Genomic DNA, 56,024 nt, shown 5'->3' with positions numbered 1-56,024 from the left:
GTCGTGACCTGCGAGCGTCCGGCCCTGAAGAACCTGGAGCTTTCGATCAACCGCGCCCATCTCTCCGTCGAGGGCATGGTCGCGACGCCCTATGCCAGCGGCCTTGCCGCGCTGGTGGACGACGAGGTTGAACTTGGCTGCGCCGCCATCGACATGGGCGGCGGCACGACCACCATTTCGGTCTTCGCGGAAGGCAAGCTGGTTCATACCGACGCCATCGGCATCGGCGGGCATCACGTCACGATGGATCTGGCGCGCGGCCTGTCGACCCGAATCGAGGATGCGGAACGCATCAAGGTCGTTCATGGCTCGTCGCTTGCGACCGGCGCGGACGAGCGCGAGACTGTCTCCGTTCCGCCGATCGGCGAGGACGACCGCGACCAGCCGGTGCAGGTATCCCGGTCGCTGGTGACGCGCATCGTGCGCGCCCGCATCGAGGAGACGCTGGAGCTGATTCGCGACCGTATCCAGAAATCGGGCTTCAGCCCCATCGTCGGAAAACGCGTCGTCCTGACCGGCGGCGCAAGCCAGCTGACAGGTTTGCCTGATACCGCACGCCGGATTCTGGCGCGCAACGTGCGCATCGGCCGTCCGATGGGCGTGTCCGGCCTGCCGGCGGCGGCCAAGGGACCGGCCTTTTCGACCGCGGTCGGCCTGATGATCTATCCGCAGGTGGCGGATATGGAAAGCCAGACCCAGGCGGGTTCCGCGCTGCTGCTCGGCGGCGGGCGGATCGCCCGGGTGGGGCGCTGGATCAAGGAAAGTTTCTGAGCCGCGCGCGCATGACGGTGCGGGGCTCACGTGAAGAGTTGCAATGAATTTGGCCGGCGTGGCGATGCGGCCAAGAGGGAAAGGAACCGGAGAATGACCATCAAGCTGCAAAAGCCAGACATCACCGAGCTCAAGCCGCGCATCACCGTGTTCGGTGTCGGCGGCGGCGGCGGCAACGCCGTCAACAACATGATCACCGCGGGCCTGGAAGGCGTCGATTTCGTCGTCGCCAACACGGATGCCCAGGCGCTGACCATGACCAAGGCCGACCGCATCATCCAGCTCGGCGCCAATGTCACCCAGGGTCTCGGCGCCGGTTCCCAGCCTGAAGTCGGCCGCGCCGCCGCCGAAGAGTGCATCGACGAGATCATCGAGCATCTGGCCGGCACGCACATGTGCTTCGTCACCGCCGGCATGGGCGGCGGCACCGGCACGGGTGCTGCCCCGGTCGTGGCCCAGGCGGCCCGCAACAAGGGCATCCTGACGGTCGGCGTTGTCACCAAGCCGTTCCACTTCGAAGGCCAGCGCCGCATGCGCCTTGCCGAATCCGGCATCAAGGAACTGCAAAAGTCGGTCGATACGCTGATCGTCATTCCGAACCAGAACCTCTTCCGCATCGCCAACGACAAGACCACCTTCGCCGATGCCTTCGCAATGGCCGACCAGGTGCTCTATTCCGGCGTTGCCTGCATCACCGACCTGATGGTCAAGGAAGGCCTCATAAACCTCGACTTCGCGGACGTCCGCTCCGTGATGCGCGAGATGGGCCGCGCGATGATGGGCACGGGCGAGGCATCCGGTCCGGGCCGCGCCATGCAGGCCGCCGAGGCGGCGATCGCTAACCCGCTGCTCGACGACGCTTCGATGAAGGGTGCGCAGGGGCTGCTGATCTCGATCACCGGCGGTCGCGACATGACCCTGTTCGAAGTCGACGAGGCCGCGACGCGCATCCGCGAGGAGGTCGATCCGGACGCCAACATCATCCTCGGTGCGACCTTCGACGAGGCTCTGGAAGGCCTCATCCGCGTTTCGGTCGTCGCCACCGGCATCGACCGCGGCACCCAGGCCCAGCCGCAGGACGTCCGCACCGCCGACATCCGTCCGGCCGCCCTGTCCAAGCCGCTGGTGCGTTCGGCCGCCGCCGTTCCGCACGCCCCGGCTGCCGCCGCTCCCGCACAGCAGGCTCCGGCCGCTGCGCCGAAGCCGGCCTTCGATCCGGTTGCCGATACGATTCGCGGCGCCGAAGCTGAAATGGAACGCGAACTGGCTGCCGCCGTCTCGCACCAGCCCGCCTTCACCCCGGCTCACGCTCCGCAGCCGGCCGCACAGCAGCCGGCCCATGACGAGTTCCGTCCGCAGAGCCGCCTGTTCGCATCCGCTCCGGCGGCGGCTCCGGCTCAGCAGCCCGCGCCGCTCCAGACGCAGATGCACGCTCCGGCGGCTCCGCGCATCCAGCAGCCCGCTGCTCCGCAGGTCGCTGCCCAGCAGCCGGCCCTGCACGCCGAACCGGTCGTCCGCCACGAGCCGGTCCGCATGCCGAAGGTCGAGGACTTCCCGCCGGTCGTGAAGGCCGAGATGGAGCATCGTTCGCATGCTGCGCCGGCCCAGGCCGAAGAGCGCGGCCCGATGGGGCTTCTGAAGCGGATCACGAATTCGCTCGGCCGCCGCGACGAGGACGATCATGCGGCTGCCGCCCCGTCGGCATCGGCGGCTCCGGCTGCCCAGCAGCGCCGTCCGCTGTCGCCTGAGGCGAGCCTCTACGCCCCGCGCCGCGGCCAGCTCGACGACCACGGCCGCAGCGCTCCGCAGGCTTCGATGGGTGACGACGAGCAGCTCGAAATCCCGGCCTTCCTGCGCCGCCAGTCGAACTGAACAGCGCGCATTGCGGTGTTTTTCAGCAAGCCCGGCCGGTAACGGCCGGGCTTTTTGCTGTGGTCCGGGCAAGGTTGAAAACCCGTTGATTTTCAACCCGGTAGATTCGTTACAGAGCGAAAAAAACAGTGATTTGGTTTGTGGCGCGGTGAGACGTATGTAGACGCTACCAGATGCGCCCCGGACGATTCCGGTGCCGCGTCGTTCGCCGCAAGGCGGCATCAGTCGAAATGGAAGTTGCGCCCCGCAGGCGCGGGCTTCGAGCAAGCAAGGTGAAGTACATGTCTCTGGGATTGCTGGGTTTTCAAACGACGATTGCCACGCCCGTCACGCTTTCGGGCATCGGCGTGCATTCCGGCGCTCCCGTCACGCTGACCTTCCATCCGGCGGAAGCCGGCGCCGGCATCGTCTTTCATCGCGCTCATCCCGACGGCTCCATAACGGAGCTGAAGGCCGTTTCCTCGCAGGTCGGCGCCACCGACCTTTCCACCGTTCTCGGCTTTTCGCCGGCCTATTCGGTCGCGACGATCGAGCATGTGATGGCCGTGCTTTACGCGCTCGGCATCGACAACATCGTGGTGGAGGTCGATTCGGCCGAAATGCCGATCATGGACGGCTCCTCGCGCATGTTCATCGACGCCATCGAGCAGGTCGGCATCAAGTCGCTCGGCGTCAAGCGCCGCTATATCCGCGTCATCAAGCCGGTTCGCATCGAGCAGGGCGCAAGCTGGGCCGAGTTCCGTCCTTATGACGGCACGCGATTCGAGGTCGAGATCGATTTCGACAGCCCGGCCATCGGCCGCCAGAAGTGGGAAGGCGACCTGACCGCGTCCACGTTCCGCGAAGAACTGTCGCGTGCGCGCACCTTCGGTTTCATGCGCGACGTCGAGCGCCTGTGGGCCGCCGGTTACGCGCTCGGTTCCTCGCTGGAGAACTCTGTCGTCATCTCCGACGACAATACGGTCGTGAACATGGAAGGCCTGCGCTACAAGGACGAATTCGTCCGCCACAAGACGCTGGATGCCGTGGGCGATCTGGCGCTTGCCGGTGCGCAGTTCATCGGCTGCTACCGTTCCTATCGCGGCGGCCACAAGGTCAACGCGATTGCCCTCAAGGCGCTGCTCTCGGATGTCTCGGCCTATCAGGTGGTGGAGGCTCCGGCCCGCAGCCAGCGGGTTCGCGCCGGCGAGTTCATCGCCGTCAACGCACCGGGCTTCGCGCCCTGGTCGGCCTGAACAGGTCATCCGCACCGGATTGGCAAGAACCCCGCAAGGCCCTTCGGCCGTGCGGGGTTTTTCATGGCGGGACGGCGCATCCTGTACTAAGAGGGGCCGTGCAGTATTTTCCGGCCTTGCCACAAAAATGCGTAATTGCAGCATCATTGCGTTGCTCTCTGTGTGCATTTATGGCTAGAAACGCCAGTTGTTACGTAGCGCTCGCGTATAGGGCGGCAAACGGGATCTCTTCTATGAGCAATGCAATTTCCGGCATGACCAAGACGACGCTTCGGGCGGTGATGCTCACTTTCGCGCTCAGCGGCACAGGTCTTGTTCTGGCCGGTTGCCAGTCGGACAAGGATATCGACATCACCAAGCTGGTGCCGGAGACCGACCCGCCGGACGTTCTCTACAATCAGGGCCTTGCCAACATCAAGGCGGGCAAGATGCCCGAAGCCGGGCGCAAGTTCGACGCGATCGACCGGCAGTATCCGTTCACGGACTGGTCGCGCAAGGCTCTGGTGATGGGCACGTTCGTGAAATATCGCATGGGACGGGCCGAGGACGCGATCGCCAGCGGCAACCGCTACCTGGCGCAATATCCGCGCTCGGAAGACAGCGCCTATGTCCAGTATCTGATCGGTCTTTCCTATTCGCGGCAGATCACCGCCGTCACGCAGGACCAGACCCCGGCGCGCCGGACGATCGAGGCGATGGAGAAGGTCGTCACGAACTTTCCCGATTCCGAATATGTCGACGACGCGCAGACGAAGATCCGATTCGCGCGCGACCAGCTCGCCGGCAAGGAAATGCAGGTCGGCCGCTACTATCTGGAGCGCAAGGAATATCTTGCCGCCATTTCCCGCTTCCGCACGGTCGTGGAACAGTACAACAATACCAATCAGGTGGAGGAAGCGCTCGCGCGCCTGACCGAAGCCTATTTCGCGATGGGCCTGACCGAGGAGGCGCAGACCGCCGCCGCCGTTCTCGGCCGCAACTATCCGGACAGCCAGTGGTACGCCGATTCCTACAAGCTGCTCAGAAGCGGCGGTCACGAACCGCGTGAAAACCCCGGCTCCTGGATCGCGCGTGCGGGCAAGCGACTCGTTGGCGCTTGATATCGGATAAGCCATGCTGATCCAGCTTTCGATCCGTGACATTGTTCTGATCGATCGGCTGGATCTTGCCTTCGAGCAAGGGCTTTCGGTGCTGACCGGCGAGACCGGGGCTGGCAAATCCATTCTTCTCGACAGTCTTTCGCTCGCCCTTGGCGGGCGCGGCGACGGCGATCTCGTCCGGCACGGCGAGGACAGGGGGCAGATCACGGCCGTCTTCGACGTGCCGATGAACCATCCGGCCCGCCTGATCCTGCGCGAGAACGGCGTCGACGACGACGGGGATCTGATTTTCCGGCGCATCCAGTCCGCCGACGGGCGCACCAAGGCCTTCGTCAACGACCAGCCTGTCAGCGTGCAACTCATGCGCCAGGCCGGGCAGGCCCTCGTCGAAATCCACGGCCAGCACGCCGACCGGGCCTTGACCGATACGGCGGCCCATCGCGCCCTGCTCGACGCCTTCGCCGGGCTTTCCGAGGAGGCGGCTGCCCTGGCAGGTCTCTATCGCTCATGGCGCGAGGCCGAGCGGGCTTTGAAGAAGCATCGCGAGAAGGTGGAGGCCGCCGCCCGCGAGGCCGATTACCTGCGTTCGTCCGTGGACGAACTGGAAGCACTCTCCCCCGTCGACGGGGAGGAAGACGAACTGGCGGAAGTCCGCGCCCGGATGATGAAGATCGAGCGGGTGGCGTCCGACATCACCGAGGCGAGCGATTTCCTGAACGGAAATGCCTCGCCGGTGCCGGAAATCGCCTCGCTGATGCGCCGGCTGGAGCGCAAGAGCCATGAGGCGCCGGGGCTTCTCGAAGAGACCGTTTCCCTGCTCGACCAGGCGCTCGATATCCTGTCCAATGCGCAGATGGAGGTCGAGGCGGCGCTGCGGCGCACCGAGTTCGACCCGAGGGAACTGGAGCGCGTCGAGGAGCGGCTGTTTGCGCTGCGTGCCGCGGCGCGCAAATATTCCGTGCCGGTGACGGCGCTTCCGGCGCTGGCCGAGAAGATGGTGGTCGATCTCGCCGAGCTCGATGCAGGTGAGGAAAGGCTGAAGGCGCTGGAGAAGGAAGTGGAGGCCGAGGCCGCCGCCTATCATGCCGCCGCCTCCTCGCTGTCCGCAAAGCGCCATCGCGCCGCCGAATCGCTGTCAGCCGCCGTCATGGCCGAGCTTCCGGCCCTGAAGCTGGAGCGGGCGCGCTTCATGGTCGATGTTGCAAGCGATGCCGGCAATGCCGGCGCGGAGGGCATCGATACGGTCGAGTTCCACGTGCAGACCAACCCCGGCACACGCCCCGGGCCGATCATGAAGGTCGCCTCGGGCGGCGAGCTTTCGCGCTTCCTGCTGGCGCTCAAGGTGGCGCTGGCCGACCGAGGCTCGGCGCCGACGCTGGTTTTCGACGAGATCGACACGGGTGTTGGCGGGGCGGTAGCGGATGCCATCGGCCAGCGTCTGAGGCGGCTTTCAAAAACCGTGCAGGTTCTTTCGGTCACGCACGCGCCGCAGGTGGCCGCACGGGCGGCGACGCATCTTCTGATCGCCAAGGGGCCGGTGGACGGCGACGTCTCGCGCATCGCCACCCGTGTCACGGCCATGCAGCCCGAGCATCGCCGCGAGGAAATCGCCCGCATGCTGGCCGGCGCCGAAATAACCGACGAGGCGCGCGCCGCCGCCGCCAAGCTTCTCGCCGCGACCGACTGATCACAGCCCGGGCGTTTCCTCCGTCTGCGATGCAACGTGTCTTTCCGGCTTTTCTTTCCCATCAATTGCACTAAAACACGCTGCGAACGGAGCGGATGAGGCGCGGCATGTCGAGTGAAAAACTTCCCGTCGAGCAATTGGGCGAACTGGAGGCGGCGGCGGAGCTTGCCGCGCTGGCTGCGGAGATCGCCCGCCACGACGAGCTTTACCACGGCAAGGACGCGCCGGAGATTTCCGATGCCGACTATGACGCGCTGAAGCAGCGTAACGATGCCATCGAGGCGCGGTTTCCGCATCTCGTTCGCGCCGACAGCCCGTCGAAGCGGGTGGGGGCGGAGCCGCTTCCCACTTTCGCGCCTGTCGTTCATGCGCGGGCGATGCTGTCGCTCGACAACGTGTTTTCCGACGAGGAGGTGCGGGACTTCGTCGGCTCGGTCTATCGCTTCCTCGGCATCCTGCCGGACAATTCCATCGCCTTTACCGCCGAACCGAAGATCGACGGGCTTTCCATGTCGATCCGCTACGAGAACCGCCGGATGGTGACGGCCGCGACGCGCGGCGACGGCACGACCGGCGAGAACGTGACGGCGAACATCAGGACCATTTCCGCCATTCCGCAGGTGTTGCCGGCCGATGCGCCGGATGTGGTGGAGGTGCGCGGCGAGGTCTACATGGCCAGGAGCGACTTTTTCGAACTCAATGCCCGCATGGAGGCCGAGGGCAGGCAGACCTACGTCAATCCGCGCAACACGGCGTCGGGATCGCTGCGCCAGCTCGACCCGAAGGTGACGGCGTTGCGGCGACTGAAATTCTTCGCCTATGCGCTGGGCGACGTCTCCGGGCCGATCGCCGACACGCAGCTGGGGATCGTCGAGCGGTTCCGCGACTGGGGCTTTCCGGTCAATCCGCTGATGAAGCGCGTGAACTCGGTCGCCGAACTCCTGGCCCAGTATCAGGCGATCGGCGAGGCCCGGGCCGATCTCGACTACGACATCGACGGCGTCGTCTACAAGGTCGACAGGCTGGACCTTCAGGAGCGTCTCGGTTTCCGCTCGCGCAGTCCGCGCTGGGCGACGGCGCACAAGTTTCCGGCGGAGCGGGCCTTCACCCGGCTTCTCGGGATCGACATCCAGGTCGGGCGGACGGGCGCCCTGACGCCGGTGGCGCGGCTGGAGCCGATCACGGTCGGCGGCGTGGTCGTCACCAATGCGACGCTGCATAACGAGGACTACATCAAGGGCATCGGCAATTCCGGTGAGCCGATCCGCGAGGGTCGCGACATCCGCATCGGCGACACGGTGATCGTGCAGCGGGCCGGCGACGTCATTCCCCAGATCGTCGACGTGGTCATGGAGAAGCGCCCCGAAACGGCGGTGCCCTATGCTTTCCCGACCGCGTGCCCGGTCTGCGGCAGCCATGCGGTGCGCGAAATCAAGGAGAAGACCGGCAAGGTCGATTCCGTGCGCCGCTGCACCGGCGGCTTCGTCTGCTCGGCGCAGGCGGTGGAGCACCTGAAGCATTTCGTCTCGCGCAACGCCTTCGATATCGAGGGGCTCGGCACCAGGCAGATCGACTTCTTCTTCGCCTGCGAGGATCCGCTGATGTGGATCAAGACCGCGCCGGACATCTTCACGCTCAGGGACCGGCAGGAACAGGCGCAACTGACGAAGCTGGAAAATGTCGACGGTTTCGGCAAGGTGAGCGTGAAGAAGCTCTTCGACGCTATCGAGGCGCGGCGCGAAATCGCGCTGCACCGCTTCATCTTCGCGCTCGGCATCCGCCATGTGGGCGAGACGACGGCAAAGCTTCTGGCGCGGTCCTACGGCACCTATGCCGCCTTCGAAGCGGCGATGAAGGAGGCCGCGCCGGGCAGCGACGCCTGGGCGGAGCTGAATGCCATCGACGGTATCGGCGAGGTCGTCGCCCGTTCTGTCGTCGAATTCTACAAGGAGCCGCGCAACCTTGAAGTCCTGTCGCGGCTTCTCGAGAAGGTGGTGCCGCTGGAAGCGGAAAAACCGGCGGCTGAAGGCAGTCCCGTGGCCGGCAAGACCGTGGTCTTCACCGGCTCGCTGGAGAAGATGACGCGCGACGAGGCCAAGGCCCGCGCCGAGGCGCTGGGCGCCAAGGTGGCCGGTTCCGTCTCGAAGAAGACGGATATCGTCGTTGCCGGGCCGGGGGCCGGCTCGAAGCTTGAAAAGGCCCGCGAACTCGGCATTGCGACGATGGATGAGGACGAGTGGCTGGCACTGATCGCCGGCTGACCCGCATCATCATGTCGCCGGGGCTGTCATGGGGCGGCGGGAGGCCTGCGTCCTGCCGTCGTACCCCCAGCTTTCCGAAGGAAGCTCGCGGACGACCACATAGGTCGCCAGCGGAAGCGGCGTGCCGCAGACGGATTTCAGCAGGGCGGTCGCCTTGTCGATGAAGCGGGCTTTCTCCTCCCGCGTGCTGGTGCCGGCGGTGATCGTCGCTTCCAGATGGGCGGCTGCGGGAACGGCTTGGCCGCCCACCGCCCATCCGCCGGCGGGCAGTTGCTCGACCAGCACAGCGGTCAGTTCCCGCTTCTTGGCGAGGACGCTTTCCATCAGGCGGGTCGTTTCATCCTGCAACAGGTTCAGGTTGCTTTCGGGCAGGCGTTTGCCGGCAATGCGGATGTGGACGAAGGGCATGGCTTTCTCCATCGGTGTGCGGTTGACGCGGCGATGGTCGTTGATCATTATCGTTTTGAAAATCGAGTAATATTTCATTTTCAGTTTTGGAAATCTCAACGATGGGTCGCGTCGCCAATTTCGACATGGATGTGCTGCGCACCTTCGTCACCGGCGTTTCGCTCGGCAGTTTCGCCCGGGCGGCGGATCGGCTCGGGCGCTCGCCCTCGGCGATCAGCCTGCAATTGCGCAAGCTGGAGGAGCAGGCGGGAAAGCCACTTCTCGTGAAGCGGGGCCGGGGGCTGGCGCTGACCGAGGCGGGCGAGCTGATGTTTTCCTATGCGCGGCGCATCCTCGATCTCAACGACGAGGCAGCGCTGGCGCTGGCCGGCGAGGGCGGCATCGCCGGCTGGCTGAGGGTCGGCATGCCGGAGGATTTCGCCGAGCACCTCCTGCCGGCGCTGCTCGGGCGTTTTGCCCGGGCCCATCCGAAAGTGAAACTCGAAGCGCGGGCCGACCGGGGCGTGCAGCTCGTGCAGGCGGTGGAGCGCGGCGGGCTCGACCTGGCGCTGGCCTGGGGCGAGCTGGACAGCGCCCATTGCCGGCCGGTGGCGGAGCGTTCGCTGGTGTGGGTGGGTACCCCCGGATTTTCCCGGCGAGAGGGCGACCCCGTGCGGCTCGTGGCCTTCGACGCGCCGTGTGCCTTTCGATCCGCGGCGATCGCGGCGCTGGACGGCGCCGGCATTTCCTGGCGGCATGTCTTCGCCAGCCCCAGCCTTGCCGGGCTCTGGGCGGCGGTGACGGCGGGGCTCGGCGTGACGGTGCGCGTGGCCGATGGCGTGCCCGCGCATCTCGCGCGGCTCGACCCGGACCGTTGCGGCCTGCCGCCGTTACCGCCGCTCGGGCTTCGCCTTCACCTCAACGAAGCCCGTCCGCCGCCCGCCGTCGCCCTGTTCCGCGACCTGCTGCTGGATGCCATCGAGACGGAAAACGCAGGGGAATCCGGCCGGTAAAGGGCGTGGGCGATCTGTTTAATTCGTTCCGGCCGTCCTATATTCGCCCTCATGGAGCTTCTGTCGCACTACTGGCCGCATATTCTTGCCGTTTTTTCCTTCACGGTGGGGGCGGCGGCGGCCATTCATGTTGCGATGACCAAGGAGGAGGTTCGTTCGGCCATCGGCTGGGTGGGCGTCATCATGCTGTCTCCGGTCGTCGGCGCGGTGCTCTATATGATCGCCGGCGTCAACCGCATCCGCCGCTCCAATGTCGGCCAGCAATGGATGCGCGTTCTCGTCGGGCCGCCCGAGCATATCGCCCGTTACGACGTTACCGAGGAGCAGATCACCGCCTGTTACGGGCGGCGGTTCACCTCGCTGATGGTGCTCGGCAACAACATCACGCCCCATCAGTTGACGACGGGCAACGATGTCCGGATGCTCGAAAGGGGCGACGAGGCCTATGAAGCGATGTGCGCCGCCATCGAGGCGGCGGAGCGCAGCATCATTCTGGAAAGCTATATCTTCGACCGCGACAGGGTGGGGCAGCATCTGGCGGATTGCCTGATCGCCGCCCACGCGCGCGGGGTGGAAGTGCGCGTGCTGGTCGATGCGGTCGGCGCGCGCTATTCCTTTCCCTCGATCCTCAGCCGGTTCCGGAAGGCGGGCGTGCCGGTCGATGTGTTCAACGGCAACGTGATCGTCGGTCTCAGGCTACCTTACGCCAACCTGCGGACGCACCGCAAGATCCTGGTGGTGGACGGGACGGTCGCCTTCACCGGTGGCATGAACATACGCGAGGGCTTTTCCCACGCGCTGCTCGGCGACAAAGCCGCGCTCGACACGCATTTCCAGGTGCGGGGTCGGGTGGTGGCCGATCTCTTCTTCATCGCCGCCGCCGACTGGCGTTTCGCGAGCGGCGAGACGCTGGACGGGGAGGCGTGGCGCATCGCCGATCCGGATACGCCGCCCGGCGGTCCGGTCATCATCCGCGCGGTGCCTTCCGGGCCGGATCGAAGCGTGGAAACCAACGCCAAGCTGCTGATGGGGGCGTTTTCCGTGGCGCGAAGCTCGATCCGCATCATGTCGCCCTATTTTCTTCCCGACCGGGAACTGATCAGCGCGCTGGCGACGGCGGCGCGACGCGGCGTCCAGGTTGATATCGTCGTGCCGGGGGTGAACAATCTCACGCTGGTCGACAAGGCCATGACCGCCCAGTTCGACCAGTTCCTGAAGAACTATTGCCGCATCTGGCGCTCTTCCGGCCCGTTCAACCATTCGAAGCTGCTGACGATCGACGGGCGCTGGTCCTATACGGGATCGTCCAATCTCGACGGGCGTTCCCTGCGGCTGAACTTCGAGATCGATCTGGAAGTCTACGATTCCGCCTTCGCGGCGCAGGTGGAACGGCGCATCGACGCGGCGATTGCCGAGGCACGGCCCGTGACGCTGGAGGCGCTCAGGAACCGGCCGTTCCCGGTCCGGCTCATGGAGCGCATCCTGTGGCTCGGTTCGCCTTATTTGTAACGTGAAGGAGTGGCTTTGTCCGATCAGGAAAAACGGCGGGACGGAAAAGGCATGATAGAAGAGAAGCTTCAGGCGGAGGGTCTTTCCGAGAGCCTGCCCAAGCGCATTCTGGCAAGCCTGCGCCAAAGCAGGCAGCGCCGCATCATCTCGCCTGCGGCCGTGGCGGGGCCGGTCTGCGACCTGACCGTAGCCTCCTACAACGTCCACAAATGCGTGGGACGCGACCGGCGTTTCGATCCGGGGCGGACCGCGGAGGTGATCCGCGAGATCGATGCGGACGTGATCGCGCTTCAGGAGGCCGATACGCGTTTCGGCGAACGGACGGGGCTGCTCGATCTCGGCTGGCTGGAGCGGGAGACGGGGCTGACGCGGGTTCCGCTATCGGTGTCGGAGCGGGCGCACGGCTTCCACGGAAATACGCTGCTGTTCCGCGAGGGGCTGGTGCGCGACCTGAATACGGTGAGGCTTCCCGGGCTGGAGCCGCGCGGCGCGCTGGTGGCCGAGCTGGAACTCAAGGATTCGCGCGAACTGCGCATCATCGCCGCCCATTTCGGCTTGCTGCGTCATTCCCGCCGGCAGCAGGCGAACCATATTCTCGATATCGTCAGAAACGGCGGGGAATATCCGACGCTGCTGGTGGGCGACCTGAACGAATGGCGGCTCGGCAAGGGCTCGGCCCTGCGGGCGCTCGCCCCCGTTTTCGACGCTTCCGTGGCGGTGCCGAGCTTTCCGGCGGGGCTTCCCGTGCTCGCGCTCGACCGCATCCTCTCCAACCGGCCGGACCTGATCCGCAGCGTCGAGGTTCACGACAGCCCGCTGGCGCGCGTCGCCTCCGATCATCTGCCGATCAAGGCGTTCCTCCATTTTTCGTGACGCCTGCCCGGCGGCATTTCTTGCAAAGCGGGGGCGTGATCATATCTTTGTGACGGGCGGCTCGCACGAATGCCGCGTCCTCACAAGGAGACTGCCGCATGACCTGTTTTTTCCGGGCGCTTTTGTCCGCCGGGCTCATCCTTGCCGCCGGCCTTCCGGCGCGCGCCGAAGTGGTGGGCGAGGTGGGCGTCGACTGGATCGGCAACGATATCATCGTCGAGGCCTTCGCCGATCCGAAGATCGAAGGCGTGACCTGCCATGTCAGCTATTTCGAGCGCGGCCTGATCGACCGCCTGAAGAACGGCAACTGGTTCGAGGACCCCTCGAACAATTCCATCGCTTGCCGCCAGACCGGCGTACTGACGATCGGCGATATCGATCTGTCGAAGGATGGGGAGGAAGTGTTCCGCGAGGGCATGTCCCTGATCTGGAAGACGCTGGTGATCAACCGCATCTATGACCGCAAGAACGACACGCTGATCTATCTCGTCCACACGCGGGAACTGAGTGACGGTTCGGCCAAGATGGCCATTTCCACCGTGCCGCTCTTCGGCCAGACGGTGAACTGGCAGAAGGGCAAGCCCGAATAGAAGATGAACAAAAGGCCCCGGCGTGCGCCGGGGCCTTACTGTATCGACTAACCCGTTTTTCGTCGTTCGGGGCCTGACCCGAGGGTCATGCAAAGGGGCGGTGGATGCTCGGGCGTGAGCCTCCGGCGACGAAAGAGGATAGCCGTTCGGCCGTTCGTCAGGCCGCTTTAGCGGACGTAGACGATCTTGCCGCCGTTTGCAGCGGTGTCGACTTCAACGACATTGTGCAGGCCGATGCTGCGGGCTGCCAGCTGGTCGGCAATGGCCGGGTCGGAGCTTGCTTCCGCCTGGGCTTCCTGCGTCACGTTCGGGTTCTGAGCCTTCTGGTTCAGCAGGTTGAACGTGGAGCGATTGGCGCCGGTATCGAGCGAATCGATATAGACGATGCTGACGCCTTCAGCGTTCGCGGCGTAGGCAGCCGGAGCCAGGGCGGCGGCGGCAAGGGCGGCGGCGAAAGTCATCTTGATGGTGGTGTTCATGATCGTATCTCCTTGTTGAGGCGCACGGCGCAGGGGGCTGCTGTGCGTCATTCCTCTTGGAATTTCGGCCCGGCGTTTCTCACGCTTCGGACAACAGGGAAATGATCATGCGGGCGGATATGTTCCAGCCATCAAAGATTAAATGATCGTAATGTTTTGATTTTAATTATTTAATCACATTTTCACGAGAAGTGATGAATTCCATGAAAATGACACTTTTGCGGATATTCGCGCGAACGGCAAAAACCGCAGACGCCCGAATGACCGGCGTTTGCGGCTTGCGCTGACGGAAGGGGGACGGGGCGGTTCAGGCGGCGGCTGCCAGTTCGTCGGCGATGACCGTGTCGAGGTTCAGGAAGCAGATCATGTTCTTTTCGAGCGCCACGATGCCGCGGCAGAAATCGCGCTGGGCGGTCGGAATGATGTCGGGGGCGGGCTGAAGGTCCTCGCTGCGGATGGTCATCATGTCGGAGACCTGCTCGACGAGGAGGCCGACCAGCTTGCCGGCGATGTCGGTGACGATGATTGCCGCGCGTTCGGACGGTTCGGTGGACTTCATGCCGAGGCGGCAGGCCATGTCGATGACCGGGATCACGGCGCCGCGCAGGTTGATGAGGCCGAGGACGTAGGGCGGAGTATGCGGCATCGGCGTGACCGGAGCCCAGCCGCGAATTTCCCGGATCGCCATGATGTCGATACAGAACTCCTGATCGCCAAGATGGAAAGACACGATTTCGAGATAGGCACCCGACTGCTTGATCGTGTTGCTCATGATACGAGAGTCTCCCGCCGTCCGTTACGGCAAAGCGCATGCTTCCGAATATGCGGCGGGCCGGAACGCTTCCGGCTGACATCATGTCTCTGGCTGCCCGCGCCGAATCGTCGTCGGCGCTTGCGGGCAGTCCGCTTCTTTCATGGTGCCTCATGAGACTTTAATCTTTGGTGAAGATTCGGGTGGTGAATGCGTTCATTCGCCGCAACCGCAAGACATTCCGCCTCGTGAATGCTATGATTTCATCATGACGCCGCCCGCTGAACAGACATTCCGGTTCCGCCCGCTTGTGATCGCCGCCGGCCTGGCCCTGGCCGGCGTGTTCACCACCGCCGCTTTTTCCGCATGGCTGCATTACGGGCCGGACATTTTCCTCGCTCTTTCCGATAGCGCGATCAACTGGTGCCTCTGACGGCTGCCTCGTGAATGTGGTGTCCTGCCGGGAACACGGGTGTGATTTGCCTTTGACGCCCCGCCGCGCTACTGCATGAACCTGTCCTTGGGCCGGAATCGGCTTGAGGGCCGAATCGTGCAGCGTTTTTAAAGTGTTACGGCACCCTTTGCCGGTCACGAGCGATGCGCGCCGCCGCAGGTCCCTGCCGAACAGAAAGACGGGAACGAGCCATGAGGAAATTCCGGATCGCCATAGCCGCGAGCATCCTGCTTCTGGCCGGGATGGTCGGATGGCTCGCCACCGAGATCAACCGTTCCCAGCGCAATCTCAGCGACCAGCCGTTCGGCGTCGCCTTCGCCCTGACCGGGCAGGACGAGCAGCCGATCACCGAGCAGGCGCTGCGCGGCCGGCCGGCGCTGATATTCTTCGGCTTCACCCATTGCCCGGAAATCTGCCCGACGACGCTCTACGAAATGGACGGATGGCTGAAGGAGGCCGATCCGGCCGGCGACAAGGTTCGCGCCTTCTTCGTGACCGTCGATCCCGAGCGCGACACGCCGGAGGTGCTGGCGGAGTATGTCCCGGCCATGTCGGACCGCGTGTTCGGCATTACCGGCGAACCCGCCGAGATCGAACGGGTGCTGAAGGGATACCGCGTCTATGCCCGCAGGGTTCCGACCGAAGACGGCGAATACACGATGGACCATACCGCCGCCGTCTATCTTCTCGACGGTCAGGGACGGTTCCGCGGCACGATTTCCTATGGCGAGGAAGCGGAAAGCGCGATTTCCAAGATCAGGGATCTGATCGGCAAGGGCTGATGCTTGCGATGCGGGGCGCTTTATGGCAAGCCACGGCCCGAAGCCATCCGGACGTCTCGGGCAATTGCGCATGCGGGTTTGCCCGCGCCTGCCCGGAGCCGCCCCGACAGGAAAGACCGGCCCGTTGAGTGAACTCCGTCTTTACGTGCGCGCCAGCGAAAAGCAGGCCGAACAGATTCTCGATCTCCTGACCCTTGCCTTCGGCGAGGAGGACTTCGCGCTGGCGACGCAGGAAATCGACGAAAGCAGGGACATCTGGGAAGCCTCGGTTTATCTCATGGCCGAGGACGAGGCCTATGTCCGGGCGCGGATTACCGAGGCGCTTTCTTCGGAGTTTGCCGGTTTTCCGATCGAGAAGGAGACGATTCCCGACGCGGACTGGATCGCCATGTCGCTCGAGGGGCTGAAGCCGGTGAGGGCGGGGCGTTTCCTCGTTCACGGCAGCCACGACCGCGACAAGGTGCAGGCCAACGATCTCGCCATCGAGATCGAGGCCGGGCAGGCCTTCGGAACCGGGCATCACGGCACGACCGCCGGCTGCCTCGAAATGATCGAGGACGTGTTCAAGGCCCGCACCGCGCGCAATGCGCTCGATCTCGGCACCGGCTCCGGCGTGCTAGCGATCGCGGTGCGCAAGCTGCGTCCCATTCCGGTGCTGGCCACCGACATCGATCCGGTGGCGGTGCGGGTGGCGCGGGAAAATGCCCGGCTCAACGGCATCGCCAGCGGCCTGGCCTTCGAGACGGCGCCCGGGTTCCATTCCCCGGCCTTTCGCGCATACGGGCCGTTCGACGTCATCATCGCCAATATCCTCGCCCGCCCGCTCATCAGGATGGCGCCGGAACTGGCGCGGCATCTTGCGCCGCACGGAACCGTCATCCTGTCGGGCATCCTGGCTGCGCAGCGGTGGAAGGTTCTGTCCGCCTATAACGGCGCCGGCCTCGCCCATGTGCGGACGATCTGGCGCAACGGCTGGGTGACGATCCGCCTCGAACGCCGGGGCTGACACGAAAGCGCCCGAAAACCGTTTCGCGGCGGTCGTAATCCTGATCTAAAATCCTGGCTGATGGATTCGTCCGCAATTCAGAAAGGCCAGTCATGTTCCAGTCGTTCGACAATTCGTCCGAACCGCAGTTCGGCAAGGAGCGGATTGCCGCGCTTCGCGCGCGTCTTACCGATCTCGGCGTCGATGGTTTCCTCGTGCCCCGCGCCGATGAATATCAGGGAGAATACGTTCCTGCCTCGTCTGAGCGCCTTGCCTGGCTGACGGGTTTCACCGGCTCGGCCGGCGTGGTTCTGGTCACGCAGGCGCAGGCCGTGGTGTTCGTCGACGGGCGCTATACGACGCAGCTTGCCCGGCAGGTCGATCCCGACGTGTTTACCGGCGGCGATCTCGTCGGAGCGCCGCCGCCGGTGTGGATCGAGAAGAATGCCGGCAAGGGGTTCCGGCTGGGCATCGATCCCCGGCTGCACACCGGCGCGGAGGTGAAGCGTCTGGAAAAGGCGCTGGCGACGGTTGACGGCGCGCTCGTGTTTCTGGACAGCAACCCGCTCGACGACATCTGGACCAACCGTCCCGGCGAGCCGCTCGGGCCGGTTTCCATACAGGCGGAGAACGTTTCCGGTCTTTCCGCGCACGAGAAGATCCTCGACATCGCCACCGGGCTGAGGAAGGCGGGCGCCGAGGCCGCGCTGATCGCCGATCCGTCCTCGGTGGCATGGATCTTCAACATCCGCGGCAATGACGTGCCCCATACGCCGCATCCGCTGTCGCGCGCCGTCGTCCGGGCGGACGGGAGCGCCGCCATCTTCCTCGACCGGCGCAAGACCGGCATCGAGCAGGAGGCCTATCTGACGCAGATGGCCACCCAGATGGGCCCGGAGGCGCTGCCGGATTATCTGGGCGAACTCGCCGCTGGCGGCGCGAAGATCCTGATCGATCCCGACGTCACGTCCGTCGCGCTGGCCGAGGCGGTGCGCAAGGCGGGCGGCGTTGTCGTCGAAGGTGCCGATCCGGCCCGGCTGCCGCGCGCCTGCAAGAATGCGGTCGAAATCAACGGATCGGCCGCCGCCCATCTTCAGGATGGCGCGGCGATGGTGGAGTTTCTCTGCTGGCTCGACACCCAGCCGCCCGGTTCCGTTACGGAAATCGGGGCGGTGGAGGCGCTCGAGGACGCCCGCCGCCGCATGGGCGAGGCGATGCAGAACCCGCTGAAGGACATTTCCTTCGACACGATTGCCGGCTCCGGGCCGAATGCCGCGATCATCCATTATCGCGTGACCACCGATACCGACCGCGGGCTGGAGGCGGGCGAGATGTTTCTGGTCGATTCGGGCGCGCAGTATGTGAACGGAACGACGGATATCACCCGCACGGTCGCCATCGGCGAGGTGCCGGCGGAGCAGCGCCGCTTCTACACGCTGGTGCTGAAAGGCATGATTGCCATTTCCACGGCACGCTTTCCGAAGGGCACGCGCGGCGTGGATCTCGATCCGCTGGCGCGTGCCGCGCTGTGGAAAGCCGGCGTCGACTACGGCCACGGAACGGGTCATGGCGTCGGCTCCTACCTGTCGGTGCATGAGGGCCCGCAGCGTATTTCCCGCGCGGCGATGCAGGAACTGCTGCCGGGCATGATCCTCTCGAACGAGCCGGGCTATTACCGCCCCGGCGAGTTCGGCATCCGGATCGAGAACCTGCTCTATGTCCGCGAGCCGGAAGAGGTCGAGGGCGGCGACATGCCGATGCTGAGCTTCGAGACGCTGACCTATTGCCCGATCGACACGCGGCTGGTGCTGACCTCGTTCCTGTCGGGCGAGGAACTTCTGTGGCTCAACGACTACCACGCCCGCACCCGCGACATGCTGATGCCGCTCATCCGCACCCCGGAGGCGAAGGCATGGCTGGAAAAGGCGACCGCGCCCGTCGAGCGGCTGAACCGTGAATAGCGGGATCGTGTTTTCCAAGCCGGAGCGCGCGGCGCTTGCCGAGACGATCCGGCGCTATTTCGCCGAGGAGTTGGATCAGGAGATCGGCGGCCTTCAGGCCGAACTCTTTCTCGATTTCCTGACGGAAACTCTCGGGCCGGTCTTCTACAATCGCGGCCTTCTCGATGCCGAGGCCGCGATGCTCGGGAAGATGGACGATCTTTCCGATGCGATCCGCATGCTGGAGAAGCCCTTGCCGGTGCCGGGCAAGCGCTGAGCGGCGCCTTCGCCCCAGCCGATCAATCCGCGCCGGGACGTCGCCTGAAGGTGTGCTCGGGGCCGGGGAAGGTCCGCGACCGGACCTCTTCGGCATAGGCTTCGGCCGCCTGCGCGATCAGCGGGGCGAGATCGGCGAAGCGCTTGACGAAGCGCGGCCTGAAGTCGCTGAACAGGCCGAGCATGTCGTCGGAAACCAGAATCTGGCCGTCGCAGGCGGGCGATGCGCCGATCCCGATGGTCGGGACGGCGATGCTCGCCGTGATCTCCCGGGCCAGCGGCTCCACCGTGCCTTCCACCACCACGGCGAAGGCGCCGGCCTTGCCGATGGCCTCGGCGTCGCGGCGGATTTTGGCGGCTTCGCCTTCGGTATGGCCCTGCGAGCGATAGCCGGTGGCGTTCACCTGCTGCGGCATCAGGCCGACATGTCCGCAGACCGGAACGCCGCGCGTGACGAGGAAGGACACCGTTTCGGCCATTTCCGCGCCGCCTTCCAGTTTCACGGCGTCGGCTCCGGTTTCCTTGAGGATGCGCGCGGCGTTGCGAAACGCCTGTTCCTTCGATTCCTGATAGGAACCGAACGGCATGTCGACGACCACGCAGGCCGTTGCCGCCCCGCGCATGACGGCCTGGCCGTGGGCGATCATCATTTCGAGGGTGACGCCGACCGTCGTTTCCAGTCCGTAGAGCACCATGCCGAGCGAGTCTCCGACAAGCAGGAGATCGCAATGCGGATCGAGCAATTTCGTCATCGGCGTCGTGTAGGCGGTCAGCGCGACGATGGGGCGCTGGCCCTTGAGGGCGGTGATGGCGGCTGGGCCGAACCGTTTCGGGCGGGTGGGCGCGCTCATGTCAGCGCTCCTTTCCGATAACGCGGTTGTCGAGCAGCCTCGTCTGCCCGATCCGGATGAAGAGCAGGACCAGAACGGGCCGCCCGTCGATCCGGTCCACGGTCTCCAGCGTGTCGGGATCGCGCACGGCGATCACCTCGACAACGGCCTTCGGCTCCGCCTCGACGAAACGGGCGAGAGCGGCCTCCAGTTCGCCGGCGGTCGCGATGCCGGCGGCGTAAAGCCGCTCGGCTTCCGCCAGCGCCTTCGGCACGATCACGGCGGCGGCGCGTTCTTCCGGCGACAGATAGACGTTGCGCGACGAGCAGGCGAGGCCGTCCTCTTCCCGCACCGTCGGCACCGGAACGATGCGCACCGGCTGGGCGAGGTCTTCCACCATGCGGCGGATGACGGCCACCTGCTGGTAGTCCTTCTCGCCGAAATAGGCCGCATCCGGCCCGACGATATTGAAAAGCTTGGTCACGACGGTGGCGACACCGGCGAAATGGCCGGGGCGGACGGCGCCTTCCAGTTCGGAGCCGAGCCGGGGAACGTCGACCACCGTTTCCATCGGCCGCGGATACATGTCAGCGACGTCCGGGGCGAAGAGGATGTCGACGCCCGCGGCTTCCAGCAGCTTGCTGTCGCGGCCAGGGTCGCGCGGATAGGCGGCGAGATCCTCGTTCGCGCCGAATTGCAGGGGATTGACGAAGATCGAGACCACGACCACGTCGTTTTGCGCCCGCGCGCGGGCGACAAGCTCCATATGGCCCTTGTGCAGGTATCCCATCGTCGGCACGAAGCCGATGCGCCTGCCTTCGGATTTCGCCGGTGCGAGCCGCGCCCGCAGTCCGGCGATGGATTTCACCGTTTCCATCCGCAATTCTCCACCCTGCGCGGCGATGGGCCGCAAGGCCATCGCCGGTCCCTCCCGGACACCCATGCGGGATTACCGCGGGCGGCCCGGAAATGCAATGACGCGAAGGGTCGGGCTCGCGCCGCAAGGTCGGTCAACCGGGCCGGTCAGCCGGCGAGAACGTCCGAACTGTCGACGATGGCGATGCCCGCCGCCTCCATCTCGGCGATGGCGTCCGAAACGCCCTGGGGGGCAATGCCTCGGCTGGCATCGGCGATGAAGCGCACCTTGACGCCGGGCAGCATGTCCACGGCGTCGAGCGCGGAGAATTTCACGCAGTAATCCGTGGCAAGGCCGCAAATATCCAGCTCCGTCACGCGCTTGTTGCGCAGATAGGTGGCAAGGCCGGTGAGCGCGGCGCGGTCGTTGTCGCGGAAGGCGGAATAGCTGTCGACCTCGGGATTCTCGCCCTTGCGCTGCACATAGGCGATGTGGCGGGTTTCCAGCGCCGGATGGAACTCGGCGTCCTTCGTTTCCTGCACGCAATGATCCGGCCACAGCATCTGCGGCTTGCCGGAAAGCTCGCCCATCTCGAACGGTCTTTTGCCGGGGTGCCGGGAGGCGAAGCTGCCGTGATCGGCCGGGTGCCAGTCCTGCGAGGCGACGATCAGGCCGTAGTGGCCGCTCTTCATCAGGCGGTTGGCGATCGGCATGATGGAATCGCCATCCGGCACGGGAAGGCTGCCGCCGGGGCAGAAGCCGTTTTGCAGGTCGATGAGCAGCAGCGCGTTCATGGTGTCTCCTTCACCTTTCCCGGAAACCAACCATGCCAAGCCGCCGCCGGCGGTTCAAGGGCCATCGGTGCGGTCGATTGCCCCGCTTCCGTCGCAATGGGGTTAAACTTCCGTCGCCTTCTATGGTTAAGGGGCGGCTGCACATTCGTAAATATCCGGGGGCGTTGTAAACGGATTGGTTACTATAATTGCCCATGCTTGCCATTACCGGCAGACAGGAACGGGGTTCGCGAAACGAACCGTTCTTGATCCTGCTCAAGTGCCCGGCCGTTGCGTGAATGTTAAAACAGCCGGGGAGGAGTAAGGGGTAAATGGCGCGTGTGATGGCCAAGAAATCTGCAAAGGGCGGCGAAGGCCGTCATCTCCCGGTCCGCAAGGCGGCAGAACGAGGCGGCTTTTTCAGCCGCACCGTCCTGATCGGTATCGGGCTTGCTGTCGGCGGCTGGGTCGCCGGCAGCCTCGCCAGCATGCAGGGGCTTGCTCTCTCTGTTCACGAGCGGACGCTTTCGGCGCCGCTCGCCATCAGGGTCGCGGAAGCGCGGCCGACGCCGAACGGCGAGAGGATCGTCCATTCCGTCAAGTTCAAGCGCATCGCGCCTGCCGCCGGCAAGGCGGAACGGCTGACCCATGCCGATCTTGCCCACCGCTCCGCCAACCGCCCGCAGGGCGATCTGGTGCGCGAACGGCTTCAGGCGGCATTTCGGGCCGACGAGGAAAACCGGCGGATCGCCGCGGTTCTGGAGAAGCGCCCCGAAGCCGAGACCGTCCGCACCGCGCTGGCGGCGGCGCTCAGCGAGACCCTCACCCTTGCCCCTAGGAGCAACGTCGCCTGGAACGCGCCGGAGGAAGCATCCGTCGAGGTGGCTTCCATCGATGCCGATACCGTCAGGATCATGGAGCAGGCCGCGGTCGAGGAAACGGTTGCCGAAGCCGAATCGGGCGCCTTGCCGGCGGCCGTTCCGCTGCCGGTTCGCCGTCCGGCGGTAGCCACCAGGCCCGATCGTCCGGCGAAGCCGGCCCCGGCCGTTGCTGCCCGCGACGCCGAGGAGCCCGCGACCAAGGCGCTGGCCTTCGCGCGTCCGGACAATCCTGCCCGGAGCCTCGGCAAGTCCGTTCCGTGGCCGGACCGCGGCACGAAGATCGCCGTCTACGACATCACCAATGCCGTGGTCCACATGCCGAACGGCGAGAAGCTCGAGGCCCATTCCGGCATCGGCGAGATGCGCGACAACCCGAAATTCACGCATGTGAAGATGCGCGGCGCGACGCCGCCCGGCACCTACAAGCTGACCATGCGCGAGAAGCTCTTCCACGGCGTGGCGGCCATCCGCCTCAACCCGATCGACGGGATCGCGCCGAAGGGCCGCACCGGTCTTCTCGCTCACAGCTATCTTCTGCCGCGCAAGGGCGATTCGCACGGCTGCGTGGCCTTCGCCCAGTACGACCGGTTCCTGAAGGCGTTCCGGCGTGGCGAGGTGACGCATATGGTCATCGTCGAGCGCCATGACGGCCGCAGGCCCACGCTTTCCGTCGCGCAGAACGGCGACAAGCCGAAGCGTACGCTGGTCGACTACATGCGCGCCAAGGACTAAGGCCGCCTTCAGTCCAGCAGGTCATGGATGGCGCGCAGGAAGATGCGCGCGCCGATGGGGATGAGGTCGTCGGGAAAATCGTAGTCTGGACTATGCGGGGCGGGATGCGTCTCGCCGGCGCCGAGGAAGAACATGGCAGAGGCGGAGATATCCGCGAAGCGCCCGAAATCCTCCGACGCGCGCATGGCTTCGCCTTCGCTATGCGGTACGCCTTCGGCATCCAGCGCATTCCTGAGAAGGGCGACCGCCTGCGGGTGATTGACCGCAGCGCGGAAGACATCGTGTTCCTCGAACAGTACCGTCAGGCCGTCGCGCTGCGCCGCGGCGCGCGCGCAGTCTTCCGCCGCAGCCCGCACTGCCGCCATCGCCGCGTCCGTCTGGGTGCGCAGCGTTACCCGGATCTCCCCTTCGCCCGGCGCGATGCCGAAGGTCGGTTCGCCGATCCGTACATGGGTGACGGTGGCAAGGGTCAGGTCGCCCGTTTCCAGCGAACCGCCGCCAAGGGCGGTCAGGGCCGGAACGAGGTCGGCGATCGCCGGCGCCGGCGAGAGGCCGGTGTGGGGCAGCGAAGCATGGGCGGTGCGTCCGGTGAGGACGATCCTCAGCCCCTGCGAAGCGCAGTTGGCCGTGCCTTCCTTCAGCCAGACATGACCGAAGGGCAGGCCCGGCATGTTGTGCAGGGACAGGGTGACGTCCGGCCGGGCGTCGGCAAACTGTCCGTCGCCGATCATCGCGGCGGCCCCCGCGCCGGTTTCCTCCGCCGGCTGGAACAGCAGGACGGCGCGGCCGCGCCGCGGGCGCCTGTTCCCGAGCGCATGGCCGACGGCGGCGAGGATCGCCATGTGTCCGTCATGGCCGCACATGTGGCCCTTGCCGGCGACGGTCGAGCGCCACGGCGGCGTGCCGGTTTCGAAAATCGGTAGGGCGTCGAGTTCGGCGCGGATCGCGACGGTCGGGCCGGGCTCGGTGCCCTGATAGATGACGGCGACGCCGGTGCCCCCGAGGCCCGTGATCACGCGGTCCGGCCTCGTGGGAGACAGGAAATCGACGACTTCCCTTGCCGTCTCGTGCTCCTCGCCGGAAATGTCCGGTCTGGCGTGCAGCTTGCGGCGCCAGCGGGTGACTTCCATCAGCGTCGGGGCGGTGAGAGGCATGGGACGGGTCTCCGATTTATGTCTGCGCCTTGCCGTCGCGTCTCAGCGCGGCAGGAAGGCGGCGAGTGCGGAGACGAAGGCAGCGTGATTATCGAGCATGGTGTTATGCCCCGCATCCGGGATCGTTGCCACCGGAATCCCGGCTGCCGCGATCTCTTCCTCACACGGATGACAGGCAGTCAGCGCGCCGCGGATCATCAGCCGCGGCATGGGAAGGCGCAGATAACGCTCGGCCAGATCGGCCGGCATGTTCCGTCCCAAAGCGTTTTCGGCGCGGAAGAGGGCCACCGGGTCGGCAAGGCGCATCGTCGCTACCCAGGCCTCGCCGCAGGTCGCCAGCGCCCGGGCGAAGCCTTTGGTGACGAAGGTTTCTTCCGTATAGGGCTCGACCCGGGGCCGTCTGGAGGGGAGGAGGTTGGGCTCCACAGTCACCAGTCCCGCAACGAGATCGGTGCGTTCGCTGGCCAGATGGATGGCGATGGAGCCTCCCATGCTGTGCGCGACGACGTGCGCCCCGGCGATGTTCAGCTTATCCAGAAACGTGGCGACGGCGCGCGCCTGTTCGGGGATCGTGTAGCCGAAATCATGCGGGCGGTCGCTGATGCCGAAGCCGAGAAGATCGACGAGCAGCGAGCGGGCGCCGGCAAGGGCGGGATCGGCGGCAACCGGGGTGAAATAGGGCAGCGATGAACTGCCGAGCCCGTGTATGAAGACAAGGACGGGGCCGTCGCCGGGCAGTTCCACATAGCCCATGCGGGCGCCGCCTTGTGTCGCCGGAGCGTGTTTCATGGGGGTGTCCCGTCAGCCGGCGTGGCAGACGGCTTCGATATTGTAGCCGTCCGGGTCGATGACGAAGGCGGCGTAGTAATGCGGGTGATAGGCCTGGCGGATACCGGGCGGGCCGTTATCGCCGCCGCCGGCTGCAATGGCCGCGGCGAAGAAGGCGTCGACCTCCTCGCGTGTTGCGGCCGAAAAGGCGAAATGGGGAAGCGGCAGGGAGGGCTTTTTCTCGACGATCCAGAAATCGCCGCCGGGGTCGGTGCCCTTGCCGTCGCTGAAACCGACGGCATCGCCGAAATCCTTGAGCGGACGATAGCCGAGGGTTGCGAGGGCAGCGGTGTAGAAGGCCTTGCTGCGGCCTATGTCGCTCACGGCGACGGAGAGGTGGTCGAGCATGCGTCGGTTTCCTTTAGAGCAATTCCAGGAAAAGTGCGTAGCGGTTTTCCGTCCGGAATTGCGTGAAAACAATGAGATGGAGCGGTTCTGCGATTCCGTGAAACGCTGAACCCGCTCTAACGGGCTTTTTCGACGAAGCCGTCCAGCACGCGCTTCTGGCCGGCGCGGTCGAAATCGATGGTGAGCTTGTTGCCCTCGATGCCGGCGATATTGCCATTGCCGAACTTCATGTGGAAGACGCGGTCGCCGATTTCGAAGCGCGAGGGCGTTTCCGCCACGCTCTTGGCCACCAGCTCGCCTTCGATGGTACGTGAGCGCGGGCCGCTTTCGCCATAACCGACCCGCTCGACGGCGTGGCCGGAGCGGTTGCCCCAGTTGTTGCGCGTCGCGTCGTTGCGGTTTTCCTGCGCGCGCTTCCAGCCCGGTGTCGAATAGGTATTGGCGAAGGGATCGGCCTTGTCGAAGCGCGACTGGCCGTAGCCGCCGCGGCCGTAACCGCCATAGGAGGTTTCCGGCATGGCGACATCGACATGGGCGGCGGGAAGCTCGTCGAGGAAGCGCGACGGCAGAGTCGATTGCCACAGGCCGTGGATGCGGCGGTTGGAGACGAACCAGATGTGGCAGCGGCGCTTGGCGCGGGTGATGCCGACATAGGCGAGGCGGCGTTCTTCCTCCAGCCCGGCGCGGCCGCCTTCGTCCAGCGAGCGCTGGTGCGGGAACAGCCCTTCCTCCCATCCGGGCAGGAACACCGTGTCGAACTCCAGCCCCTTGGCCGAATGCAGGGTCATGATCGAGACGGCTTCCATATCCTCGTTCTGCTCGGCATCCATGACCAGCGAGACGTGTTCGAGGAAGCCGCGCATCGATTCGAAGCTTTCCATCGAGCGGATGAGTTCCTTGAGGTTTTCCAGACGGCCCGGCGCTTCCGCCGACTTGTCGTTCTTCCACATGTCCGTGTAGCCGGACTCCTCGAGGATCTGTTCGGCAAGATCGGTGTGCGGGGTGTTTTCCAGCAGCGATTGCCAGCGGCGGAAGTCCGTCACCACGTCGGTCAGCGCCTTGCGGGCCTTGGGCTTCAACTCGTCGGAATTGACGATATCGTCGGCAGCGGCCAGCATCGGCATGTCGCGGGCGCGGGCGTAGTCGTGCAGGGCGCGCACGCTGGTGTCGCCGAGGCCGCGCTTCGGCGTGTTGATGATGCGCTCGAAGGCAAGGTCGTCCGCCGGCTGGCAGACGAGGCGGAAATAGGCCATCGCATCGCGGATTTCCAGGCGCTCGTAGAAGCGCGGACCGCCGACGACGCGGTAGTTCAGCCCCAGCGTGACGAAGCGGTCTTCGAACTCGCGCATCTGGAAGGAGGCGCGCACGAGGATGGCGATGCCGTTGAGGTTATGCTCCTGGCGCTGGAGCTGTTCGATCTCCTCGCCGACGGCGCGGGCCTCCTCCTCCGAATCCCACGCGGCGTGGACCTGCACCTTTTCGTCGTCGGGATCGCGGCGGTCGGTGAAGAGGGTCTTGCCGAGCCGGCCCTCGTTATGGGTGATGAGATGGGAGGCGGCGCCGAGAATATGTTCCGTCGAGCGGTAGTTACGCTCCAGACGGACGACCTTGGCTCCGGGGAAATCCTTTTCGAAGCGCAGGATGTTGTCCACCTCCGCGCCGCGCCAGCCATAGATCGACTGGTCGTCGTCGCCGACGCAGCAGACGTTCTGGGGCTCGCCCTGCGGGCGCTGGGCCAGCAGCCGCAGCCAGATATACTGCGCGGTGTTGGTGTCCTGATACTCGTCCACCAGAATGTAGCGGAAGCGCCGGTGATATTCCTTGAGGAGATCCGGATTGCGCTTGAAGATCGAGATCGGGTGCATCAGCAGATCGCCGAAATCGCAGGCGTTCAGGCTCTTCAGCCGCGCCTGGTAGGCGGCGTAAAGCTCGCGGCCCTTGCCGTTGGCGAAGGCGCGGGCGTCGCCTTCGGGAATGTCGGCCGGGCCGAGCCCCTTGTTCTTCCAGCCGTCTATCATTCCGGCGAACTGCTTGGCCGGCCAGCGCTTGTCGTCCAGCCCTTCGGCCTGGATGATCTGCTTGATGAGGCGGACGACATCGTCGGTGTCGAGAATGGTGAAATCGGACGACAGGCCGGCCAGTTCGCCGTGCCGGCGCAACAGCTTGACGCCGATGGAGTGAAACGTGCCGAGCCAGGGCATGCCTTCCACCGCGCCGCCGACGAGACGGGCGATGCGGTCCTTCATCTCGCGGGCGGCCTTGTTGGTGAAGGTCACGGCGAGGATCTGCGAGGGAAAGGCGCGGCCGGAGGACAGGATATGGGCGATGCGCGTCGTCAGCACGCGCGTCTTGCCCGTGCCCGCGCCGGCGAGCACGAGAACCGGGCCTTCCAGAGTCTCGACGGCGTCGCGCTGTTCGGGATTGAGGCCGGCGAGATAATCCGGGGCCTCGCGGCCGTGGTCGCGCGCCGCCATCGCCCGCGCCGCTATGCCGCCGGCCGGCGCGTTGGCCGGCTGCCTCGGCGGTTCGTCCTCGAAGAAGGGAATATCGTCGTAACCGTTCATCATGCCGTTCAATGTAGTGATTCGGGCGGCAAAGACCAGCCGAAGCGTTCTGGTTTCATTCCAATCATCCCTGCAAAGCAGGCCGATCCGTGGCGCAACGAGCGAAAGTGGCGCGGGCGGAAACCCTCTTTTCCCCGATCTAGAAGGGGGGAACGGGCCGCAAATGGTCTGGACATCCCCGGTTTTACGGCGCATATCCGCCTTCGGTTCGCTTCGGGCTGGAGGAGGCTTTCTAGGCCCTTCGCCGGTGTTTTTTCTTATCGCGCAATTCCGGACGGAAACCGCCATTGCCCGTCCGGGAATTGCGCCGAGCAGGAGTTCGTCCATGACTGTCAGCAATGTGAAGGCGGGGCCCCGTAACGAAGAGGGCATCGCAAAGGCCCTCGGTATCCTGAAGCAGGAATTCGGCGAGCGCTTCCAGACGGGACAATCCTTCCGCGAGCAGCACGCCCACACCGCCACGGGGCTAAAGTCGCAGCTTCCGGACGGCGTGGTCTTCGTGGAAGGCGCCGGCGACGTGCAGGCGGTGGTGCGCGTCTGCGCCGAACACGGCGTGCCGATCATTCCGTTCGGGGCGGGCTCGTCGCTGGAAGGCCAGGTCAATGCGCCGAGCGGTGGCATCTCGATGGATTTCACCCGCATGAACCGTATCCTTTCGGTGAACGCGGAAGATCTGGACTGCACGGTGGAACCGGGCGTGACGCGCGAGCAGCTCAACGAATACCTGCGCGACACCGGGCTGTTCTTCCCGATCGATCCGGGCGCCAACGCCACCATCGGCGGCATGGCCTCAACCCGCGCCTCGGGCACGAACGCCGTCCGCTACGGCACGATGAAGGACAATGTGCTTGCCGTCACGGCCGTACTGGCCAATGGCGAGGAAATCCGTACCGGACGGCGGGCGCGCAAATCGTCCGCCGGCTACGACCTGACGCGGCTCTTCGTCGGCGCCGAAGGCACGCTGGGGGCGCTGACGTCGATCACCCTGCGGCTTCAGGGCATTCCGGAGGTGATCGGCGGCGGCGTCTGCGCCTTTTCCGATGTGCAATCGGCCTGCAACGCGGTCATCATGACGGTGCAGATGGGCATTCCGGTCGCCCGCATCGAACTGCTGGACGACATCCAGGTCCGGGCCTGCAACGCCTATTCCGGCCTGACCCTGCCGGAGAAGCCGACGCTGTTCCTCGAATTTCACGGCGATGCCGAAACGGTGCGCCTGCAATCGGAACTCTTCCGCGAGATCGCGACGGAAAACGGCGCGGAGGATTTCGTCTGGACGGTCGATCCGCAGGAGCGCGCACGGCTCTGGAAGGCGCGCCACAACGCCTACTGGGCCTCGCGGGCGCTGGCGCCGCATCTCGACGGCTTTTCCACCGATGTCTGCGTGCCGATTTCCCGGCTTGCCGAATGCGTGGCGGAGACCCATGCCGACATTCAGGAGCATGGGCTGCTGGCGCCGATCGTCGGACACGCCGGGGACGGCAATTTCCACACGCTGCTGATCTATGACGGCAAGGACCCGAAGGACGTGGAGAAGGTCGAGGCCTTCGTCGAGCGTCTCGTGCATCGGGCCATTGCGATGGACGGCACCTGCACCGGCGAGCATGGAGTCGGGCAGGGCAAGGTCGCCTATATGGAAGAGGAAATCGGCCCGGCGCTGGCGGCGATGCGCGCCATCAAGGACGCGCTCGATCCGCAGGGCATCTTCAATCCCGGCAAGATTTTCCCGCAGGACTGACCGGCATCGCAAAAACGCGCGACGAGGCCGGGGCAGGGCGCTTTATGCCTTGCTACCGGCCCGTTTGCGTTTAGAGTGCCCGACAAAATCTCCGGGGTCGGCTGATCGGTGCTTTCGACGCCTGCTTCGTTGCCGATCCTTTCCGATGCCCCGGCATCGACTGCGGCCGGCGCCGTGTAGGACAGCGAAAAATCTCGCGTCATCCTCAACGCCGGGGTTTGTCAGGCACTCCTGGTTTGCCGGGATGCGGCAGCCGACATAATTTTCGTAAAATCCGGCCTTAAGAACGTCCAAGGGCCGGATTGTGGATATGTGGCCGTGTGAGGGTCGAAGTGCTCGGAAAGTTGCTTGTAGCGCTGGGCGGATTGGTGGTTGCGGTGCTGTTTGCGGCGCTGCTGGCCCCGTTTTTCGTGGACTGGACGAATTTTCGCACCGATTTCGAACGTCAGGCAAGTCGCATCTTCGGCAAGAAGGTGACGGTCAACGGCAAGGTCGAGGCGCGCCTTCTGCCCTTTCCCTCCGTGACCCTGCACGATGTGCGCGTCGGCCAGGACGTGGACGGCACGCCGATCGTGCAGATCGACCGCTTCTCGATGGACGCCGAGCTTGCCCCGTTCCTGTCCGGCGAGGCCCGCATCTTCGATATGCGCATCGAAAGGCCGCGGGCGCGGGTGCGGCTGCTGGCCGACGGGCGGATGGACTGGGTGCGTGGCGCAACGCCTTCCGTGCCGGCCCGGACCGTGATCCTCGAAAGCGTGCAGATCGCCGATGGCAGCATCGAGTTCATCGACGAGCAGTCGGGCCGTGTCCGCCGGGTGGAAGGGCTGGAGGCGGCCATGTCGGCCCACTCGCTCGCCGGGCCGTGGCGGGTCGAGGGAGAGGCGACGGTCGACGGCGAGAAGGGGCGCTTCACGCTCAATACGGCGGAAAGTTCCGACCGGGCATCGCTCGGCCTGCGCCTGCGCCTGATGCCGGAGGCGCATCCGGTCGAGATCGATCTGGATGGCAGCCTGGCCATCGAGGAGGCCCGGCCCGTCTACAAGGGCAATTTTTCCGCGGCGCTGACCGGCGGCGAGGACGAGAAGCCGCAGCCGCGCGTGAAGGGCGCCTTCGAGCTGACCAACGAGCGCGTGCGCGTGCCGGAATACCGGCTGGAGATCGGCGCGGCCGACGCGCCCTATCTCGTGACCGGCGAGGCGACGCTCGACGTGGGCGCGAAGCCGGAGTTCCTGCTGAAGGCGGAAGGCCAGCAGATCGACGTCAGCGATCTGGAGGTCAACGGTTCGGCGGCCAAGACGGGACGCCAGCCGGAAAGCTCGCTCGAACGGCGTCTCCATGCGCTGCTTTCGGTCGCCGCGGCCATTCCCGTGCCGCAGGTCGAGGGCAAGGCGACATTGCGCCTGCCGGCCGTGGTTGCCGGCGATACGACGTTGCGCGACATCCAGCTCGACGTGCGCCCCGCCGGCACCGGCTGGATCGTCGAGCGCGCCGTGGCCGTGCTGCCGGGCCGCACGCAGGTCGAGGCATCCGGCCGCCTGCGGCTTGCAGGCGACCCCTCGTTCGCCGGCAATCTGCTGGTCGCCTCCTCGCAGCCTACGGGGCTTGCCAACTGGCTGAACGGTTCGGTCGATCCGGCCGTGCGCAACATTTCCAAGGCCGGTTTTTCCGCGGCCGTCAGCCTGTCCAGCACCATCCAGCGTTTCGAGCGGCTGGAGGTCGTACTGGGCGAAAGCCACCTGACCGGCCGGCTGGAGCACCAGACGCTGGCGAAACTGCCGCCGTCGCTTTCGGCCGATCTCAAGGGCGAGCTTCTGGACATGGGAGAGGCGCAGGCCTTTCTGGCGCTGTTCGGAAGCGGCGACCTGTTTTCCGGCCACGAGCTTGCCGCCAAGCTCGATCTCGACCGCTTCACCGCCGATGGAATCGAGGCCGGTTCGCTGGATGCGGTCGTCACGCGCTCCAAGGGTGTCGTGGATATTTCCCGGCTTTCGGTCGACGACCTGGCCGGTTCGTCCATCGTGGTCAGCGGGCGGCCGCAGGCCGGCGTGCTGAACGCGCATGTGCAGTCGTCCGATCCGGCCGGTCTGTTCCGCCTGCTCGACCAAAGACTGCCGGACCATCCCTTCCTCGCCATGCTGAGGCGCAACGCGGCCTATTACCGGGATATGGACGTCACGGTGGAATCCGCCGCCGCGCCGCGCGACGAAGGGGCGGTGCATGTGCGCCTGAACGGTACGGCGAACGGGTCGCGTCTGGGGGCGGAGCTGCAATTCGAGCTGGCCGAAGGTCTGGCGATCCTGACCGACGGATCGGCGCGCCTGCGTCTCGATGCGACGCTGGAGAACCCCGATACGTCGATCCTGTTCGGACAGGTCGGCTTTTCGCCCTTGCCGCTGGAGACCGATGGCAGCGGGCTGTTGGCCGTGACCGTCAAGGCCGATGGCCGGAACCCGGCCGAGACTGCCCTGAGCTTCACCACCGACCAGACGCGATTTCAGGTGGATGGCGGGTTTGCGCTCGAAGGCGCGACGTTCGCCGAGGGCGAAGGGCGCTTCAAGCTCGAAAGCGCCAATGTCGAGCCGTATCTGGCGATGAACGGCATCGCGGTGCCGCAGATCGGAAACAGCCTGCCGACGACGCTGGAGGGTGATATCGCCATTGCCGCCGAGCGTTTCGATTTCTCCGGCCTTGCCGGCAGCGTCGGTGAAAATCCGGTGGCGGGCCGGCTTTCCCTTGCCCGCAATGCGCCCTTGCCGCACATCGAGGGCGAGCTGAAGCTCGGCCATGCGGCCATTTCCTGGCTGGGAGAGGCGATGTACGGGCCAGTCATCGATCCGGTATCGGGCGACCTGCCGGATGATGCGTTCGGCAAGCCGCTGGCGGGCAATGCGGATATCGCGCTCGATCTCAGCGTCGACGAATTCGATCCCGGTGTTGCGGACCCGATCACGGCGGCCAGCGCCCGCCTTTCCTACCGCTCGGGCACGCTGGAAATTTCCGATGCGCAGGGGCAATGGTTCGGCGGCACGCTTTCTGGCGGACGCGTCGTGCTGGCCAATGGCGGCAGCGACGGCATTTTCCGGCTGGGCTTCGATCTGGCGGGCGCCGATGTGTCGGCTCTCGCATGGAAACAGGATGGCCGGCCTATGGCGGCCGGCAAGCTGGATCTCGCGCTTTCGGCGGAAAGTCTCGGCGGCAGTCTGGCGGCCCTGCGTTCGGGTCTTGGCGGGTCCGGCCTGCTGCGCTTTTCCGACCTTGCCGTCGATGGCCTCAATCTCGATGTGATGGGGCCGCTGGTGACGGCGGCCGACCTGATGCAGGGCGAAATCACCACGGCCAAGATCGCGCCGGTGCTGGAAACGCTGGTGAAGAACGGCCGGACCGATCTGGGTTCGGGCGAGGTTCCCTTCCAGATTACCGAGGGAGAGTTCCGGGTCCAGAGCGTGGTCATGAACGCGGCGCACGGCCGGATTGCGGCAAACGGACGCCTCAAGGTCGCTGGCGAGGTGCTGAACGGCACGCTGGAGCTTGCCTTCGATCCCGGCGACTTCGCCGAGGCGGGTGCCGTTCCCGGGGCGCGGCTTCATTTCGACGGTCCCGTCCGGGCGCCGTCGATGAGCATGGATGTGTCGGACGCCGCCAATTTCCTCTCGCTGCGCGCCTACGAGCGCGAGCGCCGGCGGGTGGAGCGCATGCAGGCCAATGTGATGGAGAAGCAGCGCCTGCGCCGCGAGGTCGCGCTCTACCGCTTCCGTGAGGAGGTTCGGCAGACGGAAGCCAAAGCGCGGGCGGAGGCGGAAGCCAGGGCCAGGGCGGAAGCGGAGGCCAGGGCGCGGGCCGAGGCGGAAGCCCGGAAGGCCGCCGAGGAAAGCCGGCCGACGCAAGGCCACATGCCCGTTCCGGCCGAGGAGAGGGTGATCCAGATGCCCCTGCCGCCGCCGGTGGATGCAAATCCCTGACGCGGCGCGCCGTGCGTTCAAAACGGACGCACTCGAAACGCGTCATCTCTGTGAACGGCTGCCGTTCCGGCCCGCTTTCCGCGGCCTCGCCCGTGCCTCAGACCCAGGCGGTGCGGTCTCCGAACGGCGTATCCTCGGTGAAGTTCGACGTGCCGATCCGCTCGCTTTCGCCGGAAAGCGGCGTGGCGGCAGACAGGGAGGAGGTGCTTTTCGAACCGGAGGACGACTGGGCCGTCTGCTTTTCCGCGGCCTGCGCCTTGGCGAGGTCGGCCTTCAGCCCGGCGATCTCGTCTTCGATTTCCGCCGTCTCCTCGTCGGTCTGGGCGGAGCCGAGGGCTGCCTGTTTGGCGGCGATCTGGGCTTGCAGTTCCGAAACGGAGCTGGATGTGGTGGAGGAAGAAGAAGTGAGGAGCGTCGTTGCGGCGCTCGAAACGGAAGAAATGCTTGTCATGGAAAGTCTCGCCGAAGTTTGGGTACACCGCTTCATGCGGTCATTCGGACGGCGTTGCCGAACGCGCCTTTCGTGATGCGTAAGGGATGCGGCAACGTTTTAAATCTGCTGCCTGATCCCGGTCCTTGAAACTTCGGATGGCATCACGCAGTAGCGTCGAATTAAATGGGGTGATTTCCCACTTACAATGCTGGTGAAAATAACGCCGATTGGTAAACGAAGGATTGCCGGCTGCCGGCCCGCATGGCGGGGGTCAGCGCGTTTTCAGCCAGTTCAGGACGTAGATGCGCAGCGCCGAGGAGAGATTGCTGTCCGGCTCCCGGGCATCGTCGATTTCGGCGATGAGGGCGGCGACCGATAAATCGCGCGCCTCGGCGATGGCCTTGAGTTCGGCCCAGAAGGCGTCTTCGAGGGAAAGGCTGGTGCGGTGGCCGTGCAGGGTAATGGAATGCTTGCGGATCATCCTGGAGCGGTTCCGTTCTTCCGGTGAAATCCCGTCGTCCTGTCGGCGTCCGGGGTGCTTCGGATATTACCTGAACGGGCTCGCGGATCGATTCAGCTTTTCGCCGCAAGCCGTTGTTTGCGGATTCGTTTTGTCTCGCAGTCCGTTAGTCGTCGCCGTCCTTGCGTTCGATGCGGCCGGCGTCCAGCTTGCGCGCTTCCTGTTCGCTCAGGGCATGGGCAAGCTGCTTTTCCGCCTTGGTGCGTCCGAAACTGGCGCGATTTTCCTCCGCCTGCCTTTCCTTTTCGGCGCGGGCGTTCCGCTTCCTGAACTGGCGCAAATTGACGACATCGGCGCTCATGGCTTGTCTCCGAAACGAAAAGGGCGGCATCCGCGCCGCCCCGACCTGACTACTGCTTCTTGCGGAAGGCATCGAGCGAGACCACCGATGCCTCCTTCTTCTCGCCTTCCTTGGGCTCGCTGTCGGCCTCGGCCGTTTCGGCGGCGGCGGGCGGCGGCGTGTAGGTGGCGATTTCCGCTTCGCCCTCTTCCTCGCCGGCATCCTCGGCTACGAGAGGCACGTCGAATTCGAGTTCGAAATTCACGGACGGATCATAGAAGCCGCGGATGGCGGCGAAGGGCACCGTGAGCCGCTCGGGCGTATCCGAGAAGGAGAGGCCGATCTCGAATTGGGTGTCGCTGATCTTCAGGTCCCAGAACTGGTGCTGGATGACGATCGTCATCTGCTCGGGATATTTTGCCTTCAGGTGCTGCGAAATGCGAACGCCCGGCGCTCCCGTCAGGAATGTCACGAAGAAATGGTGGTCGCCGGGCAGGCGGCCCGTGGCGGCGACTTCGGTCAGAACCTTGCGGATGACTCCACGCAATGCGTCCTGTGCCAGAATGTCGTATCGGATGTGATCCTGCCCCATGCGCTCCTGTCTCTCTTCTTGGTTAACAGATGTTCGGTGCCGCTTATGACATGGGCGTCGGCATGGGGAAAGTCCACCGCGACGCTCAAATCACTTATTCTATTCATACATCTGTCGGAGTTTGATGGAAAGCGGCTCTATCCAAGTTCGAGCGTCGTGATGCCGGCGGGCGTGCGCCAGGGGGCCTGCGGGGCGGGGCCGCGCACCATCCGGGCGGTGACGAAACCCTTTTCGAAGCCCGTTTCAGCCAGAAAGGCGGAAAAGTCCGTGTTCGTTTCCGGAACGTCGATATGAAGCATCTGCCCGCCGCTGCGCGAGGCGAGCGCGGCGAAAAGCTGCTGCGAATCCGCATCGTCGTCGACGAAGAGCGGTCCGATCTTGCAGCCGTCGCGACATTGCCTCAGCGTGCCGTAGCCCCGGATCCTGCCGTCCGTCACAATGGCGAGCGACAGGCGCGGCGCGCTTGTCCAGGCTTGCAGGAAAGCGGGGCGGGCGGCCGGAAAGAAGCGCCTGTCATATTCGTTCAGATCCGCGAGCTGGCCGGGGGCGATCGGCACGATGTCGTCCCTTGCCTCGTATTTGCCGATGAAATGGCCGCTCCACCGCCAGGTGCGGTATTGTTCCACGAAGCCGGATTTGCGGTAGTTCTCCTGCTGCGCCGGCACGCCGTCGAGACCGACGCTCAGGCCGGACAGGCGCTCCATGCCCGCATCCCACACGCGCTTGCCATATCCCTTGCCGCGAAAGGCGGGGTGGCTGATGTAAAGGCCGATGAAGCCGAATTCCCGGCCATAGGCGGTGGCGGCGATGGCTGCGGCCAGCCGCCCGTCCACGAAACAGCCGATGAAGCCTTCCGGGTCGGCCGCATGGAAGGCCTCGGCGTCGGCGAAGCCCGGATTCCACCCCTCGTCGCCGGCCCATTCCACGAGGGTTTCCACTTCGGAGAGGCTCATCGGGCGGATGAGGGGGGACGAATCAGCCATTGCCGAGCAGCTCCTGCGGTGCGAAGGCGGAGAGAAGCCCCGTGTAGGTCTTGTCGACTGGCCGCGCATAGGCACCGCGTTTGGCGGTGGAAAGGTTCAGCGCGATCAGCGCTTCGGCCTGCTTGACGGCGGCGGAAACGCCGTCGACGACGGGGCAGCCGAATTCATGGGTCAGCTCGGCGGCGAGGTCTGCCATGCCGGCACAGCCGAGCACGATGGCCTCGGCCCTGTCCTGCGCCAGCGCCGCGGCGATTTCGGCCCGCAGCCGTTCGCGGGCGTTGGAGGCCGGGTCTTCCAGCGAAAGCACGGGAATATCGGCGGCGCGCACGTTGCAGCGGTCCTTCATGCCGTAGCGCTCGACCAGCGCCTCCACGGGCAGGCGCGAGCGCTCCATCGTTGTCACCACGGCGAAGCGGCGGGCGACGAAGGCGGTGGTGGCAAGCGCGGCTTCGCAAATTCCCAGCACGGGAATGCCGGCCAGCGCCCGGGCGGCATCGAGGCCGGTATCGTCGAAGCAGGCGATGACCGCCGCCTGCGCGCCCGCCTTTTCGCCCCTGGCGATTTCGATCAGCAGGCCGGGAACGGCCAGCGCCTCGTCGTAGTAGCCCTCGATGGAGGCAGGGCCCATCGGGGAGGTGACGGCGACGATCTCGGTGGACGCCGCCGCCACGCCTTTCGCCGCGGCGGCGATGGTGGCCGTCATGGTTTGCGTGGTGTTGGGATTGACGACGAGTATCTGCATGGATTTTCAGGTCTGCTTTGGCACGCGAACCCTTCAGACCGGAGGTGGTTTGAAGGGTTCGCGGGCAGGTTGAACGTTCGATGGCGTCCCCGGCATGTCGCCGGAGCATTTCCGTCCGGGATCGCGCGGCGCTTTTCCAGCGTGGCGCTAACCGCGCGCGCGACGGCGATTGATCGCGACGATGATGCCAAGCGTGCAGGCGATCACGAGGAAGGAGAAGAAGGTTGTGACCGCGCCGAGAGCGTAGAGCACCGGCGTCGTTACGTTGGTGGTCATGCCATATATCTCAAGCGGCAGGGTATTGTAAGTCCCGGAGGTCATCAACGTACGCGCGAATTCGTCGTAGGAGAGCGTGAAGCCGAACAGGCCGACGCCGACGAGACTTGGCAGGATCATCGGCAGGACGACATGGCTGAAGGTCTGCCAGGAATTCGCGCCAAGGTCGCGGGCGGCTTCCTCGTAGGATGGCGAGAAGCGGTTGAACACGGCGAACATGATGAGCACGCCGAAGGGAAGTGTCCAGGTCAGGTGGGCGCCGAAGGCCGAGGAATACCATGCCGGCTGGAGGCCCGCCTGGCTGAAGATGACGCCGATGCCGAGCGAGATGATGATCGACGGCACCACGAGGCTGGCGACGACGAGGTAGAACAGCGGCGTCCCGCCCGGGAACTTGCGGCGAAAGGCGAGGCCCGCCAGCAGCGAAACGACGACCGTCACCGCCATGACCATCAGGCCGAGCATGAAGGAGCGGCGGAAGGAGCCGCCGAAATCGCCCACCGCCTGCTGTTCGAACAGGTTGAAGAACCAGTGCAACGAGACGCCGTTCAGCGGGAAGGTGAGGCCGCCGTTCGGTCCCTGGAAGGCGAGGATGAGGATCGCGGAGAGGGGACCGTAGAGGAACAGCACGAAGACCGCGAAGAAAAAGGCGAGGATATAGAATTCCCAGGTGCGCGTTTCGTGGTTCATGGTCACAGCTCCTTGCGGATGTCGACGACGCGCAGGATGCCCGCCACCATCAGGAGAACGAGGGCGAGCAGCACGACGGCGTTTGCGGCCGCGGCGGGATATTGCAGCAGCGACATCTGGTTCTTCATCATCAGCGCCACGGATGCGCTCTGGCCGCCGGACATGACCTGCACGGTGGAGAAGTCCGCCATGACGAGTGTGACGACAAAGATGGAGCCGATGGCCATGCCGGGCTTCGAAAGCGGAATGATGACGTTGGTCAGAATCTGCCAGCCGCTTGCTCCGGCATCGCGGGCGGCCTCGACCAGCGAGCGGTCGATGCGCATCATGGTGTTGAAGATCGGCGTCACCATGAACAGCGTGTAGAGGTGGACCATCGCCAGCACCACCGCGAAATCGGAATAGAGCAGCCACTCGATGGGCACCGAGACGATGCCCGCCTCCACCAGCACGGAATTGACGAGACCGTTGCGGCCGAGCACCGGTATCCACGAGATCATGCGGATGATGTTCGAGGTCAGGAACGGCACGGTGCAGACGAGAAAGAGAACCATCTGCATGGTGCTGGTGCGGATGTGGAAGGCCAGGAAATAGGCCACCCAGAAGCCGATGAACAGGGTGAGCGCCCAGACGAGGAACGTATATTTCAACGTGTTAAGGTAGGTCCTCCACGTGACCCAGGAACCGAGCGTTTCGGCATAGTTGAACGTCACGAAGTCCGGATACATCTGGGCGAAATCGTAGTCCCAGAAGCTGACGACCGCGATCATCAGGATGGGAAGCGCCAGGAACGCTCCCAGAATGAGCGCAAGCGGCGTGGCCTGGAGCCATGAGATCAGCATGGGCGGCAAGCGCAGCGGCGGTTTTTCGGGCACTTCGACCGCTGCCGTTTTCGGCTGGGGGACGACCATCGGCATTTCGTTCGGCTCCTTGTCTGCGGCTGCGAAAAGACCCATCCCCGCATAGGGGGTGCGGCCAGACTGCTGACAAACGGCTCGTCGCTCTCTTTCGTCATGGTCGGGCTTGACCCGACCATCCACCGCGGCGCTTGCGGCATGGACCCTTGGGGCTCAAGCCCGAGGGTGACGAGGGAGAGGGTTTGTCAATACACCGCCCCGCCCCCCATGAAAGGGAGGGGCTTCTTGCTCCTCGCCGGGCCGGCGGTCGGGAAACCGGCGCGGCATATCTTCTTCCCCCTTGTGGGGAGAGGCCGGCAGGCCGTACGGTCGACTGCCGGCGGGGGCTGTTTACGCGGCGATGAACTCGTTCCAGCGGCGGACCATGTAGCGGTCCTCGTCCATCACCGAGTTCCAGCAGGCGACCTTGCCCATGCGCTCGATGAAGGAGCCGCCGTCGCGCACGGCGCCGGCCTTTTCCATCACCTGGCCTTCCGGCGAGACGATATCGCCCTGGGCCGGCTTGCCCTCGATCCAGTAGCCCCATTCGTCGGCGGTCATGTATTCCTTCGCGGTATCCATCGCGGCGGAATAGTAGCCCTGGCGGTTCAGGTAGGCGCCGACCCAGCCGGACGTGTACCAGTTGATGTATTCATAGGCCGCATCGAGCTTGGCGCCCGACAGATGCGCGGCGAGGCCGAGGCCGCCGCCCCACGAGCGGTAGCCTTCCTTGAGCGGCTGGTACTTGCAGGCGATGCCCTTCGAACGGACGGCGGCGACGGCCGGCGACCACATGGACTGGATCACGACCTCGCCCGAGGCCATCAGGTTGACGCTCTCGTCGAAGCTCTTCCAGAAGGCGCGGAACTGGCCGGCCTTCTTGGTTTCGATCAGGAAGTCGATCGTCTTGTCGATCTCCTCCTGAGTCATGTTGCCCTTGTCGCCGTACTCGATGTTGCCGGCGGCCTCCATGATCATCGCGGCGTCCATGATGCCGATGGAGGGGATGTTGAGGATCGAGGTCTTGCCCTTGAAGGCCGGGTCGAGAATATCGGCCCAGGTGGTGATCTCGCGGCCCACGAGGTCCGGACGGATGCCGAGCGTGTCGGCGTTGTAGATGGTGGGAACCATCGTGAACCACTGGGTCTCTTCCGTGGCGAAGGTCTTGTCGCCTGGCTTTTCGACGAAGCCGACCGTGTGCGGGGCGGTGCCCTGGGCGATGACGCTGTCCGGCGTCAGCTTGCCGTTCTTGAACAGCGGCACGATCTTGTCGTAGTGCGTCAGCTTCGTCGTATCCATCGGCTGGATGACGCCGGCGGCGAAGACCTTCTTCAGGATCCAGTACTCGATGTCGGCGATGTCGTAGGAGTTCGGCTGCGTGACGGCGCGCTGGGCGGCGGCATCGCTGTCGGTCGCCGTCATTTCGAGCGTGATGCCGAGGTCTTCCTTGCACTTCTGGGCGATGGCGTTGATGTTCGAAACGCCGGTGCCGAACTGGCGGAGCGTGATCGGGTTCTGGGCCCAGATGGTCGGGAAGCCGGTGATGGCGCCGGAGCCGGCGGCAAGGCCGGCCGCCGCAGCGCCGGTCTTCAGGAGCGAGCGGCGGGAAAGGCCCGTCTTCTTGATCGGAGTATCAGTCATGCGAAGTTCTCCTTGTTCGGTGACTGTGGATGTGGTGGGATCAGTGCTGCGCGCGGCCGAGCACGATGGCGTCGGCCGCATTCCAGGAAAGTGGGATGGCGTCGCCCGGCTTGACGGGCGTTTCGAAATAGGCGGTGTCGGAAACGGTCAGGGTGAAATCCTCCACCCCGGCGCCATTGACGACGATCTTCACGCTCGATCCGCGGTATTCGACGTTCTGGACGACGCCGGTGAAGCCGAGACCCGGCGCGGACGTCTCGGCGATCCGCACGCGGTCGGTGCGCACCGCGATATCCGCCGGCTCGCCGGCCTCGCCCTTGCCGTCGATGGCCTGGAAGCGCCCGCCGCCGTTGACTTCGATGGTGATGCCGTTGGCGTCGGTCTCGACGGTTCGGCCGGAAATGACGTTGTGATCGCCCATGAAGCGGGCCACGAAGGCGGTCGCGGGACGCTCGAAGACGGAGCGGGGGCTTGCGGCCTGTTCGATCCTGCCGTCGTTCATCACGACGATGAGATCGGCGAGCGCCATCGCCTCCTCCTGGCTGTGGGTCACGTGGACGAAGGTGATGCCGAGCGACGTCTGGAGCTTCTTGAGTTCGGCGCGCATGCGGATCTTGAGGAAGGGATCGAGTGCGGACAGCGGCTCGTCGAGCAGCAGCGCCTCGGGGTCGGTGATGAGGGCGCGCGCCAGCGCCACGCGCTGCTGCTGCCCGCCCGAAAGCTGGGCGGGGCGGCGCTGCGCATAGGGTTCGAGCTGCATCAGCCGGAGCATGTCGAGGGCCTTGCGGCGGCGCTCCTCCTTGTCGACGCCCTTCATCTTCAGGCTGAAGGCGACATTCTCGACAAGATCGAGATGGGGAAACAGCGCATAGGACTGGAACATCATGGCGGTGCCGCGCCGCGCCGGCGGCAGGTCGGTGACGACCTTGGAGCCGAGGCGGATGTCTCCCGTCGAAATGCTTTCGTGGCCGGCGATCATCCGCAAGGTGGAGGTCTTGCCGCAGCCCGACGGGCCGAGCAGGCAGCAATAGCTGCCCGCCGGTATCTTCAGGCTGATGGCATGGACGGCGGTTGTCTGGCCGTAAATCTTGGAGACGGAGGCTATGTCGATTTCGGCGGCTTTCGTCATGGTCTTCCCTCTGGCTTCTGCCCATGACGATGCAGGTGCCGTGCCAGATTGAAGGCCCGCACCCGGAAATTGCGGGTGCGATGACGGCTTTCAGGGTAATTTGTTCGTTAGAGACCTGTTTTCAAAAGAAGAAAATTCGCAACGAAGGGCCGTCGGCAGATGATGTGTATCGGATCATTTCGATTGACGACCAAAGGGATGGCGATAGTTTGAACAAAATGTCACCAATGTGTGCATAAAAAATATTATTTTGTAGTCAAATATCTTGTTCTTTGGATTCTCTATGTAGGATTATTGTATGCGATACCAGCGCAAGATTGTTCACAATCCAGAAAGGGATTGCGTTTCAGAGCCGTGTGTCCGCGGAAATTGAAGAGAGGGAAAGTGAAGGCTTCTGTTGCCAGGTGCCTTCGAACCCCGCCTGAGAGTGCGACCCCTCAGGACTTGATTTGAAGTGTCACACCGCCATTAGGCAGCGAGACGAGCTTCCGCATAGTTGTCGTTTGCAACTACTCTAGTGACCCGATAACGGCGGTATCATGCCGAGCGAAAGTCCAATCTTTACACCCTTGTCGATCCTGTTTCGCCCCCATCAGAAGCCGGCCTTTTTCTTTATCGAGAAGGCCGCCGGTTTCTGGTGGAGGCGCCGGGTACCGCCCCCGGGTCCAATAGGCTTATTACAAAGGCCGTTTATCGCCATAGCCGGATCAAGTCCGGCACGCTTCATATAGGGTGTTATTCGCTCCGTGAAAAGATGCCGCGGCTTTTGAATGTAAAAAGAAATTGCCCGTTCTTGACGGCGGGCAGGCCGTGACTCATGTTCTCAACCGGGGGAAGCGCGGATGTTGCGCGCTCGACCGGTCAGAAAAGAGGACATCATGACTGATTATCTTGCCGATGTGAAAAAGTACGATGCCGCTGCCGACGAAGCGGCCGTCCAGAAGATCGTCCGCCATCTCGGGATCGCCCTGCGCAACCGCGACTCGGCGCTGGTGTCGGCGACCGACAAGACGGAACTCGACCGCGTGGTCGAGAAATGGGCTGGCAAGAAGCTGGGCGTGACCGGCGAGCCGGCGGAAAAGGCCGTGGCCACCGTCGCCAGCCTCATGGCCGCCGACCGCAGCAAGTCGCGTGTCACCTTCTATTATCTCGTCGCCAAGGAACTCGGCAAGCTCGGCGATCTCTGAGGATAAGGCGGAAAAGCATCCACCGGCTTCTTGGTTCCGTTGCCGTGACCCGTTATGTATCCTGCCTGACAGGAATCGGCGGCGGAACCCATGCGGCAATATCTCGATCTTCTCGACCACGTCATGCAGAACGGCACCGACCGGGGCGACCGCACCGGCACCGGCACGCGCTCGGTGTTCGGCTATCAGATGCGTTTCGATCTTTCGGAAGGCTTTCCGCTTCTGACGACGAAGAAGCTGCATCTGCGTTCCATCATCTACGAGCTGCTGTGGTTCCTGAAGGGTGAGACCAATATCGCCTGGCTGAAGGAAAACGGCGTTTCCATCTGGGACGAGTGGGCCGACGCCAAAGGCGATCTCGGCCCGGTCTACGGCTATCAGTGGCGCTCCTGGCCGACGCCCGAGGGAGGGCATATCGACCAGATCGCCCATCTGGTCGAGGGGCTGAAGACGAATCCCAATTCCCGCCGCCACATCGTTTCAGCCTGGAATCCGGCGCTTGTCGACGAGATGGCGCTGCCGCCCTGCCATTGCCTGTTCCAGTTCTACGTTTCCGAAGGCAGGCTTTCCTGCCAGCTCTATCAGCGCTCTGCCGACATTTTTCTCGGCGTGCCCTTCAATATCGCCTCCTATGCGCTGCTGACGCTGATGGTCGCGCAGGCGACCGGGCTGGAGCCGGGCGATTTCGTGCACACCTTCGGCGACGCGCATATCTACCACAATCATTTCGAGCAGGTGAAAACCCAGCTTGCGCGCCAGCCGAAGGCGTTGCCGACCATGACGGTCAACCCACAAGTGAAGGATATCTTCGCCTTCCGCTTCGAGGATTTCACCCTGTCCGGCTACGATCCTGATCCGCATATCAAGGCGCCGGTGGCCGTGTGATGATCGACGGCGTGAAGGTTGTCATCGTCGTGGCGAAGGCGCGCAACGGTGTCATCGGCCGCGAGGGCGACATGCCCTGGCGGCTTTCGTCCGATCTCAGGCGGTTCAAGGCTCTCACGATGGGCAAGCCGGTGGTGATGGGGCGCAAGACGCTCGAATCCCTGCCGAAGCTTCTGCCCGGACGCCCGCATGTGGTCGTCACGCGCAATGCCGGCTTTGCCGCGCCGGACGGGGTGACGGTCGCGCATTCGCTGGAGGACGGGCTTGCAATCGCCGCGCGGCTGGCGAAGGAACGCGGCGTCGACGAGATCTGCGTACTCGGCGGCGGAGACATCTACCGCCAGGCCCTGCCGCTGGCCGACCTGCTGCACGTCACGCATGTCGAGGCGGAACCGGAGGGTGACACGACCTTTCCCGATATCCCGCCGGAGCGCTGGACGGTCGGGGAGGAGGTCGAGGTTCCGGCCGGCGAACGCGACGACCATGCGACGGTCTACAGGCTCTATCGCCGCCGCGCGTGACCGGAGGACGGTTTTTTCGGATTTATCTTCCCCCTCTGACAACTATTTTACCTGAAATCACTTTCGCGCGAGTGCATCGGCGTTGAAAGCGGGGGTTGGCCTCCCTATAACGGGGCCATCGGATTTCACGCCGGTCTCTCGGTCGTGGAGCCAAAAAATACAAGATGTAAAGAGGATTCGATGCCCTGGAGCAATCAGAATGGCGGCGGCCCCTGGGGTGGCGGCGGCGGTGGAGGAGGCGGCAACAATCAGGGGCCGTGGGGACGCGGGCCGAACCGGCCGCGCGGCAATGGCGGACAACCTGATCTGGAAGATATTCTGAGGCGCGGGCAGGACCAGTTCAAGAACATCGTGCCCGGCGGCTTCAACGGCGGCATGGCCGTGATCGTGGTGGGAATCTTCGCCATCTTCTGGCTGACGCAGGCCATCTACACGGTCCAGCCGGACGAACGCGGCGTCGAGCTGCGCTTCGGCAAGCCGCGCGAGGAAGTGTCCATGCCGGGGCTGCATTTCCATCTCTGGCCGGTCGACAAGGTCGAGATCGTCAAAGTCACCGAGCAGCAGCAGAATATCGGTAGCCGGGCCGGCTCCAATTCCGGCACGGGCCTGATGCTATCCGGCGACCAGAACATCGTGAACGTGCAGTTCTCCGTTCTTTATACCGTGACGGACCCGTCCGCCTATCTGTTCAACGTGGAAAATCCGGCCGATACGCTTCAGCAGGTGGCCGAGAGCGCGATGCGCGAAGTCGTCGGCCGTCGTCCGGCGCAGGACGCCTATCGCGACAACCGCCAGCCGATCGAGGAGGAGGTTCGCACCATCCTCCAGTCGACGATGGATCTCTACGGCGCCGGTATCGCGATCAACCGCATCAACATCGAGGACGTGGCGCCGCCGCGCGACGTGGCCGATGCGTTCGAGGAAGTTCAGCGCGCCGGTCAGGACCGCCAGCGGCTGGTCGAGGAGGCCAACCAGTACTCCAACCAGATTCTCGGCCAGGCCCGCGGTCAAGCCGCCCAGATTCGCGAAGAAGCGAGCGCCTACAAGAATCGCGTCGTGCAGGAAGCCGAAGGTGAGGCCCAGCGCTTCGTCTCGATCTACGAACAGTACCGCAATGCCCCGGACGTGACCCGCACGCGTCTCTTCCTCGAAACGATGGAAGCGGTGCTGAAGAATTCGAAGAAGGTCATCATCGACGAAAACCAGAGCGGCGTCGTGCCCTATCTGCCGCTCAACGAGCTTAACCGTCCGGCCACGCAGCAGGGAGGCACCGCGCCATGAACCAGAACAGACTTATGATCGTTCTTGGCGTCGTCGCCGCTCTTTTCGGTCTCGTTTACGCATCGGTCTTCGTCGTGAACGAACGCCAGCAGGCGATCGTCGTCCGCTTCGGCCAGATCCAGAACGTCCACAGCGAGCCGGGCCTCTATTTCAAGCTGCCCTTCGCCTTCATGGATGCCGACCGCGTTCAGTATGTCGAGGATCTGGCCCTGCGCTTCGATCTCGACAATATCCGCGTTCAGGATTCCGGCGGCGCCTTCTATGAGGTGAACGCCTTCGTCATCTACCGCATTTCGGACCCGCGCCGTTTCCGCGAAACGGTTTCCGGCGACCGCAACACCGCGGAAATGCGCCTTCGCACCCGTCTCGACTCGTCGCTTCGCCGGGTCTACGGCCTGCGCAGCATCGCCGCCGTGCTGGCGGATTCCCGTACCACGATGATGGCGGAAGTCCGCAACGATCTTGCCAACGATGCCAACACGCTCGGCCTTTCTCTCGAGGATGTCCGCATCAGCCGCACGGATCTGAGCGCCGAGGTTTCGGAACGCACCTATAACCGCATGCGCGCCGAGCGCTTGGCCGAAGCCGAGTTCCTGCGCGCGCAGGGAACGGAAGAGGGACAGCGCCGCCGCGCCGTCGCCGACCGCCAGGTCGTCGAACTGGTGGCCGGGGCCCAGCGTGACGCCGAAATCCTGCGCGGTGAGGGCGATGCCGACCGTAACCGCATCTTCGGCGAGGCCTTCCAGAGGGACCCGTCCTTCTTCGAGTTCTACCGGTCGATGAGCGCCTATTCGGCCTCGCTGTCCTCGCCGGACACGACGCTGGTGCTGTCGCCCGACTCGCAGTTCTTCCGCTACTTCGGCAATTCCAACGGCCCGAGCGCCGCTCCTGCCGCTCCTGCCGCGCCGCCGTCGAACTGAAAAAGCTTATGTCGGACTTTTTCACCGGTCTGGCATTCTTCCTGATCATCGAGGGGCTGGTCTACGCGCTGGCCCCTCGATTTCTCGTTGAAATGGCACGCATTCTTCCCCTCATTCCCGAGCGGCAACTGCGTCTTGCCGGGCTCGGCGCCATCGGCGCCGGGGTGGGGCTCGTCTGGCTTTTGCGTGGATGATCGCATCGCGCTCGCGAAAAGATGATTTCGCCCGACTATGATCCGGCATATCCTTACGCCGATGAGCCGGGCAGGGGCTAGCGACAGGAACGATTGACTATGGGTGTTTCGTATTATCTTCCGAGCCTGAGGAAACCTCTTGCGGGCGCGATGGTTCTGGCCATCGCTCTTGCCGGCGTGCCGGCGGCGGGTATCCGCCCGGCCGTGGCGCAGGGACCGGAATCGGTGGCCGATCTGGCGGAGGGGCTTCTGGATGCCGTCGTCAACATCTCGACATCGCAGAAGGTGCAGCAGGAGGAGGAAGGATCTCCTTCCCCGACCGTGCCGGACGGTTCTCCGTTCCAGGAACTGTTCGAGGATTTCTTCAAGGGCGAAGGCCGGCGCGGCGGCAACCAGAAGGTCAATTCCCTCGGCTCCGGCTTCGTGATCGACGAGAAGGGCATCGTCGTCACGAACAACCACGTCATCGAGGGCGCCGATGCCATCGAGGTGATTTTCGCCGACGGCTCCTCGCTTCCGGCGACGCTGGTCGGCACCGATCCGAAGACGGACCTTTCCGTGCTGAAGGTGGAGCCCACCAAGCCGCTCAAGGCGGTGAAATTCGGCGATTCCACCAAGATCCGCATCGGCGACTGGGTGATGGCGATCGGCAACCCGTTCGGCCTCGGCGGTTCCGTCACCGTGGGTATCGTCTCGGCGCGCGGGCGCAACATCAATGCCGGCCCTTATGACAACTTCATCCAGACGGATGCGGCGATCAACAAGGGCAATTCCGGCGGCCCGCTGTTCAACATGGACGGCGAGGTCATCGGCATCAACACCGCGATCATATCGCCGTCGGGCGGCTCCATCGGCATCGGCTTCGCGGTTCCGACCGAACTTGCCGCCAATATCGTCAACCAGCTTTCCGAATTCGGCGAGACCCGCCGCGGCTGGCTCGGTGTGCGCATCCAGCCGGTGACGGACGAGGTGGCCAAGAGCCTCAACCTCGAAAAGGCCGGCGGGGCGATGATCGCCGGCATCATCGAAGGCGGGCCGATCACCAATGGCGAGATGAAGCCGGGCGACGTGATCGTCTCCTTCAACGGCAAGACGGTGAACGATACGCGCGACCTGCAACGCATCGTCGCCGAAAGCCCGATCGGCGCGCCGGTCGAGGCGCGGGTCCTGCGCGACGGCAAGGAAGAGGCCGTTCAGATCACGCTCGGCCGGCTGGAGGACCAGGAAACCGCCAGCGTCGGCAAGGCCGACGACGCTCCGACCGACGACAGCGCGGCTTCCGCCCCGGATGCCGGCAGCGACGCCGACGCCAATGCCGACAGCGTGGCCGTTCTCGGGATGACGCTGGCCTATCTCGACGACGACAGCCGCAAGACCTACGGTATCGGCGAGGGTGTGGACGGTCTCGTCATTACCGAAGTCTCGCCCGGTTCCGGTGCGGAAAAGGCCGGGCTGAAGGTCGGCGAGGTGGTCGTGGAGATCGCGCAGGAGTTCATGGCGACACCTTCGGATGCTTCCGGCCGGGTGGATGCGCTCAAGAAGGAAGGCCGCCGCAGCGCTCACATGATGATCGCCGGCCCCGACGGCAACCTGCGCTTCGTCGGCGTGCTCATGGAATAGGCAGCGTCTTCTGCTGTGTCTGGCGGGATGCATGCCACGCATCCCGCGTGACGGCAAAGACGAGGTGGCGTTTCAGGTGCGGATGGGTGTCGGGAACGCGCGGATGATCGAAGTCGAGCGCCGGAATGCGCACGAGGCCGAGACGTTCCATGACGGCGATGGAGCGGAGATTGGCCGCAACCGCGAAGGAGACCACGGCGTCGAGGCGCCGGACGTCGAAGGCGTGGTCGAGAAGGGCGCGGGCGGCCTCGGACGCATAGCCCTGCCGCCAGAAGCGCGTCGCCAGCCGCCAGCCGATTTCGACGGCTTCGTGGGGGAAAATGCCGGGCAAGTTCACCGGCATCAGCGCGCAGAAGCCGATGGGGTCCGCCGTGTCCTTGCGTTCCAGCGCGTAGATGCCGTAGCCGGTGGCTGCGATGGCGGCGTTGGCCTCGTCCATCAGCCTGTCGGCTTCGTCCGCCGTTCGCCGGTGCGGGAAGAATTCCATGACCTGCGGATCGGCGTTGATCTCGCGAAAGAGCGCGCGGTCGCCGTCCTGCCAGTTTCGAACCCGCAGACGCTGCGTTTGCAGGAGTTCGACGGCCTGCGTCATGCCGAAACGAAATCCGACTTGCGATAGCCCTGGATGTAGAGAAGCGCGGTGAGGTCGCCGTGATCGATGCGGATCCGCGCCTGGGCGGCGACGGCGGGCTTGGCGTGCAGCGCCACGCCGGAACCCGCAAGATGCAGCATGCCGAGGTCGTTGGCCCCGTCTCCGACGGCAATGGCCTCGTCCGGCGAGATGCCGAGCTTCGCGGCGATATCGTTCAGCGCATCGACCTTGGCTTCGCGCCCGAGGATCGGATCGGCGACGGTGCCGGCCAGCCGGCCGTCTTCCTCGATCAGGAGATTGGCGCGGTTTTCATGGAAGCCGAGAAGATGGGCGACGCGGTCGGTGAAGGCAGTGAAGCCGCCGGACACGAGGGCGGTGTAATGGCCGCGGGCCTTCATCGTCGCGATCAGCTCGCGGCCACCGGGGGTGAGCGTGATGCGCTTTTCGATGACATCGCCGATGACGGAGACCGGAAGACCCTTGAGCAGCGCCACGCGCTCGCGCAGGGCGGGCTCGAAGGCGATTTCGCCGTTCATGGCGCGGGCGGTGATTTCGGAGACCTGCTGCTTCAGGCCGGCTTCTGCGGCCAGTTCGTCTATACATTCCTGCTCGATCATGGTGGAATCCATGTCGGCGATCAGCAGTTTCTTGCGGCGGGTTTCCGCCTGCTGGATGACGAGGTCGACGGGTTTCGAGCCGATCAGCGTGCGCAGCGCCGCTTCCGTCCCGTCGGCATCGCCGAAATCGGGCAAGGGAATGTCGCAGGCGACGCCGTCGGCCAGCCAGTAGAGCAATGTCGAGCCGGCGGTTTCGGCGGCCTTCTCGCCGAAGGCCGTATCGAGAACGGGATTTGACGGATTGGCGATCAGCGTGGCAACTAGGCCCATGACGATAAACCTTGACGACGATATCGATGCCGTTCTGATAACCGGGCCGACGGCCAGCGGCAAGTCCGCTTTGGCGCTCGATCTCGCGCGGCGCCACAACGGCGTGGTGATCAATGCCGACAGCATGCAGGTCTACGACACGCTGCGGGTTCTGACGGCGCGTCCTTCGCTGGAGGACGAGGCGGCCGCTCCCCACCGTCTTTACGGGCATGTGTCGGCCTCGCGCGCCTATTCGACCGGCGAGTGGTTGCGCGACGCCAGTGCCCTGCTCGCCGTCCTCCGGGCCGATGGCCGGCTGCCCGTGTTCGTCGGCGGCACCGGGCTCTATTTCAAGGCGCTGACGGGCGGCCTGTCGGATATGCCGGAGATCGACCAGGCGGTCCGCTGCCAGGTGCGGCTGCGGCTGAAGGAAGAGGGGGCGGAGGCGCTGCACGCCGAACTTGCCCGCCGCGACGCGGAGACGGCGGCAGACCTCCAGCCGGCGGACGGGCAGAGGATCGTGCGCGCGCTCGAGGTCATCGAGGCGACGGGGCGCTCCATCCGCGCGTTCCAGGGCAAGGCGGGGCCGGTGCTGGTCGATCCCGCCCGGGCGGCCAAATTCGTGGTCCTGCCGGAGCGCGGCGTTCTCCATGAGCGGATCGGCCGGCGTTTCGGGCTGATGCTCGATCACGGGGCGGTCGAGGAGGTCCGGGCCCTGCTTGCGCTCGGGCTTGCGGACGACCTGCCGGTGATGAAGGCCATCGGCGTGCGCGAGATCGCCGCCATGCTGGACGGTTCGATGAGCCGCTCCGAGGTGGAGGAGCGCGGGGCGGCGGCCACCCGGCAATATGCCAAGCGGCAGATGACGTGGTTCCGCAACCAGATGGACGAAAGCTGGCAGCGCCTGACGCCGCCCGCCTAGGGCCCACACTCCATCAGAATGGGTGTTCTGTTGGCCGGGATGAGATTGGATGGAAGCAAACAAGCGCAAGGCAAGGCTTTTGGCCTTGTCGAGCATTGTTTGCAATCAGGCGGCTCATCCCGGCCAACCCTTTGGGCAAGTGGCATTTTGCGCCTGCGGACGTCGGAAAGGTTTGAAAATGATCGGCATTTCCTGCACCTTCCCTCCTACTCAGACGCAAAATGCCGCTTGCAGAACACCCATTCTGATGGAGTACGGGCCCTGACGCCTTAGTCGGGATCGCGCAGGCTGCTCAGGGGCTTTTTCAGGATACTTTCCCGCAGTGACAGGCGATTGTCGCGGCGGAACGGACCGGCATCCGTCGACGGGTCGAGCGGCGGTGCGGGTTGGCGGTGCGGATCGTGTGGCTCTTCCCGGACGACGAGGGATTCGCGGTGGAGTCCGCCATTCCAGGCATCGAGGCCCGTGCTGGCGGCGAGGGCGGCTTCGCGTTCGGCGGCGTAGCTGTCGTAGGATGCCCTGAAGGCGCTGATGTCCGGCTCGGTGTTCATGGCCCGCATGCGGCTGATGACCGAGCGCAGATCGACCTGATCGGCGGTTTCCTCCACCTTGCGGGCGGCGCTCGCCGTCTTCGGCAGCCGGTTTTCCTGCACGCGCTCGAAACGCATGCGCATGGGAATGGCGATGGCCTCGCCGAAGGCGATGGCCTCGCCGTTGCCAATGGAGGACAGGAAGCTCGTCGTCGAAATCGACGAGTTCGGAATGGCCGAGCGGATGATGTCCTGATCGTGCTCGTTGGCCAGACGCATGGCGAACAGCGTCGAGCACTGCGAAAGGATGGTCTGGTCGAGTTCGTTCGGGCGCTGGGTGATGACGCCGAGCGAGACGCCGTATTTGCGCCCCTCCTTGGCGATTCGCGCGATGGCCTGACGCGTCGGGAAGAAACCGAGATGGGGATCGGCCGGCACGTAGCGGTGCGCTTCCTCGCAGACGACCAGCATATGGACCGCGCCGTTCGACCACAGGGCCAGTTCGAAGGCCATGCGGCACAGGACGGAGGCCACCGAGTTGACCACCTCCGAGGGAATGCCGGAGAGCTGGAACGTGCAGATGGGCCTGTCGTTGCCCGGAATGCGGAAAATATGCGCGACCGTTTCCATGATCGTGTCGCTGATCGTATTGTTGGAAAACATGAAATGGTAGCGCGGGTCGTTGATGACCGACAGGATGCGCACCTTCAGCGAACGCAGATGCGGCTTTTCGTTGCGGCCTTCCAGCCGGCCGATACGGTCGTCGATGAGGGCGAGCAGGTCGGCGATGCGGTAGGGAACGGGCGTGTCGGCGGTGATGCCGCTCTTTTCCGTCGCGCGCCGCATGAAGCTGGATTCGCCGCGGAAGGCTTTGCGGGCCTCGGCCACCACATCGCGCAGGAATTCGATTTCCTCGGGAACAGCGGGCCGGCCGCGGAAGATGACCTCGGTGAATTCCTCGAGCTTCATGAGCCAGAAGGGCAGGTCGAGATTGTCGGTGTCGATGACGACCGCATGATCGGGGAAGGCGGCGGCGAATTCGTTGTGCGGATCGAGGATCAGCACCCGCAGCTTCGGATCGGTCTCGATCGCCTTGCGCAGGATCAGCGAGACGGCGGTCGATTTGCCGACGCCGGTGGAGCCGACGACCGCGAAATGCTTGGACAGCATGGAAGGGACATGGATCGTGGCGGCGATGCTCTCGTCCTGCGAAAGATGCCCGACCACGCAGCTCTCGTTCTTGCCCGTGTCGTAGATGCAGCGCAGGTCCGCCGCGCGGATGCGGTGGGCGATGGCGCCGAGATAGGGGTAGCGGGAAATGCCGGTCGAGAATTCCGGGCGGCCGTCCGCGCCCGGACGGATTTCTCCCAGAATCTCCACTTCGATCTCAAAGGGATTGTCGACCGCTTCCGTCCAGCCGCTGGAACGGGTGCGCATGGAAAAGGCCAGCGCGACGACCCGGTTCTCGCCGACGCTGATCGAGATCAGCCGGCCGACGGACCACAGTTCGGTGAGGTCCGTGCCGCCGTTTTCGGCCACGGCGGCGATGGTCGCCCGGGCGCCGTTGCACGAGACGACCCGCCCCAGCAGGCGGTTTCCCGGCTTGTCGCCGCGGCGTTCCGTGTCGTTGCCGGGTTCAGGCATGCTGTGCTCGTCCGTGAACAAATCGGTGCTTTCCGTCGCAGGAGGCCGGCATCGGAGCTTCGGGGGAGGTTGGGCCGCCCGCGCCTTTTCTGCCGGTTGCCTCCATCCTATGCGTGCGGATTTAATAACTCGTATAGGCAGGCGTGCGCCTTCTGGCGAAAACGGCGGCAAATTATCCGCCAGCCGCCTCTTTTTCAGGCTGTGGGCGTTGACGAATGTCGTGTTTGCGTCTAACAAATCGGCCATGAAAAAATTCGCAAACCTTATCGTAGTGGGACGGCGCATGGGCAGGATGGTGTAACCATCCGGCGATAGCCACCCATGCGCTAGACGAGGCTCCTCACAGGGGCCTTTTTTTATGCCCGCAACGATCCAACCTTGCAGAAGAGACGGACAAAGGAATGACAGCGACAGAGAACCAGATGACGGGCGCGGAGATCGTCCTGCAAGCGCTGAAAGACAACGGCGTCGAGCATATTTTCGGTTATCCGGGCGGTGCCGTGCTGCCGATCTACGACGAAATCTTCCAGCAGGACGATATCCAGCACATTCTCGTGCGCCACGAGCAGGGTGCAGGCCACGCCGCCGAAGGCTACGCCCGCTCCACGGGCAAGGTCGGCGTTATGCTGGTGACGTCCGGTCCGGGGGCGACGAATGCCGTCACGCCGCTCCAGGACGCGCTGATGGATTCTATCCCGCTCGTCTGCATCTCCGGCCAGGTTCCGACGACGCTCATCGGTTCCGATGCCTTCCAGGAATGTGACACCGTGGGCATCACGCGCCCATGCACCAAGCACAACTGGCTGGTCAAGGACGTCAACGATCTGGCCCGCATCATCCACGAGGCCTTCCGCATTGCGCAGTCCGGGCGTCCGGGGCCGGTCGTCGTCGATATTCCGAAGGACGTCCAGTTCGCCACCGGCACTTACGTTCCGCCGGAAAAGCATGCGATCCAGACCAGCTACCAGCCGAAGATGGATGGCGATGTCGGCGCAATCGCCGCGGCCGTCGAGCTGATGGCGAATGCGCGCCGGCCGGTCTTCTATACCGGCGGCGGCGTCGTCAATTCCGGACCGGACGCCTCGACGCTGCTGCGCGAACTCGTCGAGCTGACCGGCTTTCCGATCACCTCGACCCTGATGGGCCTCGGCGCCTATCCCGCTTCCGGCGAGGCCTGGCTCGGCATGCTCGGCATGCACGGTTCCTACGAGGCCAACATGGCGATGCACGATTGCGACGTCATGGTCTGTATCGGCGCACGGTTCGACGACCGCATCACCGGCCGTCTCGACGCCTTCTCGCCGGGTTCGAAGAAAATCCATATCGACATCGACCCGTCGTCGATCAACAAGACGGTTCGCGTCGACGTGCCCGTCGTCGGCGATATCAATCGGGTTCTGGCCGAAATGTTGCGGCAGTGGAAGGCGCGGCCGACCGCGCCGGACAAGGCCCGCCTTGCCGACTGGTGGCAGGCGATCGATCGCTGGCGGGCACGCAACTCTCTCGCCTATTCGATGAGCAACGATGTCATCATGCCGCAATATGCCATCCAGCGGCTCTACGAGGCGTCGAAGGGGCACGACACCTACATCACCACGGAAGTCGGCCAGCATCAGATGTGGGCGGCCCAGTATTTCGGCTTCGAACAGCCGAACCGCTGGATGACCTCGGGCGGGCTCGGCACGATGGGCTATGGCTTTCCGGCCGCCATCGGCGTGCAGATCGCCCATCCCGACGCGCTCGTCATCGACATTGCCGGCGACGCCTCCATCCAGATGTGCATTCAGGAGATGTCCTGCGCGGTGCAGTACAACGCGCCGGTCAAGATCTTCATCCTGAACAACCAGTACATGGGCATGGTGCGCCAGTGGCAGCAGCTTCTGCACGGCAACCGCCTGTCCAACTCCTATACGGAAGCCATGCCGGACTTCGTGAAGCTGGCGGAAGCCTATGGCGCGGTCGGCCTGCGCTGCGAGAAGCCGGGCGATCTCGACGGCGCGATCGCCGAGATGATCGCCGTGAAGCGCCCGGTCATCTTCGATTGCCGCGTCGCCAACCTTGCCAACTGCTTCCCGATGATCCCGTCGGGCCGCGCCCATAACGACATGCTGTTGCCGGACGAGGCGACGGACGATGCCGTCGCCAACGCCATCGACGCCAAGGGCCGCCAGCTCGTCTAGAGCATTTCCAGGAAAAGTGTGAAGCGGTTTTCCGTTAGGAAATGCGTAAAAACAAAAGGATAGAGCATTTCCGTGACGCCGTTTCAAACGGAAATGCTCTATGCCGGAACGTGGAGAAACCATCATGAACGCACAGCATCAGCCGACCGGCTCCGCCTACTTCATCGCCAAGGAGAAGCAGGCCATCGAATCCCGCACGCTCTCGGTTCTCGTCGATAACGAGCCGGGCGTGCTCGCCCGCGTCATCGGCCTGTTCTCGGGCCGCGGCTACAACATCGAAAGCCTCACCGTTTCGGAAACCGAGCACGAGTCGCACCTGTCGCGCATTACCATCGTGACGCGCGGCACCTCCACGGTCCTCGAGCAGATCAAGGCCCAGCTCGAACGCATCGTACCGGTTCACCGGGTGGTGGACCTCTCCGTCCGCGCCCGCGATCTCGGTCAGGAGCGCCCCGTCGAGCGCGAGGTGGCACTGGTGAAGGTCGCCGGCGGAGGCGAGACCCGTGCGGAAACGCTGCGCCTTGCCGACGCCTTCAATGCGAAGGTGGTGGATGCGTCCGTCGAGCATTTCATTTTCGAGATTACCGGCAAGTCGGCCAAGGTCGACCAGTTCGTCTCGATCATGAAGCCACTCGGGCTGATCGAGGTCTGCCGCACCGGGATTGCCGCCATGAACCGCGGCTCGCAGGGCATGTGATCCGGACGGGAAGGGGCTCCGCGCCGCAATGCATTATCGACACATCCTCTCCTTCGTCACCCTTATCTGTTTTATCGGCTTGATTTTGGTAGGCTTGAGTTGCTGGCAGCGTACCGTGTCACCCTTGGTCGCAAGAGACCGTGTCCGAGCCCGGTACGCTGCCGTTTGCGCATGT

General features: G+C 64.7%; 51 protein-coding genes and 1 other RNA gene (1 of these 52 running past the window's edge). 28 read left to right on the top strand and 24 right to left on the bottom strand.

Going from position 1 to position 56,024, the window contains the following annotated elements; genetic code table 11:
• From ftsA to ligA, 6 genes are all read left to right on the top strand, one after another.
• Positions 1 to 771, top strand: partial view of a cell division protein FtsA gene (ftsA, locus tag NOF55_RS05000; protein WP_306410247.1) — the 3' portion only. It extends 552 nt beyond the left edge of the window; the window shows 771 of its 1,323 coding nt (coding positions 553-1,323); the start codon falls outside the window, past its left edge; its stop codon occupies positions 769 to 771.
• A gap of 93 nt (positions 772 to 864) precedes the next feature.
• Positions 865 to 2,643, top strand: coding sequence for a cell division protein FtsZ (gene ftsZ / locus NOF55_RS04995; protein WP_306410246.1), 1,779 nt, complete (start codon positions 865 to 867; stop codon positions 2,641 to 2,643).
• Positions 2,644 to 2,924: 281 nt separating this feature from the next.
• Positions 2,925 to 3,878 carry a UDP-3-O-acyl-N-acetylglucosamine deacetylase gene (gene lpxC / locus NOF55_RS04990; RefSeq protein ID WP_306410245.1) on the top strand — a complete coding sequence of 318 codons (954 nt, stop codon included), beginning with the start codon at positions 2,925 to 2,927 and terminating at the stop codon, positions 3,876 to 3,878.
• A 233-nt stretch (positions 3,879 to 4,111) separates the two neighbouring features.
• On the top strand, positions 4,112 to 4,978 hold the full coding sequence (locus NOF55_RS04985; RefSeq protein WP_306410244.1) for an outer membrane protein assembly factor BamD: 867 nt from the start codon (positions 4,112 to 4,114) through the stop codon (positions 4,976 to 4,978).
• Positions 4,979 to 4,991: 13 nt separating this feature from the next.
• The gene (gene recN, locus NOF55_RS04980) at positions 4,992 to 6,665 is read left to right on the top strand and encodes a DNA repair protein RecN (protein ID WP_306410243.1); all 1,674 of its coding nucleotides are present in this window, start codon (positions 4,992 to 4,994) and stop codon (positions 6,663 to 6,665) included.
• 107 nt (positions 6,666 to 6,772) lie between these two features.
• Positions 6,773 to 8,926, top strand: a complete 2,154-nt coding sequence (gene ligA / locus NOF55_RS04975) for an NAD-dependent DNA ligase LigA (RefSeq protein ID WP_306410242.1) — start codon at positions 6,773 to 6,775, stop codon at positions 8,924 to 8,926.
• A 9-nt stretch (positions 8,927 to 8,935) separates the two neighbouring features.
• Here ligA and NOF55_RS04970 read toward each other — a convergent pair whose 3' ends face one another.
• Positions 8,936 to 9,382, bottom strand: a complete 447-nt coding sequence (locus NOF55_RS04970; RefSeq protein WP_306410241.1) for a tautomerase family protein — start codon at positions 9,380 to 9,382, stop codon at positions 8,936 to 8,938.
• A 53-nt stretch (positions 9,383 to 9,435) separates the two neighbouring features.
• On the opposite strand from NOF55_RS04970, the gene NOF55_RS04965 reads away from it, so the two are divergent.
• From NOF55_RS04965 to NOF55_RS04950, 4 genes are all read left to right on the top strand, one after another.
• The gene (locus NOF55_RS04965; RefSeq protein WP_306410240.1) at positions 9,436 to 10,326 is read left to right on the top strand and encodes a LysR substrate-binding domain-containing protein; all 891 of its coding nucleotides are present in this window, start codon (positions 9,436 to 9,438) and stop codon (positions 10,324 to 10,326) included.
• A gap of 51 nt (positions 10,327 to 10,377) precedes the next feature.
• Positions 10,378 to 11,835 (top strand): phospholipase D-like domain-containing protein, encoded by a 1,458-nt coding sequence (locus NOF55_RS04960; RefSeq protein ID WP_306410239.1) that lies wholly within the window; start codon positions 10,378 to 10,380, stop codon positions 11,833 to 11,835.
• A gap of 51 nt (positions 11,836 to 11,886) precedes the next feature.
• A complete protein-coding gene (locus NOF55_RS04955; protein WP_306410238.1) occupies positions 11,887 to 12,708 on the top strand; it encodes an endonuclease/exonuclease/phosphatase family protein in 822 nt (273 codons plus the stop codon).
• A gap of 98 nt (positions 12,709 to 12,806) precedes the next feature.
• Positions 12,807 to 13,298: a CreA family protein gene (locus NOF55_RS04950; RefSeq protein ID WP_306410237.1), complete on the top strand. Its 492-nt coding sequence runs from the start codon at positions 12,807 to 12,809 to the stop codon at positions 13,296 to 13,298.
• 167 nt (positions 13,299 to 13,465) lie between these two features.
• On the opposite strand, the gene NOF55_RS04945 is transcribed toward NOF55_RS04950, so the two are convergent.
• Both NOF55_RS04945 and NOF55_RS04940 read right to left on the bottom strand, forming a co-directional pair.
• Complete coding sequence (locus NOF55_RS04945) at positions 13,466 to 13,777, bottom strand: hypothetical protein (protein WP_306410236.1); 312 nt, start codon at positions 13,775 to 13,777, stop codon at positions 13,466 to 13,468.
• Positions 13,778 to 14,084: 307 nt separating this feature from the next.
• Positions 14,085 to 14,549: a chemotaxis protein CheW gene (locus NOF55_RS04940; RefSeq protein WP_306410235.1), complete on the bottom strand. Its 465-nt coding sequence runs from the start codon at positions 14,547 to 14,549 to the stop codon at positions 14,085 to 14,087.
• A 247-nt stretch (positions 14,550 to 14,796) separates the two neighbouring features.
• On the opposite strand from NOF55_RS04940, the gene NOF55_RS04935 reads away from it, so the two are divergent.
• The 5 genes from NOF55_RS04935 (at position 14,797) to NOF55_RS04915 (ending at position 18,966) form a co-directional block, all read left to right on the top strand.
• Positions 14,797 to 14,961 (top strand): hypothetical protein, encoded by a 165-nt coding sequence (locus NOF55_RS04935; RefSeq protein WP_306410234.1) that lies wholly within the window; start codon positions 14,797 to 14,799, stop codon positions 14,959 to 14,961.
• A 212-nt stretch (positions 14,962 to 15,173) separates the two neighbouring features.
• Entirely contained in the window at positions 15,174 to 15,764 is a 591-nt protein-coding gene (locus NOF55_RS04930) for an SCO family protein (RefSeq protein ID WP_306410233.1), read from the top strand.
• Positions 15,765 to 15,888: 124 nt separating this feature from the next.
• Positions 15,889 to 16,770: a 50S ribosomal protein L11 methyltransferase gene (locus tag NOF55_RS04925; protein ID WP_306410232.1), complete on the top strand. Its 882-nt coding sequence runs from the start codon at positions 15,889 to 15,891 to the stop codon at positions 16,768 to 16,770.
• A 92-nt stretch (positions 16,771 to 16,862) separates the two neighbouring features.
• The gene (locus NOF55_RS04920; protein WP_306410231.1) at positions 16,863 to 18,710 is read left to right on the top strand and encodes an aminopeptidase P family protein; all 1,848 of its coding nucleotides are present in this window, start codon (positions 16,863 to 16,865) and stop codon (positions 18,708 to 18,710) included.
• A complete protein-coding gene (locus tag NOF55_RS04915) occupies positions 18,703 to 18,966 on the top strand; it encodes a DUF2164 domain-containing protein (protein ID WP_370868927.1) in 264 nt (87 codons plus the stop codon). Before NOF55_RS04920 ends, NOF55_RS04915 begins: the two co-directional genes overlap by 8 nt.
• Before the next feature lie 22 nt (positions 18,967 to 18,988).
• Here the strand turns inward: NOF55_RS04915 and panB are convergent, their stop codons facing one another.
• The 3 genes from panB to pncA form a co-directional block, all read right to left on the bottom strand.
• Complete coding sequence (gene panB, locus NOF55_RS04910; protein ID WP_306410230.1) at positions 18,989 to 19,816, bottom strand: 3-methyl-2-oxobutanoate hydroxymethyltransferase; 828 nt, start codon at positions 19,814 to 19,816, stop codon at positions 18,989 to 18,991.
• A 1-nt stretch (position 19,817) separates the two neighbouring features.
• Positions 19,818 to 20,672 carry a pantoate--beta-alanine ligase gene (gene panC, locus NOF55_RS04905; protein WP_306410933.1) on the bottom strand — a complete coding sequence of 285 codons (855 nt, stop codon included), beginning with the start codon at positions 20,670 to 20,672 and terminating at the stop codon, positions 19,818 to 19,820.
• A gap of 146 nt (positions 20,673 to 20,818) precedes the next feature.
• Complete coding sequence (pncA, locus tag NOF55_RS04900) at positions 20,819 to 21,445, bottom strand: bifunctional nicotinamidase/pyrazinamidase (protein WP_306410229.1); 627 nt, start codon at positions 21,443 to 21,445, stop codon at positions 20,819 to 20,821.
• A gap of 311 nt (positions 21,446 to 21,756) precedes the next feature.
• Here pncA and NOF55_RS04895 point away from each other — a divergent pair, with 311 nt between their 5' ends.
• The gene (locus NOF55_RS04895; protein ID WP_306410228.1) at positions 21,757 to 23,037 is read left to right on the top strand and encodes a DUF2778 domain-containing protein; all 1,281 of its coding nucleotides are present in this window, start codon (positions 21,757 to 21,759) and stop codon (positions 23,035 to 23,037) included.
• 8 nt (positions 23,038 to 23,045) lie between these two features.
• Here NOF55_RS04895 and NOF55_RS04890 read toward each other — a convergent pair whose 3' ends face one another.
• The 4 genes from NOF55_RS04890 to NOF55_RS04875 form a co-directional block, all read right to left on the bottom strand.
• Complete coding sequence (locus NOF55_RS04890) at positions 23,046 to 24,191, bottom strand: amidohydrolase (protein WP_306410227.1); 1,146 nt, start codon at positions 24,189 to 24,191, stop codon at positions 23,046 to 23,048.
• Between the two features lie 42 nt (positions 24,192 to 24,233).
• Positions 24,234 to 24,980, bottom strand: coding sequence for an alpha/beta fold hydrolase (locus NOF55_RS04885; protein WP_306410226.1), 747 nt, complete (start codon positions 24,978 to 24,980; stop codon positions 24,234 to 24,236).
• 12 nt (positions 24,981 to 24,992) lie between these two features.
• Positions 24,993 to 25,367 carry a VOC family protein gene (locus NOF55_RS04880; RefSeq protein ID WP_306410225.1) on the bottom strand — a complete coding sequence of 125 codons (375 nt, stop codon included), beginning with the start codon at positions 25,365 to 25,367 and terminating at the stop codon, positions 24,993 to 24,995.
• A 116-nt stretch (positions 25,368 to 25,483) separates the two neighbouring features.
• Complete coding sequence (locus tag NOF55_RS04875) at positions 25,484 to 27,934, bottom strand: ATP-dependent helicase (RefSeq protein ID WP_306410932.1); 2,451 nt, start codon at positions 27,932 to 27,934, stop codon at positions 25,484 to 25,486.
• Positions 27,935 to 28,256: 322 nt separating this feature from the next.
• Here NOF55_RS04875 and NOF55_RS04870 point away from each other — a divergent pair, with 322 nt between their 5' ends.
• Both NOF55_RS04870 and NOF55_RS04865 read left to right on the top strand, forming a co-directional pair.
• Positions 28,257 to 29,669: an FAD-binding oxidoreductase gene (locus NOF55_RS04870; RefSeq protein ID WP_306410224.1), complete on the top strand. Its 1,413-nt coding sequence runs from the start codon at positions 28,257 to 28,259 to the stop codon at positions 29,667 to 29,669.
• A gap of 332 nt (positions 29,670 to 30,001) precedes the next feature.
• A complete protein-coding gene (locus tag NOF55_RS04865) occupies positions 30,002 to 33,628 on the top strand; it encodes an AsmA family protein (protein WP_306410223.1) in 3,627 nt (1,208 codons plus the stop codon).
• 97 nt (positions 33,629 to 33,725) lie between these two features.
• Here NOF55_RS04865 and NOF55_RS04860 read toward each other — a convergent pair whose 3' ends face one another.
• The 11 genes from NOF55_RS04860 to ssrA form a co-directional block, all read right to left on the bottom strand.
• Positions 33,726 to 34,079, bottom strand: a complete 354-nt coding sequence (locus tag NOF55_RS04860) for a hypothetical protein (protein WP_306410222.1) — start codon at positions 34,077 to 34,079, stop codon at positions 33,726 to 33,728.
• 253 nt (positions 34,080 to 34,332) lie between these two features.
• Complete coding sequence (locus tag NOF55_RS04855) at positions 34,333 to 34,542, bottom strand: ribbon-helix-helix domain-containing protein (RefSeq protein WP_306410221.1); 210 nt, start codon at positions 34,540 to 34,542, stop codon at positions 34,333 to 34,335.
• 145 nt (positions 34,543 to 34,687) lie between these two features.
• Positions 34,688 to 34,882 carry a DUF4169 family protein gene (locus NOF55_RS04850; protein ID WP_306410220.1) on the bottom strand — a complete coding sequence of 65 codons (195 nt, stop codon included), beginning with the start codon at positions 34,880 to 34,882 and terminating at the stop codon, positions 34,688 to 34,690.
• Between the two features lie 49 nt (positions 34,883 to 34,931).
• Positions 34,932 to 35,453, bottom strand: coding sequence for an SspB family protein (locus NOF55_RS04845; RefSeq protein WP_306410219.1), 522 nt, complete (start codon positions 35,451 to 35,453; stop codon positions 34,932 to 34,934).
• Between the two features lie 137 nt (positions 35,454 to 35,590).
• Positions 35,591 to 36,436 carry a GNAT family N-acetyltransferase gene (locus NOF55_RS04840; RefSeq protein WP_306410218.1) on the bottom strand — a complete coding sequence of 282 codons (846 nt, stop codon included), beginning with the start codon at positions 36,434 to 36,436 and terminating at the stop codon, positions 35,591 to 35,593.
• Positions 36,429 to 37,178, bottom strand: a complete 750-nt coding sequence (locus NOF55_RS04835; RefSeq protein WP_306410217.1) for an aspartate/glutamate racemase family protein — start codon at positions 37,176 to 37,178, stop codon at positions 36,429 to 36,431. The genes NOF55_RS04840 and NOF55_RS04835 overlap by 8 nt, the downstream gene beginning before the upstream one ends.
• A gap of 147 nt (positions 37,179 to 37,325) precedes the next feature.
• A complete protein-coding gene (locus tag NOF55_RS04830; RefSeq protein WP_306410216.1) occupies positions 37,326 to 38,144 on the bottom strand; it encodes an ABC transporter permease in 819 nt (272 codons plus the stop codon).
• Between the two features lie 2 nt (positions 38,145 to 38,146).
• The gene (locus NOF55_RS04825) at positions 38,147 to 39,055 is read right to left on the bottom strand and encodes an ABC transporter permease (RefSeq protein ID WP_370868949.1); all 909 of its coding nucleotides are present in this window, start codon (positions 39,053 to 39,055) and stop codon (positions 38,147 to 38,149) included.
• Between the two features lie 336 nt (positions 39,056 to 39,391).
• Positions 39,392 to 40,681 carry an ABC transporter substrate-binding protein gene (locus NOF55_RS04820; protein ID WP_306410214.1) on the bottom strand — a complete coding sequence of 430 codons (1,290 nt, stop codon included), beginning with the start codon at positions 40,679 to 40,681 and terminating at the stop codon, positions 39,392 to 39,394.
• 40 nt (positions 40,682 to 40,721) lie between these two features.
• Entirely contained in the window at positions 40,722 to 41,810 is a 1,089-nt protein-coding gene (locus tag NOF55_RS04815; protein WP_306410213.1) for an ABC transporter ATP-binding protein, read from the bottom strand.
• Positions 41,811 to 42,193: 383 nt separating this feature from the next.
• Positions 42,194 to 42,567: a transfer-messenger RNA gene (ssrA, locus tag NOF55_RS04810) on the bottom strand.
• A 121-nt stretch (positions 42,568 to 42,688) separates the two neighbouring features.
• Here ssrA and NOF55_RS04805 point away from each other — a divergent pair.
• The 7 genes from NOF55_RS04805 to NOF55_RS04775 all read left to right on the top strand — a co-directional run bounded on the left by NOF55_RS04805 (position 42,689) and on the right by NOF55_RS04775 (position 48,418).
• Positions 42,689 to 42,997, top strand: coding sequence for a DUF2853 family protein (locus NOF55_RS04805; protein WP_306410212.1), 309 nt, complete (start codon positions 42,689 to 42,691; stop codon positions 42,995 to 42,997).
• A gap of 90 nt (positions 42,998 to 43,087) precedes the next feature.
• Complete coding sequence (locus NOF55_RS04800; RefSeq protein ID WP_306410211.1) at positions 43,088 to 43,882, top strand: thymidylate synthase; 795 nt, start codon at positions 43,088 to 43,090, stop codon at positions 43,880 to 43,882.
• On the top strand, positions 43,882 to 44,403 hold the full coding sequence (locus tag NOF55_RS04795; RefSeq protein WP_306410210.1) for a dihydrofolate reductase: 522 nt from the start codon (positions 43,882 to 43,884) through the stop codon (positions 44,401 to 44,403). Before NOF55_RS04800 ends, NOF55_RS04795 begins: the two co-directional genes overlap by 1 nt.
• 180 nt (positions 44,404 to 44,583) lie before the next feature.
• Positions 44,584 to 45,684 carry an FtsH protease activity modulator HflK gene (hflK, locus tag NOF55_RS04790; RefSeq protein WP_306410209.1) on the top strand — a complete coding sequence of 367 codons (1,101 nt, stop codon included), beginning with the start codon at positions 44,584 to 44,586 and terminating at the stop codon, positions 45,682 to 45,684.
• A complete protein-coding gene (gene hflC / locus NOF55_RS04785) occupies positions 45,681 to 46,604 on the top strand; it encodes a protease modulator HflC (protein ID WP_306410208.1) in 924 nt (307 codons plus the stop codon). Before hflK ends, hflC begins: the two co-directional genes overlap by 4 nt.
• 8 nt (positions 46,605 to 46,612) lie before the next feature.
• On the top strand, positions 46,613 to 46,798 hold the full coding sequence (locus tag NOF55_RS04780) for a DUF2065 domain-containing protein (protein ID WP_306410207.1): 186 nt from the start codon (positions 46,613 to 46,615) through the stop codon (positions 46,796 to 46,798).
• 99 nt (positions 46,799 to 46,897) lie between these two features.
• Entirely contained in the window at positions 46,898 to 48,418 is a 1,521-nt protein-coding gene (locus NOF55_RS04775; RefSeq protein ID WP_306410206.1) for a Do family serine endopeptidase, read from the top strand.
• Here the strand turns inward: NOF55_RS04775 and NOF55_RS04770 are convergent.
• Positions 48,408 to 49,010, bottom strand: coding sequence for a GNAT family N-acetyltransferase (locus tag NOF55_RS04770; RefSeq protein ID WP_306410205.1), 603 nt, complete (start codon positions 49,008 to 49,010; stop codon positions 48,408 to 48,410). The genes NOF55_RS04775 and NOF55_RS04770 overlap by 11 nt on opposite strands.
• Positions 49,007 to 49,897 (bottom strand): phosphoserine phosphatase SerB, encoded by an 891-nt coding sequence (gene serB / locus NOF55_RS04765; RefSeq protein WP_306410204.1) that lies wholly within the window; start codon positions 49,895 to 49,897, stop codon positions 49,007 to 49,009. Before serB ends, NOF55_RS04770 begins: the two co-directional genes overlap by 4 nt.
• Between serB and miaA the strand changes: the two genes are divergently transcribed.
• Positions 49,896 to 50,798, top strand: coding sequence for a tRNA (adenosine(37)-N6)-dimethylallyltransferase MiaA (miaA, locus tag NOF55_RS04760; protein ID WP_306410203.1), 903 nt, complete (start codon positions 49,896 to 49,898; stop codon positions 50,796 to 50,798). The two genes, serB and miaA, sit on opposite strands and share 2 nt — an antisense overlap.
• Before the next feature lie 269 nt (positions 50,799 to 51,067).
• Here miaA and NOF55_RS04755 read toward each other — a convergent pair whose 3' ends face one another.
• Positions 51,068 to 52,972, bottom strand: coding sequence for an ATP-binding protein (locus NOF55_RS04755; RefSeq protein ID WP_306410202.1), 1,905 nt, complete (start codon positions 52,970 to 52,972; stop codon positions 51,068 to 51,070).
• A gap of 422 nt (positions 52,973 to 53,394) precedes the next feature.
• On the opposite strand from NOF55_RS04755, the gene NOF55_RS04750 reads away from it, so the two are divergent.
• Both NOF55_RS04750 and ilvN read left to right on the top strand, forming a co-directional pair.
• Entirely contained in the window at positions 53,395 to 55,152 is a 1,758-nt protein-coding gene (locus tag NOF55_RS04750; RefSeq protein ID WP_370868948.1) for an acetolactate synthase 3 large subunit, read from the top strand.
• Between the two features lie 124 nt (positions 55,153 to 55,276).
• On the top strand, positions 55,277 to 55,849 hold the full coding sequence (ilvN, locus tag NOF55_RS04745; protein WP_306410200.1) for an acetolactate synthase small subunit: 573 nt from the start codon (positions 55,277 to 55,279) through the stop codon (positions 55,847 to 55,849).
• Positions 55,850 to 56,024 lie beyond the last annotated feature (175 nt).

Source organism: Ectorhizobium quercum (genome assembly GCF_026552795.1).
Taxonomy (GTDB): Bacteria; Pseudomonadota; Alphaproteobacteria; order Rhizobiales; family Rhizobiaceae; genus Ectorhizobium; species Ectorhizobium quercum.
Note: the sequence above shows the minus strand (reverse complement) of the source record. Positions and strands in the feature narration are given on the sequence as shown.

What these genes read in the sequence shown, in the direction of transcription:
- ftsZ (WP_306410246.1), top strand. Translation starts at nt 865, where the DNA reads ATGACCATCAAGCTGCAAAAGCCAGACATCACCGAGCTCAAGCCGCGC.
- lpxC (WP_306410245.1), top strand. Translation starts at nt 2,925, where the DNA reads ATGTCTCTGGGATTGCTGGGTTTTCAAACGACGATTGCCACGCCCGTC.
- NOF55_RS04985 (WP_306410244.1), top strand. Translation starts at nt 4,112, where the DNA reads ATGAGCAATGCAATTTCCGGCATGACCAAGACGACGCTTCGGGCGGTG.
- recN (WP_306410243.1), top strand. Translation starts at nt 4,992, where the DNA reads ATGCTGATCCAGCTTTCGATCCGTGACATTGTTCTGATCGATCGGCTG.
- ligA (WP_306410242.1), top strand. Translation starts at nt 6,773, where the DNA reads ATGTCGAGTGAAAAACTTCCCGTCGAGCAATTGGGCGAACTGGAGGCG.
- NOF55_RS04970 (WP_306410241.1), bottom strand. Translation starts at nt 9,382, where the DNA reads ATGATCAACGACCATCGCCGCGTCAACCGCACACCGATGGAGAAAGCC.
- NOF55_RS04965 (WP_306410240.1), top strand. Translation starts at nt 9,436, where the DNA reads ATGGGTCGCGTCGCCAATTTCGACATGGATGTGCTGCGCACCTTCGTC.
- NOF55_RS04960 (WP_306410239.1), top strand. Translation starts at nt 10,378, where the DNA reads ATGGAGCTTCTGTCGCACTACTGGCCGCATATTCTTGCCGTTTTTTCC.
- NOF55_RS04955 (WP_306410238.1), top strand. Translation starts at nt 11,887, where the DNA reads ATGATAGAAGAGAAGCTTCAGGCGGAGGGTCTTTCCGAGAGCCTGCCC.
- NOF55_RS04950 (WP_306410237.1), top strand. Translation starts at nt 12,807, where the DNA reads ATGACCTGTTTTTTCCGGGCGCTTTTGTCCGCCGGGCTCATCCTTGCC.
- NOF55_RS04945 (WP_306410236.1), bottom strand. Translation starts at nt 13,777, where the DNA reads ATGAACACCACCATCAAGATGACTTTCGCCGCCGCCCTTGCCGCCGCC.
- NOF55_RS04940 (WP_306410235.1), bottom strand. Translation starts at nt 14,549, where the DNA reads ATGAGCAACACGATCAAGCAGTCGGGTGCCTATCTCGAAATCGTGTCT.
- NOF55_RS04935 (WP_306410234.1), top strand. Translation starts at nt 14,797, where the DNA reads ATGACGCCGCCCGCTGAACAGACATTCCGGTTCCGCCCGCTTGTGATC.
- NOF55_RS04930 (WP_306410233.1), top strand. Translation starts at nt 15,174, where the DNA reads ATGAGGAAATTCCGGATCGCCATAGCCGCGAGCATCCTGCTTCTGGCC.
- NOF55_RS04920 (WP_306410231.1), top strand. Translation starts at nt 16,863, where the DNA reads ATGTTCCAGTCGTTCGACAATTCGTCCGAACCGCAGTTCGGCAAGGAG.
- panB (WP_306410230.1), bottom strand. Translation starts at nt 19,816, where the DNA reads ATGAGCGCGCCCACCCGCCCGAAACGGTTCGGCCCAGCCGCCATCACC.
- panC (WP_306410933.1), bottom strand. Translation starts at nt 20,672, where the DNA reads ATGGAAACGGTGAAATCCATCGCCGGACTGCGGGCGCGGCTCGCACCG.
- pncA (WP_306410229.1), bottom strand. Translation starts at nt 21,445, where the DNA reads ATGAACGCGCTGCTGCTCATCGACCTGCAAAACGGCTTCTGCCCCGGC.
- NOF55_RS04895 (WP_306410228.1), top strand. Translation starts at nt 21,757, where the DNA reads ATGGCGCGTGTGATGGCCAAGAAATCTGCAAAGGGCGGCGAAGGCCGT.
- NOF55_RS04890 (WP_306410227.1), bottom strand. Translation starts at nt 24,191, where the DNA reads ATGCCTCTCACCGCCCCGACGCTGATGGAAGTCACCCGCTGGCGCCGC.
- NOF55_RS04885 (WP_306410226.1), bottom strand. Translation starts at nt 24,980, where the DNA reads ATGAAACACGCTCCGGCGACACAAGGCGGCGCCCGCATGGGCTATGTG.
- NOF55_RS04880 (WP_306410225.1), bottom strand. Translation starts at nt 25,367, where the DNA reads ATGCTCGACCACCTCTCCGTCGCCGTGAGCGACATAGGCCGCAGCAAG.
- NOF55_RS04875 (WP_306410932.1), bottom strand. Translation starts at nt 27,934, where the DNA reads ATGATGAACGGTTACGACGATATTCCCTTCTTCGAGGACGAACCGCCG.
- NOF55_RS04870 (WP_306410224.1), top strand. Translation starts at nt 28,257, where the DNA reads ATGACTGTCAGCAATGTGAAGGCGGGGCCCCGTAACGAAGAGGGCATC.
- NOF55_RS04860 (WP_306410222.1), bottom strand. Translation starts at nt 34,079, where the DNA reads ATGACAAGCATTTCTTCCGTTTCGAGCGCCGCAACGACGCTCCTCACT.
- NOF55_RS04855 (WP_306410221.1), bottom strand. Translation starts at nt 34,542, where the DNA reads ATGATCCGCAAGCATTCCATTACCCTGCACGGCCACCGCACCAGCCTT.
- NOF55_RS04850 (WP_306410220.1), bottom strand. Translation starts at nt 34,882, where the DNA reads ATGAGCGCCGATGTCGTCAATTTGCGCCAGTTCAGGAAGCGGAACGCC.
- NOF55_RS04845 (WP_306410219.1), bottom strand. Translation starts at nt 35,453, where the DNA reads ATGGGGCAGGATCACATCCGATACGACATTCTGGCACAGGACGCATTG.
- NOF55_RS04840 (WP_306410218.1), bottom strand. Translation starts at nt 36,436, where the DNA reads ATGGCTGATTCGTCCCCCCTCATCCGCCCGATGAGCCTCTCCGAAGTG.
- NOF55_RS04835 (WP_306410217.1), bottom strand. Translation starts at nt 37,178, where the DNA reads ATGCAGATACTCGTCGTCAATCCCAACACCACGCAAACCATGACGGCC.
- NOF55_RS04830 (WP_306410216.1), bottom strand. Translation starts at nt 38,144, where the DNA reads ATGAACCACGAAACGCGCACCTGGGAATTCTATATCCTCGCCTTTTTC.
- NOF55_RS04825 (WP_370868949.1), bottom strand. Translation starts at nt 39,055, where the DNA reads ATGGTCGTCCCCCAGCCGAAAACGGCAGCGGTCGAAGTGCCCGAAAAA.
- NOF55_RS04820 (WP_306410214.1), bottom strand. Translation starts at nt 40,681, where the DNA reads ATGACTGATACTCCGATCAAGAAGACGGGCCTTTCCCGCCGCTCGCTC.
- NOF55_RS04815 (WP_306410213.1), bottom strand. Translation starts at nt 41,810, where the DNA reads ATGACGAAAGCCGCCGAAATCGACATAGCCTCCGTCTCCAAGATTTAC.
- NOF55_RS04805 (WP_306410212.1), top strand. Translation starts at nt 42,689, where the DNA reads ATGACTGATTATCTTGCCGATGTGAAAAAGTACGATGCCGCTGCCGAC.
- NOF55_RS04800 (WP_306410211.1), top strand. Translation starts at nt 43,088, where the DNA reads ATGCGGCAATATCTCGATCTTCTCGACCACGTCATGCAGAACGGCACC.
- NOF55_RS04795 (WP_306410210.1), top strand. Translation starts at nt 43,882, where the DNA reads ATGATCGACGGCGTGAAGGTTGTCATCGTCGTGGCGAAGGCGCGCAAC.
- hflK (WP_306410209.1), top strand. Translation starts at nt 44,584, where the DNA reads ATGCCCTGGAGCAATCAGAATGGCGGCGGCCCCTGGGGTGGCGGCGGC.
- hflC (WP_306410208.1), top strand. Translation starts at nt 45,681, where the DNA reads ATGAACCAGAACAGACTTATGATCGTTCTTGGCGTCGTCGCCGCTCTT.
- NOF55_RS04780 (WP_306410207.1), top strand. Translation starts at nt 46,613, where the DNA reads ATGTCGGACTTTTTCACCGGTCTGGCATTCTTCCTGATCATCGAGGGG.
- NOF55_RS04775 (WP_306410206.1), top strand. Translation starts at nt 46,898, where the DNA reads ATGGGTGTTTCGTATTATCTTCCGAGCCTGAGGAAACCTCTTGCGGGC.
- NOF55_RS04770 (WP_306410205.1), bottom strand. Translation starts at nt 49,010, where the DNA reads ATGACGCAGGCCGTCGAACTCCTGCAAACGCAGCGTCTGCGGGTTCGA.
- miaA (WP_306410203.1), top strand. Translation starts at nt 49,896, where the DNA reads ATGACGATAAACCTTGACGACGATATCGATGCCGTTCTGATAACCGGG.
- serB (WP_306410204.1), bottom strand. Translation starts at nt 49,897, where the DNA reads ATGGGCCTAGTTGCCACGCTGATCGCCAATCCGTCAAATCCCGTTCTC.
- NOF55_RS04755 (WP_306410202.1), bottom strand. Translation starts at nt 52,972, where the DNA reads ATGCCTGAACCCGGCAACGACACGGAACGCCGCGGCGACAAGCCGGGA.
- NOF55_RS04750 (WP_370868948.1), top strand. Translation starts at nt 53,395, where the DNA reads ATGACGGGCGCGGAGATCGTCCTGCAAGCGCTGAAAGACAACGGCGTC.
- ilvN (WP_306410200.1), top strand. Translation starts at nt 55,277, where the DNA reads ATGAACGCACAGCATCAGCCGACCGGCTCCGCCTACTTCATCGCCAAG.